This window comes from Blastococcus sp. CT_GayMR16, assembly GCF_004570875.1.
Classification (GTDB): domain Bacteria; phylum Actinomycetota; class Actinomycetes; order Mycobacteriales; family Geodermatophilaceae; genus Blastococcus_B.
Genome location: NZ_SPQK01000011.1, coordinates 57672 through 114321, shown reverse-complemented (window position 1 = coordinate 114321; position 56650 = coordinate 57672). Strand labels below are relative to the sequence as shown.

Annotated in this window: 52 protein-coding genes and 5 tRNA genes (2 of these 57 only partly in view); 17 read left to right on the top strand and 40 right to left on the bottom strand. The window is 71.8% G+C overall.

The features are described 5' to 3' along the window. Window positions 1-68, top strand: partial view of a hypothetical protein gene (locus E4P38_RS13420; protein WP_209309090.1) — the end only. The gene continues 310 nt to the left of window position 1, outside the view; 68 of the gene's 378 nt are visible here — the last part of the coding sequence; the start codon falls outside the window, past its left edge; it ends in the stop codon at window positions 66-68. A 138-nt stretch (window positions 69-206) separates the two neighbouring features. Here the strand turns inward: E4P38_RS13420 and aspS are convergent, their stop codons facing one another. The 4 genes from aspS to E4P38_RS13400 form a co-directional block, all read right to left on the bottom strand. After that, window positions 207-1982 carry an aspartate--tRNA ligase gene (gene aspS / locus E4P38_RS13415; protein WP_135132304.1) on the bottom strand — a complete coding sequence of 592 codons (1776 nt, stop codon included), beginning with the start codon at window positions 1980-1982 and terminating at the stop codon, window positions 207-209. Window positions 1983-1999: 17 nt separating this feature from the next. Continuing rightward, a complete protein-coding gene (locus E4P38_RS13410; protein ID WP_135132349.1) occupies window positions 2000-2983 on the bottom strand; it encodes an aldo/keto reductase in 984 nt (327 codons plus the stop codon). Window positions 2984-2985: 2 nt separating this feature from the next. Next, window positions 2986-4248, bottom strand: a complete 1263-nt coding sequence (gene hisS / locus E4P38_RS13405; protein WP_135132303.1) for a histidine--tRNA ligase — start codon at window positions 4246-4248, stop codon at window positions 2986-2988. A 157-nt stretch (window positions 4249-4405) separates the two neighbouring features. Next, complete coding sequence (locus tag E4P38_RS13400; RefSeq protein WP_135132302.1) at window positions 4406-5101, bottom strand: MBL fold metallo-hydrolase; 696 nt, start codon at window positions 5099-5101, stop codon at window positions 4406-4408. Window positions 5102-5277: 176 nt separating this feature from the next. On the opposite strand from E4P38_RS13400, the gene E4P38_RS13395 reads away from it, so the two are divergent. Next, window positions 5278-6123 carry a peptidylprolyl isomerase gene (locus E4P38_RS13395; RefSeq protein WP_135132301.1) on the top strand — a complete coding sequence of 282 codons (846 nt, stop codon included), beginning with the start codon at window positions 5278-5280 and terminating at the stop codon, window positions 6121-6123. 24 nt (window positions 6124-6147) lie between these two features. On the opposite strand, the gene E4P38_RS13390 is transcribed toward E4P38_RS13395, so the two are convergent. The 10 genes from E4P38_RS13390 to pdxT form a co-directional block, all read right to left on the bottom strand. Next, window positions 6148-8613 carry a bifunctional (p)ppGpp synthetase/guanosine-3',5'-bis(diphosphate) 3'-pyrophosphohydrolase gene (locus E4P38_RS13390; RefSeq protein WP_135132300.1) on the bottom strand — a complete coding sequence of 822 codons (2466 nt, stop codon included), beginning with the start codon at window positions 8611-8613 and terminating at the stop codon, window positions 6148-6150. A 92-nt stretch (window positions 8614-8705) separates the two neighbouring features. After that, entirely contained in the window at window positions 8706-9299 is a 594-nt protein-coding gene (locus E4P38_RS13385; RefSeq protein ID WP_135132299.1) for an adenine phosphoribosyltransferase, read from the bottom strand. Further along, window positions 9296-10696: a protein translocase subunit SecF gene (gene secF / locus E4P38_RS13380; protein ID WP_135132298.1), complete on the bottom strand. Its 1401-nt coding sequence runs from the start codon at window positions 10694-10696 to the stop codon at window positions 9296-9298. The genes E4P38_RS13385 and secF overlap by 4 nt, the downstream gene beginning before the upstream one ends. Continuing rightward, on the bottom strand, window positions 10693-12342 hold the full coding sequence (gene secD, locus E4P38_RS13375) for a protein translocase subunit SecD (RefSeq protein WP_135132297.1): 1650 nt from the start codon (window positions 12340-12342) through the stop codon (window positions 10693-10695). The genes secF and secD overlap by 4 nt, the downstream gene beginning before the upstream one ends. A 14-nt stretch (window positions 12343-12356) precedes the next feature. Continuing rightward, window positions 12357-12704: a preprotein translocase subunit YajC gene (gene yajC / locus E4P38_RS13370; RefSeq protein WP_135132296.1), complete on the bottom strand. Its 348-nt coding sequence runs from the start codon at window positions 12702-12704 to the stop codon at window positions 12357-12359. Between the two features lie 162 nt (window positions 12705-12866). Next, entirely contained in the window at window positions 12867-14012 is a 1146-nt protein-coding gene (gene ruvB / locus E4P38_RS13365) for a Holliday junction branch migration DNA helicase RuvB (RefSeq protein ID WP_135132295.1), read from the bottom strand. After that, complete coding sequence (ruvA, locus tag E4P38_RS13360) at window positions 14009-14641, bottom strand: Holliday junction branch migration protein RuvA (RefSeq protein WP_135132294.1); 633 nt, start codon at window positions 14639-14641, stop codon at window positions 14009-14011. The genes ruvB and ruvA overlap by 4 nt, the downstream gene beginning before the upstream one ends. Beyond that, window positions 14638-15207 (bottom strand): crossover junction endodeoxyribonuclease RuvC, encoded by a 570-nt coding sequence (gene ruvC, locus E4P38_RS13355; protein ID WP_135132293.1) that lies wholly within the window; start codon window positions 15205-15207, stop codon window positions 14638-14640. Before ruvC ends, ruvA begins: the two co-directional genes overlap by 4 nt. Before the next feature lie 141 nt (window positions 15208-15348). Next, the gene (locus tag E4P38_RS13350) at window positions 15349-16101 is read right to left on the bottom strand and encodes a YebC/PmpR family DNA-binding transcriptional regulator (protein ID WP_135132292.1); all 753 of its coding nucleotides are present in this window, start codon (window positions 16099-16101) and stop codon (window positions 15349-15351) included. After that, window positions 16098-16772: a pyridoxal 5'-phosphate synthase glutaminase subunit PdxT gene (gene pdxT, locus E4P38_RS13345; RefSeq protein WP_245161005.1), complete on the bottom strand. Its 675-nt coding sequence runs from the start codon at window positions 16770-16772 to the stop codon at window positions 16098-16100. Before pdxT ends, E4P38_RS13350 begins: the two co-directional genes overlap by 4 nt. Before the next feature lie 115 nt (window positions 16773-16887). Between pdxT and E4P38_RS13340 the strand changes: the two genes are divergently transcribed. Beyond that, window positions 16888-17400: a pyridoxamine 5'-phosphate oxidase family protein gene (locus E4P38_RS13340; RefSeq protein ID WP_135132290.1), complete on the top strand. Its 513-nt coding sequence runs from the start codon at window positions 16888-16890 to the stop codon at window positions 17398-17400. 23 nt (window positions 17401-17423) lie between these two features. Then, the gene (locus E4P38_RS13335; protein WP_135132289.1) at window positions 17424-17804 is read left to right on the top strand and encodes a nuclear transport factor 2 family protein; all 381 of its coding nucleotides are present in this window, start codon (window positions 17424-17426) and stop codon (window positions 17802-17804) included. A 22-nt stretch (window positions 17805-17826) separates the two neighbouring features. On the opposite strand, the gene pdxS is transcribed toward E4P38_RS13335, so the two are convergent. From pdxS to E4P38_RS13265, 14 genes are all read right to left on the bottom strand, one after another. Then, window positions 17827-18729 carry a pyridoxal 5'-phosphate synthase lyase subunit PdxS gene (gene pdxS / locus E4P38_RS13330; protein ID WP_135132288.1) on the bottom strand — a complete coding sequence of 301 codons (903 nt, stop codon included), beginning with the start codon at window positions 18727-18729 and terminating at the stop codon, window positions 17827-17829. Window positions 18730-18758: 29 nt separating this feature from the next. Further along, window positions 18759-19346, bottom strand: a complete 588-nt coding sequence (locus E4P38_RS13325) for a hypothetical protein (protein WP_135132287.1) — start codon at window positions 19344-19346, stop codon at window positions 18759-18761. Then, window positions 19343-20575: a glycosyltransferase family 4 protein gene (locus tag E4P38_RS13320; protein ID WP_135132286.1), complete on the bottom strand. Its 1233-nt coding sequence runs from the start codon at window positions 20573-20575 to the stop codon at window positions 19343-19345. The genes E4P38_RS13325 and E4P38_RS13320 overlap by 4 nt, the downstream gene beginning before the upstream one ends. Further along, window positions 20575-21531 carry a phosphatidylinositol mannoside acyltransferase gene (locus tag E4P38_RS13315; RefSeq protein ID WP_245161004.1) on the bottom strand — a complete coding sequence of 319 codons (957 nt, stop codon included), beginning with the start codon at window positions 21529-21531 and terminating at the stop codon, window positions 20575-20577. The genes E4P38_RS13320 and E4P38_RS13315 overlap by 1 nt, the downstream gene beginning before the upstream one ends. Further along, complete coding sequence (gene pgsA, locus E4P38_RS13310) at window positions 21528-22160, bottom strand: phosphatidylinositol phosphate synthase (RefSeq protein ID WP_135132284.1); 633 nt, start codon at window positions 22158-22160, stop codon at window positions 21528-21530. Before pgsA ends, E4P38_RS13315 begins: the two co-directional genes overlap by 4 nt. Further along, window positions 22161-22793, bottom strand: a complete 633-nt coding sequence (locus E4P38_RS13305) for an HIT domain-containing protein (RefSeq protein ID WP_209309089.1) — start codon at window positions 22791-22793, stop codon at window positions 22161-22163. Next, entirely contained in the window at window positions 22790-24841 is a 2052-nt protein-coding gene (thrS, locus tag E4P38_RS13300; protein ID WP_135132283.1) for a threonine--tRNA ligase, read from the bottom strand. The genes E4P38_RS13305 and thrS overlap by 4 nt, the downstream gene beginning before the upstream one ends. A 68-nt stretch (window positions 24842-24909) precedes the next feature. After that, window positions 24910-25770, bottom strand: coding sequence for a CapA family protein (locus tag E4P38_RS13295; protein WP_245161011.1), 861 nt, complete (start codon window positions 25768-25770; stop codon window positions 24910-24912). 241 nt (window positions 25771-26011) lie between these two features. Next, complete coding sequence (locus E4P38_RS13290) at window positions 26012-26560, bottom strand: MOSC N-terminal beta barrel domain-containing protein (RefSeq protein WP_245161003.1); 549 nt, start codon at window positions 26558-26560, stop codon at window positions 26012-26014. 10 nt (window positions 26561-26570) lie between these two features. Beyond that, on the bottom strand, window positions 26571-26963 hold the full coding sequence (locus tag E4P38_RS13285) for an HNH endonuclease (RefSeq protein WP_209309088.1): 393 nt from the start codon (window positions 26961-26963) through the stop codon (window positions 26571-26573). Between the two features lie 102 nt (window positions 26964-27065). After that, window positions 27066-27137 (bottom strand) — tRNA-Val (locus tag E4P38_RS13280). Between the two features lie 42 nt (window positions 27138-27179). Continuing rightward, window positions 27180-27488 (bottom strand): PGPGW domain-containing protein, encoded by a 309-nt coding sequence (locus tag E4P38_RS13275; protein ID WP_245161002.1) that lies wholly within the window; start codon window positions 27486-27488, stop codon window positions 27180-27182. Between the two features lie 176 nt (window positions 27489-27664). Then, entirely contained in the window at window positions 27665-28471 is an 807-nt protein-coding gene (locus E4P38_RS13270; protein WP_135132282.1) for an anti-sigma factor, read from the bottom strand. After that, complete coding sequence (locus E4P38_RS13265) at window positions 28468-29115, bottom strand: sigma-70 family RNA polymerase sigma factor (RefSeq protein WP_245161001.1); 648 nt, start codon at window positions 29113-29115, stop codon at window positions 28468-28470. Before E4P38_RS13265 ends, E4P38_RS13270 begins: the two co-directional genes overlap by 4 nt. Window positions 29116-29275: 160 nt before the next feature. Between E4P38_RS13265 and E4P38_RS13260 the strand changes: the two genes are divergently transcribed. The 4 genes from E4P38_RS13260 (at window position 29276) to E4P38_RS13245 (ending at window position 30153) form a co-directional block, all read left to right on the top strand. Continuing rightward, entirely contained in the window at window positions 29276-29743 is a 468-nt protein-coding gene (locus E4P38_RS13260; protein WP_135132280.1) for an SsgA family sporulation/cell division regulator, read from the top strand. 97 nt (window positions 29744-29840) lie between these two features. Further along, a tRNA-Gly gene (locus E4P38_RS13255) sits at window positions 29841-29912 on the top strand. Between the two features lie 41 nt (window positions 29913-29953). After that, window positions 29954-30024: transfer RNA gene (locus E4P38_RS13250), tRNA-Cys, on the top strand. Between the two features lie 54 nt (window positions 30025-30078). After that, window positions 30079-30153 (top strand) — tRNA-Val (locus tag E4P38_RS13245). Between the two features lie 48 nt (window positions 30154-30201). On the opposite strand, the gene coaE is transcribed toward E4P38_RS13245, so the two are convergent. Further along, window positions 30202-30798, bottom strand: a complete 597-nt coding sequence (gene coaE, locus E4P38_RS13240; RefSeq protein ID WP_135132279.1) for a dephospho-CoA kinase — start codon at window positions 30796-30798, stop codon at window positions 30202-30204. Between the two features lie 165 nt (window positions 30799-30963). Between coaE and E4P38_RS13235 the strand changes: the two genes are divergently transcribed. Next, entirely contained in the window at window positions 30964-31233 is a 270-nt protein-coding gene (locus E4P38_RS13235) for a hypothetical protein (RefSeq protein WP_135132278.1), read from the top strand. 117 nt (window positions 31234-31350) lie between these two features. Here the strand turns inward: E4P38_RS13235 and rpsA are convergent, their stop codons facing one another. Then, a complete protein-coding gene (gene rpsA / locus E4P38_RS13230; protein WP_135132277.1) occupies window positions 31351-32823 on the bottom strand; it encodes a 30S ribosomal protein S1 in 1473 nt (490 codons plus the stop codon). Between the two features lie 221 nt (window positions 32824-33044). On the opposite strand from rpsA, the gene E4P38_RS13225 reads away from it, so the two are divergent. Further along, window positions 33045-33899, top strand: a complete 855-nt coding sequence (locus tag E4P38_RS13225; protein WP_135132276.1) for a class I SAM-dependent methyltransferase — start codon at window positions 33045-33047, stop codon at window positions 33897-33899. Between the two features lie 156 nt (window positions 33900-34055). On the opposite strand, the gene E4P38_RS13220 is transcribed toward E4P38_RS13225, so the two are convergent. Both E4P38_RS13220 and polA read right to left on the bottom strand, forming a co-directional pair. Beyond that, the gene (locus E4P38_RS13220) at window positions 34056-34601 is read right to left on the bottom strand and encodes a DUF1990 domain-containing protein (RefSeq protein ID WP_209309087.1); all 546 of its coding nucleotides are present in this window, start codon (window positions 34599-34601) and stop codon (window positions 34056-34058) included. A 2-nt stretch (window positions 34602-34603) separates the two neighbouring features. After that, complete coding sequence (gene polA, locus E4P38_RS13215) at window positions 34604-37342, bottom strand: DNA polymerase I (RefSeq protein ID WP_135132275.1); 2739 nt, start codon at window positions 37340-37342, stop codon at window positions 34604-34606. Between the two features lie 45 nt (window positions 37343-37387). On the opposite strand from polA, the gene E4P38_RS13210 reads away from it, so the two are divergent. Further along, window positions 37388-37792 carry a PaaI family thioesterase gene (locus E4P38_RS13210; RefSeq protein WP_135132274.1) on the top strand — a complete coding sequence of 135 codons (405 nt, stop codon included), beginning with the start codon at window positions 37388-37390 and terminating at the stop codon, window positions 37790-37792. A gap of 6 nt (window positions 37793-37798) precedes the next feature. On the opposite strand, the gene E4P38_RS13205 is transcribed toward E4P38_RS13210, so the two are convergent. Continuing rightward, window positions 37799-38395, bottom strand: a complete 597-nt coding sequence (locus tag E4P38_RS13205) for a GNAT family N-acetyltransferase (protein ID WP_135132273.1) — start codon at window positions 38393-38395, stop codon at window positions 37799-37801. Between the two features lie 220 nt (window positions 38396-38615). Between E4P38_RS13205 and E4P38_RS13200 the strand changes: the two genes are divergently transcribed. The 4 genes from E4P38_RS13200 to E4P38_RS13185 are packed head-to-tail and all read left to right on the top strand — an operon-like array spanning window position 38616 to window position 42905. Continuing rightward, window positions 38616-39971, top strand: a complete 1356-nt coding sequence (locus E4P38_RS13200) for a branched-chain amino acid ABC transporter permease (RefSeq protein WP_167760549.1) — start codon at window positions 38616-38618, stop codon at window positions 39969-39971. A 6-nt stretch (window positions 39972-39977) separates the two neighbouring features. Continuing rightward, the gene (locus tag E4P38_RS13195) at window positions 39978-40994 is read left to right on the top strand and encodes a branched-chain amino acid ABC transporter permease (protein WP_135132272.1); all 1017 of its coding nucleotides are present in this window, start codon (window positions 39978-39980) and stop codon (window positions 40992-40994) included. Continuing rightward, on the top strand, window positions 40984-42054 hold the full coding sequence (locus E4P38_RS13190; RefSeq protein ID WP_135132271.1) for an ABC transporter ATP-binding protein: 1071 nt from the start codon (window positions 40984-40986) through the stop codon (window positions 42052-42054). The genes E4P38_RS13195 and E4P38_RS13190 overlap by 11 nt, the downstream gene beginning before the upstream one ends. Then, complete coding sequence (locus E4P38_RS13185) at window positions 42051-42905, top strand: ABC transporter ATP-binding protein (RefSeq protein ID WP_209309086.1); 855 nt, start codon at window positions 42051-42053, stop codon at window positions 42903-42905. Before E4P38_RS13190 ends, E4P38_RS13185 begins: the two co-directional genes overlap by 4 nt. Window positions 42906-43096: 191 nt before the next feature. Here the strand turns inward: E4P38_RS13185 and E4P38_RS13180 are convergent, their stop codons facing one another. Next, window positions 43097-44431 (bottom strand): ABC transporter substrate-binding protein, encoded by a 1335-nt coding sequence (locus E4P38_RS13180; RefSeq protein ID WP_135132270.1) that lies wholly within the window; start codon window positions 44429-44431, stop codon window positions 43097-43099. Between the two features lie 232 nt (window positions 44432-44663). Beyond that, on the bottom strand, window positions 44664-45263 hold the full coding sequence (locus E4P38_RS13175; RefSeq protein ID WP_135132269.1) for a response regulator: 600 nt from the start codon (window positions 45261-45263) through the stop codon (window positions 44664-44666). A gap of 77 nt (window positions 45264-45340) precedes the next feature. Between E4P38_RS13175 and E4P38_RS13170 the strand changes: the two genes are divergently transcribed. Together E4P38_RS13170 and E4P38_RS13165 are read left to right on the top strand one after the other, a co-directional pair. Beyond that, a tRNA-Leu gene (locus E4P38_RS13170) sits at window positions 45341-45414 on the top strand. A 187-nt stretch (window positions 45415-45601) separates the two neighbouring features. Next, the gene (locus E4P38_RS13165) at window positions 45602-47218 is read left to right on the top strand and encodes an aminotransferase class V-fold PLP-dependent enzyme (RefSeq protein ID WP_245161000.1); all 1617 of its coding nucleotides are present in this window, start codon (window positions 45602-45604) and stop codon (window positions 47216-47218) included. Window positions 47219-47239: 21 nt separating this feature from the next. On the opposite strand, the gene E4P38_RS13160 is transcribed toward E4P38_RS13165, so the two are convergent. The 5 genes from E4P38_RS13160 to lgt form a co-directional block, all read right to left on the bottom strand. Then, complete coding sequence (locus E4P38_RS13160) at window positions 47240-48115, bottom strand: acyl-CoA thioesterase domain-containing protein (protein WP_245160999.1); 876 nt, start codon at window positions 48113-48115, stop codon at window positions 47240-47242. After that, window positions 48112-49530, bottom strand: coding sequence for a pyruvate kinase (gene pyk / locus E4P38_RS13155; RefSeq protein ID WP_135132268.1), 1419 nt, complete (start codon window positions 49528-49530; stop codon window positions 48112-48114). Before pyk ends, E4P38_RS13160 begins: the two co-directional genes overlap by 4 nt. 108 nt (window positions 49531-49638) lie before the next feature. Further along, entirely contained in the window at window positions 49639-51138 is a 1500-nt protein-coding gene (locus tag E4P38_RS13150) for a glutamate synthase subunit beta (RefSeq protein WP_135132267.1), read from the bottom strand. A 53-nt stretch (window positions 51139-51191) separates the two neighbouring features. Continuing rightward, window positions 51192-55847 (bottom strand): glutamate synthase large subunit, encoded by a 4656-nt coding sequence (gene gltB, locus E4P38_RS13145; protein ID WP_135132266.1) that lies wholly within the window; start codon window positions 55845-55847, stop codon window positions 51192-51194. A 355-nt stretch (window positions 55848-56202) separates the two neighbouring features. Further along, window positions 56203-56650 carry the 3' portion of a prolipoprotein diacylglyceryl transferase gene (gene lgt / locus E4P38_RS13140; RefSeq protein WP_135132265.1) on the bottom strand. 467 nt of this gene lie beyond the right edge of the window, so the window shows 448 of its 915 coding nt (coding positions 468-915); its start codon lies beyond the right edge, outside the window; its stop codon occupies window positions 56203-56205.

The following is a 56650-nucleotide window of genomic DNA, read 5'->3' as shown; positions in this document are numbered from 1 at the left end:
ACGGTCACGGTGTGTTCGAGTGCGACGACGTGGTCGCCGGACGCCCGGTGCGGCTGCGCTTCATCTGAATGGCCGACGACAGCTCGCCGGTGTGGCGGCAGTCCTTCTCCTACGACTCCGGCGCGACGTGGCGGGAGAACTGGCGGATGACGCTCAGCCGCCGCTGACGCGGACCGCGGGGGACGGCCGTCCCCCGCGGTCGGTGGTCACTTCGTCGGGTCGGAGGGGCCCGGCGCACCGGGCTCGCCGGGGAGTGCCGGCTCGTCGGGCTTGGCGTCGATGCCCGCCTCCGTGCGCTGGGCGTCGGTGATCGGCGTCGGCGCACCGGTGAGGGGGTCGAAGCCGGCGCCCGTCTTCGGGAACGCGATGACCTCGCGGATCGACTCGACCCCGGTGAGCAGCGCCGAGAGCCGGTCCCAGCCCAGTGCCGCACCGGCGTGGGGCGGCGGGCCGTAGGCGAATGCCTCGAGGAAGAACCCGAAGCGCTCGCGGGCCTCCTCGCGCGACATGCCGAGGGTCTCGAAGACGCGCTCCTGCAGGTCGGCGTCGTGGATACGCACCGAACCGCTCATGACCTCGTTGCCGTTGATCACCATGTCGTAGGCGTCCGACAGCGCCGCACCCTTGTCGTCGGCGAACCGGTCCCGCCACTCGGGCGTGGGCGAGGTGAACGGGTGGTGCATGAACGTCCAGTCGCCGCTCTCGGTCTCTTCGAACATCGGGAAGTCGACGACGAAGAGGAACGACCAGGTGCCGGGCTCGATGAGCTCCAGCCGCTTGGCGATCTCGTTGCGCGCGGCGCCCAGCAGCTCCTGGGAGGTGCGGCGGGCGCCGGCCGCGAAGAAGACGCAGTCCCCGGGCTTCGCGCCGACGGCCTCGACCAGGCCGTCGCGCTCGGCGTCGGAGATGTTCTTGGCGACCGGTCCGCCGAGCGTGCCGTCCTCGGCGATCGTCACGTAGGCCAGCCCGCGCGAGCCGCGCGACTTCGCCCAGTCCTGCCAGGCGTCGAACGCCCGCCGCGGCTGCGAGCCGCCGCCGGGCATGACGACCGCACCCACGTAGGGCGCCTGGAAGACGCGGAAGGGGGTGTCGGCGAAGTAGGAGGTCAGCTCGGTCAGCTCGATGCCGAAGCGGAGGTCGGGCTTGTCGGATCCGAAGCGGTCCATGGCCTCGCGGTAGGTCATCCGCGGGATCTCCGGCACGTCGTAGGCGGCCAGCTCGCGCCACAGTGCGCGGACGACGTCCTCGGCGATCGCGAGCACGTCCTCGCGGTCGACGAAGCTCATCTCGAAGTCCAGCTGGGTGAACTCCGGCTGCCGGTCGGCGCGGAAGTCCTCGTCCCGGAAGCAGCGGGCGATCTGGTAGTACCGCTCGAGCCCGCCGATCATCAGCAATTGCTTGAACAGCTGCGGCGACTGCGGCAGGGCGTACCACTTGCCCGGCTGCAGCCGGACCGGGACGACGAAGTCGCGGGCACCCTCGGGCGTGGAGCGGGTGAGGTTCGGCGTCTCCACCTCGGCGAAGCCATGGGTGTGCATCACCCCGCGGGCGATCCGGCTGATCTCGGAGCGGATCCGCATCGCGCGAGCCGGGCCCTGCCGGCGCAGGTCGAGGTAGCGGTACTTGTACCGGACGTCGTCGCTGGCGGCCTGGTCGCTCTCGATCGGGAACGGCAGCGGCGCCGCGGTCGACAGCACGTCCAGCGAGGTGGTCGCGACCTCGATCTCGCCGGTCGGCAGCTCCGGGTTCTCGTTGCCCTCGGGCCGGCGGCGCACCTCCCCCGTGACGAGCAGGCAGTACTCGTTGCGCAGGTGGTGGGCCTCCTCCTCGCGGACGACGACCTGGACGTACCCGGAGGCGTCGCGCAGGTCGAGGAAGACCACGCCGCCGTGGTCGCGGCGACGGGCCACCCAGCCGGCGAGGGTGACGGTGGAACCGGCGTCGGACGCGCGCAGCGTCCCGGCGTCGTGGGTGCGAAGCACAGAAAGAGCCTTTCGGGTTACCAGCGGTCGTGCACGTGGGCGCGGATGCGCTCGTCGTACACGCGCTCGAGGTCACTGAGCTGGGAGTCGGTCAGCGGGGCGAGGGTGGCGGCGGCGACGTTGCCGCGGACCTGGGTGACGTTGCGGGCGCCGGGGATGACCGTGGTGACGCCGGGCTGGTCGATGACCCAGCGGAGCGAGAACGCCGACGTCGGCACGTCGCTGCCGGCGATCTCCGCGACCTCCCGGGCCGCGGCGACGCCCACGTCGAACGGCACACCCGCGAACGTCTCGCCGACGTCGAAGGCCTCGCCGTGGCGGTTGAAGGTGCGGTGGTCGTCAGCCGGGAACGTCGTCGACTCGTCGTACTTGCCGGTGAGCAGGCCGCTGGCCAGGGGCACCCGCGCCAGGACGCCGACGCCGGCCTGCGCCGCCGCGGGCAGGAGCTCCTCCAGCGGCTTGCGCCGGAAGATGTTGAGGATGACCTGGACGGTCTGCACGCCGGGGTGCTGCAGCGCGGTCATCCCCTCCGCGACGGTCTCCACCGAGACGCCGTAGGCGGCGATCGCCTCCTCGGCGACGAGCGCGTCGAGGGTGTCGTAGACCCGCTGGTCGGAGTAGACGGCCGGCGGCGGGCAGTGCAGCTGCACCAGGTCGAGGGTGTCGACCCCGAGGTTCCGGCGGGACCGGTCGATCCAGGCGCGCAGGTTCTCCGCTGTGTACTGCTCGGCCTCGAACGGGTCGGCGCGGCGGCCGGCCTTGGTCGCGACGAACGGGCGGTCCGAGCGCGGGGCGAGGGCCTTGCGGATCCGCTCCTCCGAACGCCCGTCGCCGTAGACGTCGGCCGTGTCGAGCAGGGTCACGCCGGCGTCGAGCGCGGCGTCGAGGACGTCGGCCGCGGCGTCGTCGTCGACATCGCCCCAGTCGCCGCCGAGCTGCCACGTGCCCAGCCCGATGACCGATACGTCCGCGCCCGTCCGCCTCAGGGGCCGCTGTTCCATGCTCACGCCCCCACAGTTCCACGCAGCGTCTCGAACAGCTCGTCCACGGGGACGGCGTGCTGCTCGCCGGTGCGCAGGTCCTTCAGCTGGCCCACGCCCGCGGCCAGGTCCCGGTCGCCGATGACGACGACGTGCGAGGCCCCGGACCGGTCGGCCGCCTTCATCGCGCCCTTCAGGCCGCGGTCGCCGTAGACGGTGTCGGCGGCGATCCCGGCCTGGCGCAGCTGCCCGACCAGCCGGACGGCGAGCCGCTTGGCCTCGGCACCCAGCGGGACGACGAACGCCTGCACCCCGGACGAGGTGACGACGTCCAGCCCCTCGGCCTGGACCGCGAGCAGCGTCCGGTCGACCCCGACGGCGTAGCCGATGCCGGACACGTCCGGTCCGCCCAGCGCGGCGGACAGCCCGTCGTAGCGGCCCCCGCCGCCGATCGCCGACTGCGCCCCGAGCCCGTTGTGCACGAACTCGAACGTGGTCCTGGTGTAGTAGTCCAGGCCGCGGACCAGCTTCGGCGCCTCGGTCCAGGTGACCCCGAGGTCGGTGAGGTGCTGGCGGACGGCGTCGTAGTGCGCTCTGGTGGAGTCCGACAGGTGGTCGACCATCAGCGGGGCGTCGTCGAGCTGCGCCTGCACCTCCGGCCGGTTGTCGTCGAGCACCCGCAGCGGATTGATCTCCGCGCGGCGCCGGGTCTCCTCGTCGAGGTCGAGCTTCGCCAGGAAATCGACCAGCAGCTCGCGGTACTGCGGGCGGCACGTGGAGTCACCGAGTGACGTCAGCAGCAGCTCGAAGTCGGTCAGCCCGAGGTCGCGGAAGCCCTGGACCCCGAGCGCCACGACCTCGGCGTCCAGCGCCGGGTCGTCGACGCCGAGCGCCTCCATGTCGACCTGGGTGAAGTGCCGGTAGCGGCCGGCCTGCGGGCGCTCGTACCGGAACGCCGAGCCGACCGTCCAGAGCTTCACCGGCAGCGCGCCGTCGTGCAGCCGGTGCTCGATGAACGCCCGCATCAGCCCCGCCGTGAGCTCGGGGCGCAGGGTCAGCGAGCGGCCCCCGCGGTCGGCGAAGGTGTACATCTCCTTCGAGACGACGTCGGTCGACTCACCGACGCCGCGGGAGAACACGGCCGTGTCCTCGAAGACCGGCGTCTCGACGTAGCCGTAGCCGGCCCGCCGCAGCGGCGCGGTGAGCGTCTCGCGGACGGCGAGGAACCGCTCGGAGTCCGGCGGCAGCGTGTCGAAGGTGCCCTTCGGGGCCCGGAGGTCGCTCACAGTGTTCCCCGTTCGACTCCGGACTCGATCCGCTCCTCGGTCGAGACCGTCAGTCGCCTCCGCGCTCGCTCCGCTCCTCGCTCGCTGGCGCTCGCTGCGATGCTCACTCCCTGTCGGCTCCGGGCATCTCCCTGCGATGCTCCCTCGCCCGTCGTTCTCACAGTCCCCGCCCCGCCGGAGCCGGTCCCGAACCTGCGGCCGCCTCGGCCAGGTAGGGGTTCGTCGCCCGCTCGCGGCCGACGGTGGTGGCCGGCCCGTGCCCGGGCAGCACGACGGTCTCGTCGTCCAGGGGCAGGACGACGTCCCGCAGGGAGCGCAGCATCGCCTCCCACGACCCGCCGGGCAGGTCGACCCGCCCGACCGAGCCGGCGAACAGCACGTCGCCGGCGAGCAGGCCCGGGGCCTCCCCCAGGTCCACGGAGAACATCACCGATCCCTGCGTGTGGCCCGGCGCGTGCCGCACGGTCAGGTCCACCCCGGCGAGGGAGAGCACGGCGCCGTCGTCGAGCGGGAGCACGTCGGAGGGGTCGGGCAGCCGCACGCCGGTGATCAGCGGGGCCAGCGCGGGACCGTGCCAGCGACCGGGGTCCGACAGCATGCCGAAGTCGCTCGGGTGCAGGTAGGCGGGGATGTCGTAGCCGTCGCAGACCGGCAGCACGGAGAACGTGTGGTCCAGGTGCCCGTGCGTGAGCACGACTGCGACCGGCTTCAGCCCGTCCTCGGCCAGCATCCGGGCCAGTGGCTCGACGGCATCCATCCCGGGGTCGACGACCACGCACTCCTGACCCGGTCCGGGAGCGACGGCGTAGCAGTTGGTGCCGAACGCGCCGGCGGGAAAGGAGCGGATGAGCACCCGTGCAGGTTACGCGGGAGCTCCGACGTGCCCCGGTCCTGCCAGGGAACGCTCAGTCACGCCCCCTAGACTCGTTCCTCGACCGCGGGCTGCGGCTGCCGGATCGCCGGCCCCGCCCCGCCGCACCTCCCCCGCCCGCCCCACCGATACACCCCGCCCGATCGAGGAGTTCGACCGTGCCCACGAGCAAGCAGCGTCGTCAGGCTGCCCAGCGCCACCTGCAGAAGCAGCTGGAGCGTCGCGCCGAGCTGGCGAAGAAGCGCCGCCGCAACCTGGGCATCCTGGCCACCGGCGTCGCCGTCGTCGTCGTGGTCGTGGCGGCCCTGATCATCACCGGCGTCTTCAGCGGCGACGACGACAGCACGGACGCGGCGGGCACGTCCTCGACGGCGGCCACGAGCAGTGCGGCGGCCGCCACCACCAACGCCGACGGCACGGTCGCCTGCACCTACCTGCCCGACGACTCCGGCAACCCGAACCTCACCGACGTCGGCACTCCGCCCGCGCCCGAGGCGACCCCGACCCAGGGCACCGCGACCCTGCTCATGAGCACCGACCAGGGTGACCTGACGCTCACGCTGGACCGGGCCAAGGCCCCGTGTGCCACGGCGAGCTTCGCCTACCTGGCCTCGCAGAAGTTCTTCGACGGCAGCCCGTGCCACCGCGAGGTCAACCAGCCGACCTTCGGCGTCCTGCAGTGCGGCGACCCGACCGGTTCGGGCTCGGGCGGACCCAGCTACAAGTTCGCGCAGGAGATCCCCGAGGGCACGACGTACCCGCGCGGGACGATCGCGATGGCCAACACCGGCGAGCCGAACTCCACCGGCAGCCAGTTCTTCCTCTGCTTCGTCGACACCCAGCTCAGCCCGGACTACACGCCGGTGGGCACCGTCGACGAGGCGGGGCTGGCTGTGCTGGACACCGTCGCCGCGGCGGGCAACGACGGCTCGTTCGAGGCCCAGGCGGGCGGCGGGGCCCCGAACCTGCCGGTCACGATCAACTCGATCATCCCCGTCGGCTGACCAGCTTTTGGTACCAAAAGCTGGCTAGGCGGTGACGCGCTCGACGTCGAAGACGCCGTCGACGTTGCGCACCGTCTGCAGCACGGCCCCGAGGTGCGCCGGGTCGGCCAGTTCGAAGGTGAACCGGCTGATGGCCACGCGGTCACGGCTGGTCTGCACGGACGCCGACAGGATGTTGACCCGCTCGTCGGCCAGTGCCTTGGTGACGTCGGAGAGCAGCCGGTGCCGGTCCAGCGCCTCGACCTGGATGGCGACCAGGAACACCGAGCCCGGCGCGCTGGCCCACTCGACCTCGACCAGCCGCTCCGGCTTGCTCTGCAGGTCGGCGGCGTTGGTGCAGTCGACGCGGTGCACGCTCACTCCCCCGCCCCGCGTGACGAACCCGAGGATCTCGTCACCGGGCACCGGGGTGCAGCACTTGGCGAGCTTCACGAGCACGTCGTTCATGCCGTGGACGTCGACGCCCGGGTCGCCGCCGGCTGCCCGCCGGGGGGCCGAGCGCCGCGTCGGGATCGCCGTCTCGGCGATGTCCTCGACGGCCCCCTCGGACCCGCCCATCGCGGTGAGCAGCTTCTCCACCACCGACGACGCCGAGACGTGGTTCTCGCCGACCGCCGCGTAGAGCGCCGTCACGTCGGCGTACCGCAGGTCCTTGGCCAGGGTGCTGAGCGCGTCGCCGCCGAGCAGGCGCTGCAGCGGGAGGCCCGCCTTGCGCATCGCTCGGGTCAGGGCCTCCTTGCCGGCCTCGACGGCATCCTCGCGGCGCTCCTTCGTGAACCACTGCCGGATCTTCGTGCGCGCCCGCGACGAGCCGACGAACTGAAGCCAGTCCTGCGAGGGAGCGGCCGACTCCGAGCGCGACGTGAAGATCTCGACCACGTCGCCGTTGGTGAGCTTGCTGTCGAGGCTGACCAGGGAGCCGTTCACCCGGGCGCCGATCGTGCGGTAGCCGACCTCGGTGTGCACCGCGAAGGCGAAGTCGACCGGCGTCGACTCGCCAGGAAGGCTGATCACGTCGCCCTTGGGCGTGAAGACGAAGACCTCCTGCGGCCCGAGGTCGTAGCGCAGCGTCTCGAGGAACTCGCCGGGCTCCTGGGCCTCCCGCTGCCAGTCCAGCAGCTGGCGCAGCCACAGCATGTCGTCGGGCGAGCCGACCTTCGGCGCGCCGAACTCACCGGCGCTGGGCTTGCCGCCGACCCGCGCCTTCTCCTTGTACTTCCAGTGCGCGGCGATGCCGTACTCGGCGGTGCGGTGCATGTCGTGCGTGCGGATCTGCAGCTCGACCGGCTTGCCCTGCGGACCGATGACCGTCGTGTGCAGCGACTGGTACATGTTGAACTTCGGCATCGCGACGAAGTCCTTGAACCGGCCCGGGACCGGCTGCCAGTGCGCGTGCATGATGCCCAGCGCGGCGTAGCAGTCGCGCACCGAGTCGACCAGGATGCGGATGCCGACGAGGTCCCAGATGTCGGTGAAGTCGCGGCCGCGCACGATCATCTTCTGGTAGATCGAGTAGTAGTGCTTGGGCCGGCCGGTGACGACGGCCTCGATCTTGGCCGTCTTCAGCTGCTCGTTGACCGTCGAGGTGACCTCGGCGAGATAGGTGTCGCGCGACGGCGCCCGCTCGGCCACCAGCCGCACGATCTCGTCGTACCGCTTCGGGTAGAGCGTGGCGAACGCGAGGTCCTCCAGCTCCCACTTGATCGTGTTCATACCCAGCCGGTGGGCCAGCGGGGCCAGGATCTCCAGCGTCTCGCGCGCCTTCTTCTCCTGCTTCTCCGGCGGGAGGAAGCGCAGCGTGCGCATGTTGTGCAGCCGGTCGGCGAGCTTGATGACCAGCACCCGCGGGTCACGGGCCATCGCCACGATCATCTTGCGGATCGTCTCGGCCTGGGCCGCGTCGCCCAGCTTGACCTTGTCGATCTTGGTCACGCCGTCGACGAGGTGGGTGACCTCCGAGCCGAACTCGGTGGTGATGGTCTCCAGCGTGACGCCGGTGTCCTCGACCGTGTCGTGCAGCAGGGCCGCGACCAGCGTCGTGGTGTCCATCCCGAGGCCGGCCAGGACCGTGGCGACGGCCAGCGGATGGGTGATGTACGGGTCGCCGCTCTTGCGCTTCTGCCCGGCGTGCGCGGCCTCGGCCACGTCGTAGGCGCGCTGCAGGAGGGCGAGATCGGCCTTGGGGTGGCTCTGACGGTGCAGCGCGGCCAGCGGCTCGAGGACCGGGCGCACCACCGGCGTGCGCGGGCTGGCGACGATGCGGCGGGCCAACCGGTCACGGACCCGGCGGCGCGGCACTCCGTCGCCGTCCCCGGGCTCGGAACCGACGTCGTCGGGCCGGCGGACGACGGGACGGTCGGGCAGCGGCGGGCGGACGACCGGCTGACCGTCGGCGTCCAGCGCGCCGGCGGCGGGAGCCGCCTGCGACGGCTGGACGCCGGGCTCGCCCGGCCGCGCGGGAGCCGCGTCGGCGGCGACTTCCGAGGCCACGGCGACTCCAACGGGTGAGGAGGAGAGATGACCCTCTCCATGTTAGCCGGGCGAACGGCCGTTCGAGCCCGGCCGGGGCGGGTCTCCCCCGGTCAGGTAATCCAGAGCGCGTGGACGGCGTGCGGCGCGATCCGCTCACGCCCGCCGAGCGCAGCGAGCTCGATGATCACCGAGACCGCCGCGACGACGCCGCCGGCCTGCTCGACCAGCGCGATGGTCGCACCGAGGGTGCCCCCGGTGGCCAGCACGTCGTCGACGATCAGCACGCGCTGGCCGGGTCGCAGCGAGTCGGTGTGCAACTCGAGGGTGGCCGTCCCGTACTCCAGCGCGTAGTCGGCGGCCATCCGCTCGCGCGGCAGCTTGCCGGCCTTCCGCACCAGGACGACGCCGACCCCGGCGTCGTAGGCCACCGCGGCCGCCAGCAGGAAGCCGCGCGCCTCGACCCCGACGACCACGTCGAAGCCGGGGTCGCCGTCCGGGTGGGTGCCGGCCGCGGCCAGGGCGGCAGCGCGCGGATCGGACAGCGACGGCGCCGCCAGCCCGTCGATGACCCGGCGGAAGGCCGGTCCGTCGGCGAAGACCGGGGTCAGATCCCGGAAGAGCACCCCCGGTTCGGGGAAGTCCGGGACGTCGACCGCCAGGCCGGCGATCAGTTCGTCGAGCGGCTGCTCCGCGGCAGCCGTCACCGGCGGCGCTTCCCCGAGCGGCGATCGCCACCGGGCCGCTGCGGACGGGCACCCGGCCGCGGGGTCGACGTCCCGCCACTGCCGGGCTCGCGCCGGACCGAGGACGGCGACTCCACGACGACATCGGCGGACACCTGACCCGGCAGGTCGCGCTCGGCGACGGCGACCGAGGAGCCACTGCGGGCCCGACGGGCACTGGCGACCGGACCGGCCGGAACGGCCGCACCCTTGCGCACCTGGGCCGACCGGCGGGCCAGCACCCGGCGCCGCAACGCGACCTGCTCCGGCTCGCGCTCCTTGAGGTCTGCCGCGATCGGCGTGGCCAGGAAGATCGACGAGTAGGCGCCGGCGGCGAGGCCGACGAACAGCACCAGGGCGAGGTCCTTCAGCGTCCCGACGCCGAGGATCCCGGCACCCACGAACAGCAGCCCGGCCACCGGCAGCAGCGCGATCACCGACGTGTTGATCGAACGCATCAGGGTCTGGTTGACCGCGAGGTTCGCCGCCTCGCTCCAGGTCATGCGCGCTCCGCGCTCGAGGTCCTTGGTGTTCTCGTCGACCTTGTCGAAGACGACGACGGTGTCGTACAGCGAGAAGCCGAGGATCGTCAGGAAGCCGATCACGGTCGAGGGCGTCACCTCGAAGCCGATCAGGGAGTAGACCCCGGCGGTGAGGACGATGTCGTGCAGCAGCGCGGCGATCGCGCCGACGGCCATCTTGGGTTCGAAGCGCAGGGCGAGGAAGGCGATGACGGCGACCAGGAAGACGACCAGCGCGATCAGGGCCTGGTCGGTGATGTCATTGCCCCACTCGGCGCTGACCGCATCCGCGGTGACCGCCGTCGGATCGACGTCGACCGCCCCGGCAACGGCGTCCCGGACGGCGCGCTCCTCGTCCGTGTCCAGCTGCCCGGTGCGGAGCAGGATCTCGTTCCCGCCGACCACCTGGGCGGTCGCGACGTCGGCACCGGTGTCCTCGGCGGCCGCGCGGACCGCGTCCAGCTGCTCGCTCGTGCCGGCCACCCGGAAGCTGTTGCCGCCCTCGAAGTCGATGCCGAAGTTGAAGCCCCGGACGACCATCGAGAGCAGGCACAGCAGGAGGACGACAGCAGTGATCTTGTAGATCAGCCGGCTGCGGCCGACGACGTCGAGGCCCGCCTCGCCGTTGTAGAGCCGGTGCGACAGCGAGGCGCGACGCTCGGGACGGCGGACGGCACCCTCGCCGGCCTCCGAGCCGTCGCGCGGCAGCCCGGCGTCGGCGAGCGCGTCCTCGTCCGCCGACGCGGAGGCCTCCGCCAGCACCCTCTCGGCGTCCTGTTGCTCGTCCGCGTCGCTCCCGACGGGAATGACCTCGTCGGGCTCCGGCGTGGTCCCGGCAGGCGTGTCGGGGCGGGTCATGAGGTGCTCCTGTCCGTGCCGGCGCCGGTGCCGGCACCCACGAGTTCGCGGTCCCCGGGCCGTCCCGAGCCGTCGGGCCGGCGGGTGTGCTCCACCCGGCCGAGCCCGGACATCCGGCTGCTGCCGAAGGACTTGAAGCGGGCCAGCACGGCCATCAGCGGATGGGTGAAGAGGAAGACGACGACGAGGTCGAGCACCGTCGACATGCCGAGGGTGAACGCGAAGCCCTTCACGTCCCCGATCGCGAGCAGGTAGAGGATCGCGGCAGCGAGGAAGCTGACGGCGTCGGCCGAGAGGATCGTCCGGCGGGCACGGACCCAGGCGCGGGGCACGGCGGACCGCAGCGTCCGGCCCTCGCGGATCTCGTCCTTGAGCCGTTCGAAGTAGACGACGAACGAGTCGGCCGTGATGCCGATCGAGACGATGAACCCGGCGATGCCGGCCAGGCTCAGGGTGAAGCCGATCTGGCGGCCCAGCAGGACCAGGCACGCGTACACCACGACCGCCGAGAGCAGGAGGCTGGCGATCATGACCAGGCCGAGCAGGCGGTAGTAGATCAGCGCGTAGAGGAAGACCAGGGCGATGCCGATGGCGCCGGCGATCAGGCCGGCCTTCAGCTGCTCGGCGCCGAGCTCGGTCGAGATCGACTGGGCGGTCGCCTGCGTGAAGCTCAGCGGGAGCGCGCCGTACTTGAGCTGGTTGGCGAGCTCCGTGGCCGACGCCTGGTCGAAGGTGCCCGAGATCTCGGTGCCGCCGACGATGGCCTGGTTGATCGTCGGCGCGGAGATGACCTTGCCGTCCAGGGTGATGCCGACCTGCTTGCCGACGTTGGCGCCGGTGAACTCGGCCCACGCCGCCGAGCCCGAGGAGTTGAAGTCCAGCTGGACGATCCACTCGCCGGTGCCCTGGCGCGTGCCGGGGCTGGCATCGGTGACGTCGGTGCCCTCGACCACCGCGGGGCCGAGCAGGTACTTGACGCTGCCGTCCTCGCTGCAGGAGGCCACATAGTCGTCGGAGCGGTCGACGGCGCCGGTCGCCTCGGTGTCGCAGGCGAGCGTGGCGTAGGTGGCCGCGGCCTGCTCCTGGGTGACCGGTGGTGCGTCCGGGGCCACCGACGGGGACGCCGGACCGGTGGGCGCGGCCGAGTCGGTGGCCGCCGCGTCCGTGGGCGTCGCGGCGTCGGAGGGGGTCGCGGCGTCGGAGGGGGTCGCGGCGTCCGTCGGGGCCGCACCGTCCGTCGGCGCCGCGCTGGCGTCGGCGGCGGCCGTGACCGGCTCCGGGCCCGTGACGACCGGCCGGAACCGCAGCTGCGCCGTCTGGCCGAGCTGGCGGGCCTGGTCGCCGTCGTCCCCGGGAACGGAGATGACGATGTTCGAGTCGCCCTCGGTGACCACCTCGGCCTCGGCGACACCGAGGCCGTTCACCCGCTGCTCGATGATCTGGCGCGCCAGCTCCAGATCCTCCTGCGCGGGCGCCTGGCCATTCGGGGTGCGAGCGGTGAGCGTGACCGTGGTGCCGCCGCGCAGGTCCAGGCCGAGCTGGGGCGTCTTGCTGGCCCCGGTGAAGAAGACCAGGCCGTACAGGATCGCGACGATCGCGATGAATGCGCCGAAGTAGCGGCCGGAGGGCAGCGAGCGGTTGGCCATGGTGGTCGCCCGGCTCAGACGGCGCCGTCGGCCGGACGCCCGCCGGCCGTGCCGGGCGTACCGGAGTCGGTGCCCTCGTCGGTGAGGCCGTCGGTCGTCCCGAGGGGCTTGCGGATCTCGAGGATCGCCTGCCGGGCGAACGTGACCACGACGCCGGGGGCGATCTCGAGGTCGACCGTCTTGTCACCGATCGAGGCGACGTTGCCGTGCAGGCCGCTGGTGGTCATGACCGGCGTACCGATGTCCAGGGACTCCTGGAGTGCCTGCGCCTGGGCCTGCATCCGCTTGCGCTGCCGGGCCGGCAGCACGAACAGGACGACGGCGAACAGGGCGATCAGGACGATCGGGAAGTACTGCTCCACGACAGATGTGCCTCTCTACCGCGCGTGCTGCTCCGCGGTGGGGTGCGGGCCCGGTTCGGGACCGCTCGGGTACGTCGACTGCGTCTGGTGCAAGGCGCACGGACGGCCGGACGGGACGCGCACGGCCACGGCCGGACGAGTTGCGCGCCAGCGTGTCGAAGTCTAGGCGCCGAACAGGGGCTCTGGGGACGCACCCGGGGTGGACGGGGCACCGGTCAGGCCACTGATCGCCCCACCCGCCCCACCGAGCAGGGCACCACCACGGGGCAGCGGCCGGCCCAGGTGGTGCCATGCGGCCTCCGTCGCCACCCGTCCCCGTGAGGTGCGGGCGAGCAGGCCCGCCCGCACGAGGAACGGCTCGCAGACCTCCTCGACGGTGTTGGGCTCCTCCCCCACGGCCACCGCCAGCGTCGCGACGCCGACCGGTCCGCCGCCGAAGCGCACGACCAGTGCCTCCAGCACCGCCCGGTCCAGGCGGTCCAGGCCGAGGTCGTCGACGTCGTACAGCGCCAGCGCGGCCTGGGCCACAGCCAGGGTGACCCGCCCGTCGGCCTCGACCTCGGCGAAGTCGCGGACCCGGCGCAGCAGCCGGTTGGCGATGCGCGGTGTGCCGCGGGAGCGGCCGGCGATCTCCGCGGACCCCTCGTCGGTCAGGTCGACCCCGAGCAGCGCGGCGCTGCGGCGCAGCACCTGCTGCAGTTCCGCCACCTCGTAGAACTCCATCTGACCGACGAAGCCGAACCGGTCCCGGAGCGGTCCGGTGAGGAGCCCGGCGCGCGTGGTGGCGCCGACGAGCGTGAACGGGCTGATCTCCAGGGGGATCGCCGTCGCCCCGGGACCCTTTCCGACGACGACGTCGACCCGGAAGTCCTCCATCGCCATGTACAGCAGTTCCTCGGCGGGCCGGGCGATGCGGTGGATCTCGTCGATGAAGAGGACGTCGCCGGGCGCGAGGTTGGACAGCATCGCGGCGAGGTCGCCGGAGCGCTCGATCGCCGGGCCGCTGGTGATCTTGACCGCCGTCCCCAGCTCGGAGCCGATGATCAGCGCCAGGCTGGTCTTCCCCAGCCCGGGCGGGCCGGAGAGCAGCACGTGGTCCGGTGGCCGGCCGCGCCGCTTGGCGCCCTCGAGCACCAGCGCCAGCTGCCGCGAGACCTTGGGCTGGCCGATGAACTCCGTCAGGGAGTGCGGCCGCAGCGCCGACTCGACGACCCGCTCCTCGTCGCCGGCCAGCGGGGACACCGCGGCGTCCTGGCCCAGGCCGCCGTCGACCTCCCCGGTGAGCGAGCGGTCGAAGGGCGCACTCATGCGCGGCCCAGGAGCTGCAGCGCCTGGCGCAGGAGGATGGCGATCTCCACGCCGCCGTTCGCCGCGATCTGCTCGTCAGCGACGGGGACGAGCTGCGCGATCGCGCCGTCCGCCTCTTTCACGCTCCAGCCGAACCCGACCAGGGCCGAGGTCAGCTGGTCCTTCCACGGCGCGACCGGAGTGATCAGCGACGGACCCAGCGGGGCGTCGAGCGAGGTGTCGGAGGTCGTGACGCCGAGCCGGTCGCGCAGCTCCAGGATCAGCCGCTCGGCGCCCTTCTTGCCGATGCCCGGCACCAGCATCAGCGCCTTGACGTCGGCCATCGAGACCGCCCGCCGGACCTCGCGCGGCGGGTGGATCGCCAGCACTGCCTGCGCCAGCCGCGGGCCCACGCCGTTGGCCGTCTGCAGCAGCTCGAACAGGCTGCGCTCGTCGTCGTCGGCGAAGCCGTAGAGCGTCAGGGAGTCCTCGCGCACGATCAGGCTGGTCGAGAGCCGGGCGTTCTCCCCCACCTGCAGCCGCGCGATGGTTCCCGGGGTGCACTGCACGGCCAGCCCGATCCCGCCGACCTCGACGACGGCGCCGTCCGGGGAGACCGCGGCCACGCGGCCGGACACCGACGCGATCATCGGGCGGCCACCCCCGTCCAGCGCGGGAGGGTCGTCTGCCGGACCGGGGCGCCGATGCCGCTGACGATCGCGGCCTTGCGCAGCCGCTCCTGGGCCGGGCCGCGCCAGACGTGACAGACCGCGAGCGCCAGGGCGTCGGCGGCGTCGGCAGGCTTCGGCGCCTCGGCCAGACCGAGCACTCGGGTGACCATCAGGGTGACCTGCTCCTTGTCGGCGCGGCCGTTACCGGAGATGGCGGCCTTGACCTCGCTGGGGGTGTGCCAGGCGACCGGCCGGTCGGCCTGGGCGGCGGCGAGCGCGGCGACGCCGGCGGCCTGCGCCGTCCCCATCGCCGTCCCCTTGTTGTTCTGGGTGAAGACCCGCTCGATCGCCACCACGTCCGGCCGGTGCTCGCGCAGGAGGGCGGTCACCGCCGTGTGCAGCTCCAGCAGGCGCAGCTCCAGGTCGAGCTCGGCCATCGTGCGGATCACGCCGACGCCGATCGCGGTGGGTCGCGCCCCGGGGCGGCCCTCGACCACGCCCCACCCGCACCGGGTGAGACCGGGGTCGATACCGAGCACCCGCATGACGAGCTCCTTGATCAGCCGAACGCCTGTTCGACCGAGGCTAGCGGCCGAGACCGACCCACCCGCGCCGACACGCCCTCTTCGGCCTCGTCCCGGGCACCGCCGCGAGCGTGCGAGGGGTGGGGAGGACGAGGTCCTTGTTCAGCCGACGCGCTCGAGGACCTCGTCGGACACGTCGTAGTTCGCGTAGACGTTCTGCACGTCGTCGCAGTCCTCGAGGGCGTCGATCAGCCGGAAGACCTTGCCTGCGCTGTCCTCGTCGAGCTCGACGGTGACGCTGGGCACGAAGCCGGCCTCGGCGGAGTCGTAGTCGATCCCGGCGTCCTGCAGGCCGGTGCGGACGGTGACCAGGTCGGTCGGCTCGCAGACCACCTCGAACGTGTCCCCGAGGTCGCGGACCTCCTCGGCGCCGGCGTCCAGGACGGCCATGAGCACGGCGTCCTCGTCGACGCCGTCGGACTTCGGCACCACGATGACGCCCTTGCGGGTGAAGAGGTAGGAGACCGAGCCGGGGTCGGCCATCGACCCGCCGTTGCGGGTCATGGCGGTGCGCACCTCCATGGCCGAGCGGTTCTTGTTGTCGGTGAGGCACTCGATCAGGACGGCGACGCCGCCGGGCGCGTAGCCCTCGTAGGTGATGCCCTGGTAGTCGACGCCGCCGGCCTCGGCGCCGGATCCGCGCTTGACCGCGCGGTCGATGTTGTCGTTGGGCACCGAGGACTTCTTGGCCTTCTGGACGGCGTCGAAGAGCGTCGGGTTGCCCGAGAGGTCACCGCCGCCGGTGCGCGCCGCGACCTCGATGTTCTTGATCAGCTTGGCGAAGAGCTTGCCGCGCTTGGCATCGATGCCGGCCTTCTTGTGCTTGGTCGTCGCCCACTTGGAATGGCCGCTCATGGCTTGCCCCTCTCGTTCCCGGCGGCCCCATTCGGAACGCTGCCGGCCTGCTCGGCCAAGTGGTTGCGGACGATGTCGGCGAACATCGCGTGCACCCGGCGGTCCCCGGTCAGCTCGGGGTGAAAGCTCGTCGCCACCAGATTGCCCTGGCGGACCGCCACGATCTTACCGTCGGCCGGTCCCCCCACGACCCGGCCGAGGACGACGACCTGCTCGCCGGCCTCCTCCACCCACGGCGCCCGGATGAAGACGGCGTGCACGTCCCCGCCGTCGAGGCCCTCGAAGGCGATGTCGGACTCGAAGGAGTCCACCTGCCGGCCGAACGCGTTGCGGCGGACCGTGACGTCCAGGCCGCCGATGGTCTCCTGGTCGGGCGGGGCGTCGAGGATCCGATCGGCGAGCAGGATCATCCCGGCGCACGAGCCGTAGGCCGGCAGCCCGGCGCGGACGGCGGCACGCAGCGGCTCGAGCAGCTCGAACCGGGCGGCCAGCTTGACCATGGTCGTCGACTCCCCGCCCGGGATGATCAGGCCGTCCACCGCGGCCAGCTCCTCGGGCCGGCGCACGGTCACCGCGTCGGCACCCTGCTCGCGCAGCGCGGCCAGGTGCTCACGGACGTCGCCCTGCAGGGCGAGGACCCCGATGACGGGCCGGGCGGTATGGCTGGACACGACCGTCCACGCTACGGGGGGCCCGAACCGGGGTGGAGGCCCGGAGGGCCACTGATGAATCGCTGGCCCGGAGGGCCACCGATGAATCGCTGCCGTTCCGGGTGTCAGAAAAGGCATGGAACCCACACCCGAGCAGGACACCCGCTTCGGCGATCCGGAGTCGCCTCCGACGCCATGGTCGGACGCGCTCCGCGTGCTCGAGACCGCCGAGCTCTTCTGGATCTCGACGGTACGAGGCGACGGCCGGCCACACGTCACACCCCTGCCGGCCGTCTGGTCCGAAGGCCGGCTCCACTTCTGCACGGGTCCGGCGGAGCAGAAGGCGGTGAACCTGACAGCGAACCCGCACGTCGCCCTTACCACCGGCACCAACCGATGGAAGGAGGGACTGGACCTCGTCGTCGAAGGCAGCGCCGTGCAGGTCAGCGACGACGCCCGGCTGCGCACCCTCGCCGACCTCTGGCGCAGCAAGTACCGGGGCGACTGGGACTTCACCGTCGAGCACGGGTCCTTCCATCACGGGGACGGCGGATCAGCCGTCGTGTTCGAGGTCGCTCCCACGAAGGTGCTCGCATTCGCCAAGGGCCGCTTCGCGCAGACCCGGTACCGCTTCCCGGCCACCACCTGACCTGTTCGTGGCAGCGTGACCTCGTGGATCGAGACGGCGTGATGCGGTGGGTCGCGGACTACGAGCGCGCGTGGCGGTCCGGTGACCGCACCGCCGTCAGCAGGCTGTTCACCGAGGACGCGAGGTATCGGACCTCGCCCTACGAGGAGCCGAAGGCCGGTCACGCGGGGATCCAGGAGTTCTGGCTCGACGACGAGGGCCGGACGTTCTCGGTGGCCGCGGAGCCGGTCGCCGTCGAGGGACCGGAGGCAGTGGTCCGGCTCGACGTGCGCTATCGCGAGCCGGTGGCGCAGGAGTACCGGGACCTGTGGGTGCTGCGGTTCGCCCCGGACGGTCGGGTCGAGGACTTCGAGGAGTGGGCGTACTGGCCGGGCAAGCCGTACTCCGCGCGATCCGACGCCTAGGCCGGATCCGGTCCGCTCGGGGTCACCAGCCGCGGGTGGCGTACCGCTCGCTCTCGGGCAGCGTGGAGATGTTGATGCCGACCATCGGCTCGCCCAGGCCGCGGGAGACCTTGGCGATGACGGCGGGGTCGTCGTGGAAGGTCGTCGCCTGCACGATCGCGGCGGCGCGCAGCGCGGGGTCGCCGGCCTTGAAGATGCCCGAGCCGACGAACACACCCTCGGCACCGAGCTGCATCATCATCGCGGCGTCCGCCGGGGTGGCGATGCCGCCGGCGGTGAACAGCACGACGGGCAGCTTGCCCAGGCGAGCGACCTCGACGACCAGGTCGTAGGGCGCGCGAAGCTCCTTCGCGGCCACGAACAGCTCGGTCTCGTCGAGGGTGCCGAGGCGCTTGATGCCGGCGCGGATCGACCGCATGTGCCGGGTGGCCTCCACGACGTTGCCGGTGCCGGCCTCGCCCTTGGACCGGATCATCGCCGCGCCCTCGGAGATGCGGCGCAGCGCCTCACCCAGGTCGGTGGCGCCGCAGACGAAGGGGACGGTGAACTCGCTCTTGGCGATGTGGTGCGCCTCGTCGGCCGGGGTGAGGACCTCGGACTCGTCGATGTAGTCGACGCCCAGGCTCTGCAGGACCTGGGCCTCGACGAAGTGGCCGATCCGGGCCTTGGCCATCACCGGGATGGAGACCGCGCCGATGATGCCCTCGATCATGTCGGGGTCGCTCATGCGGGCGATGCCACCCTGCACGCGGATGTCGGCGGGCACCCGCTCCAGCGCCATGACGGCCACCGCACCGGCGTCCTCGGCGATCTTGGCCTGCTCGGGAGTGACGACGTCCATGATGACGCCGCCCTTGAGCTGCTCGGCCATGCCGCGCTTGACGCGCTCGGTGCCGGTGGACGGGGTGGTGTCTGGGGTGGCCACGGAATGCTGCCTTACGGATCGACGGAAACTCAGGAACGAGCGGGTGGAACCCCGACATCGTACGGCCGGTCGGCGACCGCTCTGACCGGTGGCGTCCGGCCGCCGCGCGCCCCGTCCAGGCGGTCGTCGATGTCGAAGTAGCGCGGCAGCGGGCGCGAGCCGTGCAGCCGGAGCAGCCGGGACAGCCGGCGGTGGCGCAACGCGGCGGTGTCGCGCACCGCGTCGTTGTAGAACCGGCGGGCCAGCCCGACCCGCGTCCGGGTCCCGTCCAGGTCGGTGCGCAGTGCCGCCGGGATGCCCGGCAGCCCCTCGGGCAGGTCCCGCAGTTCCCGACCGAGCAGGTTCTCGGCGAGCTCGCGGTCGCCGTCGACGGGCGCCCGGGCATCCGCGGCGAACGCGGCCAGGTACTCCGCGCGGTCCTCGCCCACGGCGGCCGGGTAGCTGCGGGCCAGCTCCTCGGCCAGACCCGCCCGCCGCTGCAGCTGGGTGTCCAGGGTCGTCCAGGCCTGGTCGACGCGGGCCTCCAGCCGGTTGAGCCGGACGAGGGTCCACGCGGTCCACGCGACCAGCAGGAGAACGAGGACGCCGACCAGCAGGATCCAGGCCTCGGGCGTCACGGGATGTCAGAGTAAGGACCCTCCTGCCCCCCACCGCTCGCGAGCTCGCGGCGGGACCCTGCAGGAGGGCCGCCGAAGGACACGCCGGCGTCGTCCTCACCCAGGGTCACCTCACCACCGCCCGGAGGCAGGACGGTCTCGTAGACGGCGAGGATCTGCCGGGCCAGGACGTCCCAGTCGTAGACGGCCGCGGCGCGCGCACCGCCGGCCGAGAGCTCGGCGAGCCGCGCGGGGTCGGCCAGCAGGCCGCAGAGCGCGTCCGCGAGCGCGGCGGGGTCGCCGCGGCGGACCAGCACCCCGGCCGCGCCGTCCTCGAGCACCCGGGCGAAGGCGTCCAGGTCGCTGGCCACGATCGGCGCCCCCGCGGCGAGCGCTTCGATCAGGACGACGCCGAAGGACTCCCCGAGCAGGTTGGGCGCGCAGTAGATGTCCACCGAGCGGAGGAAGGCGGCCTTGTCGGCCTCGGACAGCTCCCCGAGCAGCCGGACGTGGGCGCGCAGGTCGGAGCCGATCAGCTCGTCGATCGCCGCGGCGTCCCCGCGTCCGGCGATGAGCAGCCGCGCGTCCGGATGCCGGCGGACGACGGTGCGCATCGCGTCCAGGAGCACCGGCAGGCCCTTGCGCGGCTCGTCGAAGCGACCGAGGAAGCCGATGGTCGGGCCGTCGACGCCCCGCGTGACGCCCGGCAGCGAGGGGCCGTGCGCGAAGACGTCCACGTGGACGCCGTTCGGGATGATCACCGCGTCCCCGCCGAGGTGCTCGACCTGCACGCGCCGGGCGAAGTCCGACACCGCGATGCGCCCGGTGATCCGCTCCAGCCAGGGGCGCACGACCGGCCCCCAGGCCGCCAGCAACTTCGAGCGCGTGGTCGCGGCGTGGAAGGTGGCGACGATCGGGCCCGTGGCGATCATGCAGACCAGCAGGGAGACCGACGGCGGCGCCGGCTCGTGCACGTGGACGACGTCGAAGTGCCCCTCCCGCAACCAGCGGCGGACCCGCGCCGCGGAGACCGGGCCGAACTGCCAGCTCGCCATCGAGCCGTTGTAGGGCATCGGGACCGTCCGCCCGGCGAAGGTCGCGTGCTCGGGCAGCGACTCCTCGTGCTCGGCCGGCGTCAGGACCTCGACGTGGTGACCCATCCCGCGCAGCGTCCCGGCCAGGTCACGCACGTGGTACTGGACCCCACCGGGGACGTCCCACTGGTAGGGACAGACCAGGCCGATCCGCATCAGGACCTCGCGGAATCTGCCCGGGGACCGGAGGCGGGAGGATCGGCAGCGACGTCGGGCCAGATCCGGCCGAGCATGTGCCAGTCCTCGGGCTGCCGGGCGATCCCGTCGACGAAGGCGTCGGCGACCGACTGCATCGCGCCGCCCACCCGGTCCTTGAGCCGGCCGGGCCCGTCGACGGGGATCTCCGGGGAGAAGATCAGCCGCCATCCCCGCTCGGTGAACTGGCAGACGGTCGGGATCAGCGCGGCCCCGGTCTGGGAGGCCAGCAGCGCCGCGCCGCCGGGCATCGTCGCCGGCCGGCCGAAGAAGTCCACCGGTACCCCGCCGCTGCCGAGGTTGCGGTCGACGAGCAGGCAGGTGACGCCACCCTCGCTCAGCCAGTCGCGGAGCACGTCGGTGCTCGGCCGCCGGCCGCCGGTGAGCGGGACGACCCGGAAGCCCAGCGATTCCCGGTAGTCGAGGAAGCGCCGGTAGAGCGACTCGGGCTTGAGGCGCTCGGCGACGGTCATGAACGGCCCGCCGAGGAAGTCGATGAACCAGACGCCGGCGGCGTCCCAGTTGCCGCTGTGCGGCAGCACCATCACCAGGCCGCGCCCGCTGTCGCGTGCCTTCTGGACGTGCTCGAGCCCGATCACCTCGGTGCCGGTGACGATCCGCTGGCTGCTCAGCGTGGGCAGCCGGAAGGCCTCCTGCCAGTACCGGGCGTAGGAGCGCAGGCCGCGGGTCGTCAGCTCGGCCAGCTCCGGCTCGGACAGCGCACCGCCGGTGACGACCCGCAGGTTGGCCCGGAGCTGCCGGGTGCCCTTGCCGTCGCGGCCGGCCGCCCAGCGACCGGCCCGGTCGAAGGCTCCGCGGGCCGCGGGCTCGGGCAGCATGCGCACGGCGTGCCACCCCGCCGCGAAGCCGGCGTCGGTGGCCCCGGCCGTGAGCCGGGCCCGGAGGGTCCCGGTCACGGCGCTGCGGGCGGGGCGGCCAGCGGGGCGCCGGCCGCGGATCGGCGGACGGCGACGATGCGTTGGCCCACCGTGACGGCGCTGCCCACGAGGAGGACCCATAGCGCGACGTGCAGCGCGTAGGGCAGCCCGAGCCCGGCCAGCCCGGTGCCGAACAGCACCAGCAGCAGCCGCTCGGTCCGCTCGACGACGCCGACGTCGCAGGACAGGCCCACGCCCTCGGCCCGCGCCTTGATGTAGGAGGTGAGCACCCCCAGCACCAGGCAGATCAGCGCCAGCAGGACGAGCAGCCGGTTGTCGCCGCCGCCGGAGAACCACCAGGCCAGCGAGGCGAAGATGGCCGCGTCGGCCGCGCGGTCGCCGGTGGAGTCGAGCACTGCACCGAACACCGACCCGCCCCCGCGGGCCCGGGCGAGGGCGCCGTCCAGGAGGTCGAGGAGGACGCAGAAGGTGACGGCGACGGTGCCCCAGAACAGGTGCCCGGTGCCGAACAGGGCGACGGCGCCGGCGACGGCGCCGACCGTGCCCGTGATGGTGACCATGTCGGGCGTGACCCCGGCGCGGGCCAGTCCCCCGACGACGGGTGCGACGACCTTGGCCACGACCGGTCGGGCGTTGACGCCGAGCACTCAGGCCTCCGTCGGGGTGCCGGGGCGGGCAGAGGACGCCGGGACCGCGGCCGCCGCCCACGCGTCCGCGAGCAGCGCCCGCGTCTCGCTGAGGACCTGCGGGAGCACCCGGGTGAGCCCGATGACCGGCATGAAGTTGGTGTCCCCGCCCCAGCGCGGCACGGCGTGCTGGTGCAGGTGGTCGGCGATTCCGGCCCCGGCGACCGAGCCCTGGTTCATGCCGATGTTGAAGCCGTGCGCGCCGCTGACCGAGCGGACGGTCCGCATCGCCGTCTGGGTATAGGCGCCGAGCTCGGCGACCTCGTCGAGGGTGAGGTCGGTGTAGTCGGGAACGTGCCGGTACGGGACGAGCATCAGGTGGCCGGCGTTGTACGGGTACAGGTTGAGGACGGCGAAGACCGTCGTCCCCCGGGCCACGATCAGTCCGTCCTCGTCGCTCATCGTCGGGATGACGCAGAACGGGCAGTCGTGTGCGCCCGTGGGCTTGCCCTCCCCGCGGATGTAGGCCATCCGGTACGGCGTCCAGAGGTGCTCGAAGGCCTGCCCGGGGGCCTGAGTCACAGCGGGGCCGCCGTCGTCGGAGGGGACGGCGACGCGGTACGCGGTCTCGTTCCCCGCCCGCCCGTCGCTCATCCGGCGGCCGCCTGCTCACCCTCGGCCGAGGGGTCGACGTTGTGCCGGGCGGCCACCCACTCGGCGATCTGGGCGACGGCGTCCGCGACCGGGACGCCGTTGCGCTGGGAGCCGTCCCGGTAGCGGAAGGAGACCGCGCCGGCCTCGGCGTCGGTGGCCCCGGCGAGGAGGACGAACGGGATCTTCTGCTTGCTGCTGTTGCGGATCTTCTTCTGCATCCGGTCGTCGGAGTCGTCGATCTCGACCCGGATGCCCTTCTCCCGCAGCAGCAGGGCGACGTCGGTCAGGTAGGGCACCTGCTCGTCGGTGATCGGGATGCCGACGACCTGCACGGGGGCCAGCCAGGCCGGGAAGGCGCCCGCGTAGTGCTCGGTGAGGACGCCGAAGAACCGCTCGATGGACCCGAACTTCGCCGAGTGGATCATCACCGGCTGCGCGCGGCCGCCGTCGGCGGAGGTGTACTCCAGGCCGAACCGGGCGGGCTGGTTGAAGTCGTACTGGATGGTCGACATCTGCCAGGTGCGACCGATCGCGTCACGGGCCTGCACGGAGATCTTCGGCCCGTAGAACGCCGCGCCGCCGGGGTCGGGCACGAGCTCGAGGCCGGTCTCCTTGGCCGCGTCCTCCAGCACCTTCGTGGCGACCACCCACTCCTCTTCCGACCCGATGAACTTGGCTGCCTTCTCCGGGTCGTCGCCGCGGGTGGACAGCTCCAGGTAGTAGTCGTCGAGGCCGAAGTCGCGGAGCAGCCCGAGCACGAACGCGAGCAGGTGGCGGATCTCCCCCGGCGCCTGCTCCGGGGTGACGTAGCTGTGCGAGTCGTCCTGGGTGAGTCCCCGCACGCGGGTGAGGCCGTGGACGACGCCGGACTTCTCGTACCGGTAGACGGACCCGAACTCGAAGAAGCGCAGCGGCAGCTCGCGGTAGGACCGCCCGCGCGACTGGAAGATCAGGTTGTGCATCGGGCAGTTCATGGCCTTGAGGTAGTACTTCGCGTTCTCCAGGTCCATGGCCGGGAACATGGTGTCCTCGTAGTACGGCAGGTGCCCCGAGGTCTCGAACAGGCCGGCCTTGGTGATGTGCGGCGTGCCGACGTAGTCGAAGCCCTCCTGGATGTGCCGGGCGCGGACGTAGTCCTCCATCTCCCGCTTGACCACCCCGCCCTTGGGGTGGAAGACGGCCAGGCCGGAGCCGATCTCGTCGGGGAAGCTGAAGAGGTCGAGCTCGGCGCCGAGGCGGCGGTGGTCACGCCGCTCGGCTTCGGCCAGCTGCTCCAGGTAGGCCTTGTGCGCGTCCTTGCTCTCCCAGGCGGTGCCGTAGATGCGCTGCAGCTGGGGGTTCTTCTCGCTGCCCCGCCAGTAGGCGGCCGCACTCCGGGTGAGGGAGAACGCCGGGATCGTGCTGGTGCGCGGCAGGTGCGGGCCGCGGCAGAGGTCGGTCCAGACCAGGTCACCGGTGCGGGCGTCGAGGTTGTCGTACATGGTCAGCTGCGCGCCGCCGACCTCCACTGAAACGCCCTCGTCGGCTCCGCCGTCCCCGCTGGCGCCGCCCTTGAGGCCGATCAGCTCCAGCTTGTACGGCTCGTGCGCCAGCTCGTCCTTCGCGTCGGCGTCACTGATCTCGCGTCGGGCGAAGTTCTGTCCCGCGCGGACGATCTCCTGCATCTTCTTCTCGATCGCGGTGAGGTCCTCGGGGGTGAAGGGCCGCTCCGGGTCGAAGTCGTAGTAGAAGCCGTTCTCGACGGGCGGGCCGATGCCGAGCTTCGTGCCGGGGAACAACTCCTGCACGGCCTGGGCCAGCACGTGCGCGGTCGAGTGCCGGATCACCGCGCGTCCGTCGGCGCTGGCGGCCGGCACCGGCTCGACCTGCGCGTCGGCGTCCGGAGCCCAGTTCAGGTCCTTGAGGTCACCGGAGGCGACGTCCCGGACGACGACGGCGCCGTCGGGCCCCTTCAGCGGGATCCCGGCCTCCTTGAGCGCCTGCATCGCCGTCGATCCGGCCGGAACCCGGATCGGGAGGACGGCGGTCGGAGAGGGCGGGGCGGACACAGGAACTCCTGGAAGGTCTGTGGAACACGGGCTGGGCAGGCCCCCCGAGACTAGTGCGCGGCTCCGGCTCAGCCCTGGACGATATCCAGCCCCGCCGCTGTGGCGCCCCTCCGCGCGAGCACGTCGGCGACCCGGTCGAAGTTCGCCTCGTCGGCCGGTCGGACCGTCACGTCGTCACCCCCGACGACGATCTGCAGCGGGACCGCCTCCGCGCGCGTGACGGTGAACCGGCCCTCCGCCCCGCGGGTGAAGGTGAAGCGGGCCATCACCGAGTCCTCGGTCGGATAGCCGCGGGTCGCATGCTCGGCGATCGAGTTGCCGAGCCCGTAGGCGGCCCACTCCCCCGCGACCTGCTCGTACGGCTGCACGACGTGCGCGTGGTGGCCGAGCACGAGATCGACGTCCGGGGAGGCGAGCAGCGCGCGGACGGCGGCGACCTGCGCCTCGGTCGGGTCGTTGTCGTACTCCAGGCAGCAGTGCAGGCTCGCGACGACGACCTGCGCCCCCGCAGCCCGCGCCCGAGCCGCGGCCGCCAGCATCCCGGTGACGTCCGGCACCGCCGCCACCTCGACCGACCACTCCCGGCCGGCCGGGGGTCCACCGCCGTTGAGGGCGTAGGTGCCCGCGACGTGCCCGACCCGCACGCCTCCGGCGTCGACGATCGTCGGTTCGACGCTCTCGGTTTCCGTCCGGTAGGTGCCGGAGTGCGCGATCCTCGCCGCGTCGAGCACGTCGAGGGTGCGGGCCAGGCCGTCGGCGCCGTCGTCCAGGGAGTGGTTGGAGGCGGTCGAGCAGAGGTCGTAGCCGGCTCCGGCAAGGGCGTCGAGGATCTCGGGCTGGACGGCGAAGCTCGGGTAGCCGCGGTACGGACCGCCGGGCGGCGCGACGGGCGTCTCCAGGTGGCAGATCGCGAGATCGGCAGCCTCGATCAGCGGGGCGACGGGAGCGAGGACGCCGGAGAAGTCGTAGGTGCCGTCGTCCTGGAGGGCCCCGGCGGTGAGCGCCCGGTTCTGGTGGATCAGGACGTCCGGTCGCGACCAGCGTGAAGCTCTGCGGAGCTGCCGCGGTCGAGGACGGCGCGGGCGCCGCGGCCGGGGAGGCGGGCCTGCAGGCGGCCAGGAGGAGCAGGAGCCCCGGCAGCGCGGCTCGGCTGCTCGGCACGGCGGCAGGTTAGAGCAGAACCGGGTCCCCGACGCTGATCCGGCCGGCCCGCCGGACGTCGGCGTAGACGCCGAGGCAGTGCTTCGGCGTCCGGGTGACCTCCAGGACGGCCTCCCCCACCCGGAGCTCACGGCCGACCCAGGTGCGCTCGTCACCGTCGAGGGTCAGGACCAGGTTCGCCCGCGGGTCGTCCGCCGAGCAACCCTCCGGCACCTCGCCCTGGGCCGCCCGCTCGATCGCGCCCCGGGAGACGAGGTGGACGGGTGCCACGGTCGCCTCCTCGGGCGTCGGCACCAGGCGGACGGCGCGACCGAGCACCGCCGCGAGCGAGCCGGCGTCCACCCCCGGGTCGCCGGTGCCGGGGACGTCGGCGATTCCCGGCTCGTCCTTGGCACGCAGGACGCGGTCGTCGTCCCCGAGGACGGTCCACGCCCGGTCGCCCGCCAGGCCGTGTCCGGTCACCTCGGCATCGGTCACCGCGGTGCCGGCGAGGGAGCGCACCGGATACACCCAGATCTGCTCGACGCGGCCCACGACGCGGTCCTCCTGCTGTGCCACGCCGGCGACGCTATGCCAGCCCTGCGCCCCGGGGCGCGGCCCGGCGCCGGAGGCGGCGCAGCTGGGCGTCCACGTAGGGGCGGGCACGCCGCTGGCCGCCCTCGCGGGCGATCGCGTCCACCAGCTGGGTCAGTGCACGGACCAGCCGCGCCCCGTCGGGTTCCCAGCCCCGGCGCTCGCACTCCTCCAGCCACTCGACGGGGCCGCGGTGCCCGCGGTCGGCGTTGCACCGCCGGCAGGCCGCCACCTCGTTCTCCGGCCACGACGGCCCGCCCTTGACCCGCGGGACGACGTGCTCGGTCGAGGGAGTGATCTGGGCGGTGAAGGCGCGCCCGCACCAGATGCAGGTGCCGCCGTCGCGCTCGAGCGCGACCCGGAGCCGGGCCGCGCGATCCAGTGCCATCACCACGATCGTCCGCTTCCGCCGGCGGTCGCGCACGGCACCGCTCCGGAAACGGATGAACCCCAGGTCAGCCGCTCGGGCTGACCTGGGGTTCGACAACTGTGGGCGATACTGGGATCGAACCAGTGACCTCTTCGGTGTGAACGAAGCGCTCTACCGCTGAGCCAATCGCCCGGTGCAGTTATTGGTGAATGCGCATCCGATTGTGCCAGACGGTCACCGCCAGAGCGGCACCCACCCCGGCACCCAGTCGGGGACACCCGTCACGTGCAGGGTGACGACGACGACGCCGTAGACGAAGGCCGCCGTGGCCACGGCGATCACCAGTCGCACCCACACCGGCTGGTCGGTGACCCAGTCCGTCCAGCGCTTCACGTGCTTCTTGGTGAACTCCAGCAGCCGCTCGGCCCAGAGGAACTCCGTCGCCAGGACGAAGAGGCCGGCGATCACGATCAGCCAGCCCGGTCCCGGCAGCGGGATCGCCGCCAGACCCACCGCGACGATCAGCCCACCGACGACACCCACCGCGATCCGGTAGGGGTGGTTGATCGACCGGCGCGCGGCGATCCGGCGACGCCACCTGGTCTCGGCGATCCGTTCGCGCAGGCTGTGCGAATCGTCGGCGTCGTAGCGGGCGAGCCGCTCGTCGTGCGTCTCCCGCTGCGGCCGGCGTTCCGGCGCTGCGACGGTCTCCTGTTCGCTCAGCTGGTCACCTGCCCGGTCGCGACGACCTCCGTCGGCAACGACGGAGCCTCCTGACCGGGTTCGAGGCTGATTCCGTAGGTGGCGAACTGATCGAAGCCGGTCAGCCCGGAGCCTACGGTTGTGAGGGCCATCTGTGCGGAGGTGACGTCGAACGTCCCGAGCGGCTGTGCCGTCTGACCACCCATGCCCCAGAGCACGTAGCTGGTCGAGTCGGCATCGTTGACCGACAGGCCGTGCGTGAGCACCTGCACCTCGTCCCCGCGGGCCACCACGGTCGCCACCGAGAGCCCGTCGTGCTCGAGGGGGGCGATGGTCGCCTGCCCGGGGGCCAGCAGGCCGTTCATGACCGCGCTCTGCTCCGCGACGGTCGCCTGCAGTTCCTGCCGGTCGGAGGTGAGGACGACGTTCCACAGACCCATGGCCAGGATGGCGGCGATGCCTGCCGCGACCAGCCCGGCCGGCAGCGCGCGGCGCCAGCGCGAGCGGTGGTCGACCTCCCGCCGCGGTTCCGGGGCGATCGCGATCGGCCGCACCACGGGTGCCACGGACGGGGCAGCCGGTTCCGGCACCTGCTCGGTCTGCTCGACGGCGGCACGGATGCGGTGGCGCAGGCCCTCGGAGGGTTCGGGCTGGGGCAGGTCGGTGGCCATGGCGCCCATGACCTCTTCGGTCTCGGCGACGGTCCGCGCGCAGCGCTCGCAGCCGGACAGGTGAGCGGTGAACGACGACTCGTCCTCGGGCTCGAGGGCGTGCAGGGCCCAGCCGACGGCGAGTTCGTCGTACCGGGCGTGGTCGGCGTTCATCGTCCGGCCTCCGGAGCCGAGGCGGCGCCGAGTGCGCCGCCGGTCATGTCGGCGACCGCGTCGCCGAGTTCCTGCTTCAGCCGGCGCATGCCGGACAGCATCCGGGTCTTCACGGTGCCGAGGGGGGCGCCGGTCAGTGCCGCCACCTCGCGCTGCGTGTATCCCCCGTAGTACGCCAACGTCAGTGCCTCCCGCTGTGGTGGCGACAGCTCGCCAAGGGCCGTCCGGACCTTCTGGGAGACCATGCGGGTCCACACGTCGTCCTCGACGTCACGAGCAGCGACCGGCTCGTCGAGGATCAACTCCTCCTCGGCCAGTGCCCGGCGCCGGCGCTGGGATTCCTCACGGCGGACGGCGTCGACGGCCTTGTGGTGGACGACGGCCAGCAGCCACGACGCGACGCTGCCCTTGCCGCGCTCGTAGGCCGACGGATCGCGCCAGACGCTGAGGAAGACCTCCTGCAGGACGTCCTCCGCCAGCACGTCGTCCGCCAGGATCCGCCGGGCCAACGCGAAGGCCGGACGGCGGAACCGCTCGTAGAGGTCGTCGATCGCGCTCGGGTCGCCCGCACGGATGCGTCGGAGGACGTCGGCGTCCCCCGCGGCGTCCTCGGGACGCCGTGCCGGGGTGCTCACAGCTCCCATGGTCACACGCATCCTTCGCAGCGCCCCGTTCCGGCGGTTCATCTGCCCCATATCGGGCATGACAGCGGACGACACGGACCCGTCAAATGTGACGGTTGGGACTGATGTGAAGGAAGTGCAATGGGACGTCACTTCGAGACCCGACGGTCGTTGACCTGACATGCCGAGCCGATGGACCCCCGGGTACTCCTCCCCCATCACGCTTCAGCTGGTCGGCCCGCAGTCGTGGACCGAGGTACCGGCGCTGCTCTGCTACGACGGAGCAGACCCGTTCGCCGTCCGCATCGCCTTCGGTGATGTCGGTGACGAGAACGGGATCGTCGACCTCGAGGACGGCGGGATCGCCTGGCTCCTGAGCCGCGAACTGCTCCAGTCGGGCCTCGACGGCCCCGCCGGTGACGGTGACGTGCGGTTGTGGCCAGCGCACGCGGCCACCGACGTCCTGTTCCTGCACCTGCGCGCACCCTCCGGTGAGGCGCTGTTCGAGCTCTCCCGCGCGACGGTTGCCGCCTTCCTGCGCCAGACCGAGACCCTCGTCCCGACCGGCACCGAGAGCGCCCTGCTCGACCTCGACGACGAGCTGCTCGTCCTGCTCTCCAACGGCGGAGCGGACCCGACGGGCCGCTGACCTGCGGGAACGGCTCGGTCCCGTCCCGGGGAGCGATCGGGCGGGACCCCCCTGTTTGGGGCCCCCCGGAACCGTCGGTTAGAGTTCTGCACGCAACGCGGATGTGGCTCAGTGGTAGAGCATCACCTTGCCAAGGTGAGGGTCGCGGGTTCGAATCCCGTCATCCGCTCGGAACCTCGGGCCCTGGTCGAGAGACCCGGGCCCGTGTGCGGTGGAGTGGCCGAGAGGCGAGGCAACGGCCTGCAAAGCCGTCTACACGGGTTCAAATCCCGTCTCCACCTCGTCTCCTCCGCGGAGCGCGAGCGTGGAGGAGGGTCCGGTCGCGAGACCGGAAGGGGCGATTGGCGCAGCGGTAGCGCGCTTCCCTGACACGGAAGAGGTCACTGGTTCGATCCCAGTATCGCCCACCAAGAAGAGGGCCCCAGGTCTGCGGACCTGGGGCTCTTCTGCGTTCCGGGTCAGCCGACCTCCGGGGCGACGCGCTCGGCCCAGAGTCGCTCCACCTGCTCCGCGAGCTGCTCCGGGGTGCCGCTGTTGTCCAGGACGACGTCGGCGATGGCGCGGCGCTGTTCGTCGGTCGCCTGCACGGCCATCCGGGCCCGGGCGTCCTCGGCCGTCAGCCCGCGGTGCACGAGGCGGGCGACGCGGGTCTCGGGATCGGCGACGACGACGACGACGAGGTCGTAGGAGGCCTCCTGGCCGGTCTCGGCGAGCAGGGGCACGTCGTTGACGAGGACGGCGTCCGGTGGCGCGGCCGCGGCGACCTCGATCGCCCGCTCACGCACCAGTGGATGGACGATCGCGTCGAGCTTGCGGCGCTGGTCGGGATCGGTGAACACCACTGCGGCGAGGGCCGGCCGATCCAGCGACCCGTCCGCGGCCAGGACCGCGGAGCCGAACGTCTCGACGATCGCCGCCAACCCCGGAGTGCCCGGTTCGACCACCTCCCGGGCGATGGCGTCGGCGTCCACGATGACCGCCCCGCGGTCGGCCAGCAGCCGGGAGACGGTGCTCTTCCCCGACCCGATTCCGCCGGTCAGCCCGATGCGCAGCACGCCCGGACAGTAGCGACCCGGTCTACCGGGCACCCGCTCACGGCGAAGGTCACGGGCGAGTAACACCCGCCCGTCCTGTCCGGCGCGTCGCTCCAGTCACACCAGTAACAGCCCATAGCGTCCGCCGTGGCGATCTTCCCCCGCCGAGAGAGGCAGAACCCGATCATGTCCCGTCCCACGCAGGCCGACTCCCCGACGACCCGCGCTGCCCGTCGTGGCGCAGGCCGACACCGCCTCGGCACGCCCACCGGCGTCCGCTGCAGCGACATCCCCGCCGTGCGCGAGCGGATGCAGTTCCAGCGGCCCGCCGCCCCCCGCGCCTCGTTCACGCGCTGGCTGTTCCAGGCACCTGCCGCCGGACGGCACACCTGGAGCTTCCTGGCGGGTTCGGGCGGCCGCCCGCGCACCGCCTTCGCGATCATCCTGAGCCTGTAAGGGAACGAGAAGGGGCCCGAGGACGTCGTCCTCGGGCCCTTTTCTCGCGCGCTGCTCGACGCCAGAGGCCCGGCACCCCCGAAGGGATGCCGGGCCTCTGGACCGTGGAGCTAGTGCTCACTCACCGCCGGCGAGCTTGGCCCGCAGCGCGGCAAGAGCCTCGTCGCTGGCCAGCGTGCCACCGGTGCTCGGAGCGTCGGGGCTGCCCGCGGCGTCGTCGCTGGAGTAGCTGCCACCGGCAGCGGCCTCGGCGTCGGCTTCCTTGGCGGCCGCGATCTGCTTGCGGTGCGCCTCGAAGCGGGTCTGGGCCTCGGCGTAGGCCTTCTCCCACTCCTCGCGCTGGGCGTCGAAGCCCTCGCGCCATTCGCCGGTGTCGGAGTCGAAGCCCTCCGGGTAGAGGTAGTTGCCCTCGGCGTCGTAGGACGCGGCCATGCCGTAGGCGGCCGGGTCGAACTGCTCCTCGTCGCCGACGACGCCCTCGTTGGCCTGCTTCAGCGACAGCGAGATGCGACGACGGTCGAGGTCGATGTCGATGACCTTGACGAGGATCTCGTCGCCGACCTGCACGACCTGCTCCGGGATCTCCACGTGGCGCTCGGCCAGCTCGGAGATGTGCACCAGGCCCTCGATGCCCTCGTCGACGCGCACGAACGCACCGAAGGGGACGAGCTTGGTGACCTTGCCGGGGACGACCTGCCCGATCTGGTGCGTGCGGGCGAACTGACGCCACGGGTCCTCCTGCGTCGCCTTCAGCGACAGGGAGACCCGCTCACGGTCGAGGTCGACGTCGAGGACCTCGACGGTGACCTCCTGGCCGACCTCGACGACCTCGGACGGGTGGTCGATGTGCTTCCAGGACAGCTCGGAGACGTGCACCAGGCCGTCGACGCCGCCGAGGTCCACGAACGCACCGAAGTTGACGATCGAGGAGACGACGCCCGTGCGGACCTGGCCCTTGGCGAGCTTGTTGAGGAACTCGCTGCGGACCTCGGACTGGGTCTGCTCCAGCCACTGCCGACGGGAGAGGACGACGTTGTTGCGGTTCTTGTCGAGCTCGATGATCTTCGCCTCGAGCTCGCGGCCCACGTAGGGCTGCAGGTCGCGGACGCGGCGCATCTCGACCAGCGAGGCGGGAAGGAACCCGCGCAGGCCGATGTCGAGGATCAGGCCGCCCTTGACGACCTCGATGACGGTGCCGGTGACGACCTCGTCGGCTTCCTTCTTGGCCTCGATCGTGCCCCAGGCGCGCTCGTACTGTGCGCGCTTCTTGGAGAGGATCAGCCGCCCTTCCTTGTCCTCCTTCTGGAGGACCAGGGCTTCCACCTCGTCGCCGACGCTGACGACCTCGTGGGGGTCGACGTCGTGCTTGATGGAGAGTTCGCGCGAGGGGATGACGCCCTCGGTCTTGTAGCCGATGTCCAGCAGCACCTCGTCCCGGTCGACCTTGACGATGACGCCTTCGACGATGTCGCCGTCGTTGAAGTACTTGATCGTCTGGTCGATCGCTGCGAGGAAGTCCTCGGCGGTGCCGATGTCGTTCACGGCGACCTGGGGAGTGGTGCTGGCGGGACGGACCTGAGTGGAGGTCATGTGGTTGGTAGCTCCGGACGGTGGATGCGTAGGGACAGGTTCCCCACGGTCGCCCGACCGTGGGGATGGAACAGCGGGGAGAGCCGGCGCGGGCCGATTCCCATGCAGGGAACAGCACGACAGACCTCTGGCGCATTCCCATCGTACGGACGACGAGACGGCACGGTCCACCTGGGTGCGCGCACCGGACGCCTGCCCCGGCGTGTCACGATCGGCGCGCCATGAGCGACCCGTCGTCCCCTCCCCCGCACCTCGCCCTGGGCAGTGACGGCTACCCGGCCGCCGGGGGCGTGGACCGACGGACGACCGGCGACGAGGAATCGTCACGGGCCAATCGTCGCTGGTGGGACGCCGCGGCTCCGGCCTATCTCGCCGAGCACGGGTCCGACCTCGGGGACATCGACTTCCTCTGGTGCCCGGAGGGCCTGCGCGAGGACGACGCACACCTGCTCGGGGACGTCGCGGGACGGCGGGTCCTGGAGATCGGCTGTGGCTCGGCCCCGTGCGCGCGCTGGCTGCGCCGGGCGGGTGCCGACGTCGTCGCGCTGGACCTCTCGGCCGGGATGCTCGCCCGTGCCGCGGAGCTGAACCGGTCCACCGGCATCGACGTGCCGCTGCTCCAGGCCGACGCCGGAGCGCTGCCGGTGGCGTCGGGATCGGTGGACGTGGCCTGCTCGGCCTTCGGCGGGCTGCCGTTCGTCGCCGATGTCGAAGGGGCGCTGGTCGAGGTCGCCCGGGTCCTGCGTCCGGGCGGGCGGTTCGTGGCGTCGGTGAACCACCCGATGCGCTGGCCGTTCCCCGACTCCCCCGACCCCGAAGACCTCCGCGTCGTCTCCTCCTACTTCGACCGCCGGCCCTACGTCGAGACCGACGACCGGGGCCGCACCGTCTACGTCGAGCACCACCGCACGGTCGGCGACTGGGTGCGGGCCGTCGTCGGCGCCGGCCTGGTCGTCGAGGACCTGGTCGAACCGGAGTGGACGCCGGGGCGCACCCAGGAGTGGGGCCAGTGGTCCCCCGAACGCGGCGCCCTGATCCCCGGCACCTTGATCCTGGTCTGCACCAAGACCGTCTGACCGCGCCGGGCGACGGCGCTCGCCGAGGGTGCGGACGTCGGGCTCTGCCTGCCCTCACGAACCCCGATTCCGCTCACTCGGATGGCCGACACAGGGTGAGTGCCCCCTCACGCGTGTCAAGAGGGCGCTCAGCGTGCATCGGTCGCGGTGCGTTCATCAGCCGTCGGGCAGCAGCGCCCGCAGGTAGCGCGACCGGTACCAGCGCTGGGCCACGAGGATCAGCGGGAAGAGCAGACGCCATCGGCCCGGGGAAGACCGGGTGATCGACCGCAGGGTGAGCAGGACCTGCCCCTCCGGGGTTCGGGAGACGACGAATGCCTCCTCCCCCGAGACCGGATGTCCCTCGAGGGTCCCGTAGGCGAAGCCGCACCGGTCGGGCTCCTCCACGACCGCCACGACCCGCGCGGGCTCCCGCACAGAGACGGGCCCGAACGAGGCGACCAGCCAGTAGTCCGCGCCCTGCTCGACCCGTTTCCCGGTTGCTCCGTCGGGCTCGATGCGGAACCCGCTGCGCGTCTTCACGCCCCACTCGAGCAGCAGGGCGGCCAGCCTTGCCCAGTGCTCCTGGCCGCGACCGACGACGACGGTCCGCTCGTACGGCCGGAAACCGTGCGGCGGCGTCCACCGGTCGTCCCCGGGCGGCGTCGAGCCCACGGGGGCATAGCTCACCTGCCGCGCCGCCAGCTGCCCTGCGACGGTCACCGTCAGTGCGCCGCGGCGTCCCAGCTCTCGCCGAAGCCCACCGAGACCTCCAGGGCGACCGAGAGGTCGGCGGCGCCCGCCATCTCGCGGCGGACCAGGGCCTCCAGCTTCTCGTTCTCCCCCGGCGCCACCTCGAGCACGAGCTCGTCGTGCACCTGGAGCAGCATCCGCGATGACAGTCCCTCGGCGGCGATCGCCTTCTCGACGTTCAGCATCGCCACCTTGATGACGTCCGCGGCCGAGCCCTGGATCGGCGCATTGAGGGCCATCCGCTCGGCCATCTCGCGGCGCTGCCGGTTGTCGCTGGTGAGGTCGGGCAGGTAGCGGCGCCGGCCGAGGGTCGTCTCGGTGTACCCGGTCAGCCGCGCCTCCTCCACCACTGTGTCGAGGTAGTCGCGGATCCCGCCGAAGCGCTCGAAGTAGGCGTGCATCTGTCCGCGCGCCTCCTCCGGGGTGATCCGCAACTGCTGGGCCAGCCCGTAAGCGGACAGCCCGTACGCCAGGCCGTAGCTCATCGCCTTGATCCGGCGGCGCATCTCGGGATCGACGTCCTCGATCGGGATGTCGAAGGCCTTGGAGGCGACGAAGGAGTGCAGGTCCTCCCCCGACGTGAACGCCTCGATGAGGCCCTCGTCGCCGGAGAGGTGGGCCATGATCCGCATCTCGATCTGGCTGTAGTCCGCCGTCATCAGCGACTCGTAGCCCCGACCGACGACGAAGGCCTGCCGGATCCGCCGGCCCTCGGCGGTGCGGATCGGGATGTTCTGCAGGTTCGGGTCGGTGGAGGAGAGCCGGCCGGTCGCGGCGATCGTCTGCTCGTACGTGGTGTGGATGCGGCCGCCGTCGTCGACCATCGGCAGCAGGCCGTCGATGACCGTGCGCAGGCGGGTGACGTCCCGGTGCCGGAGCAGGTGCTCCATGAACGGGTGCCCGGTCTGCTCGAACAGCCACGTCAGGGCGTCCGCGTCGGTGGTGTAGCCGGTCTTGTTCTTCTTCGTCTTCGGCAGGCCCAGTTCGTCGAAGATCACCGCCTGGAGCTGCTTCGGCGAGCCGAGGTTCACCTCACGCCCGATCACCGCGTAGCACTCCGCGGCCGCGGCGGCGACGGCATCGGCGAACTCGCGCTGCAGTGCCTGCAGGTACTCGACGTCAGCGGCGATGCCGCGGTACTCCATCGCGGCGAGCACCCGGGTCAGGGGCAGCTCGATCGCACCGAGCAGCCGATCGCCGCCACGCTGGCCGAGCACCGTCTCGAGGGCGTCGGACAGGTCGTTGACGGCGACTGCCTTGAGGACGTCGGCGTGCGCGGCCTCTGCGGCGACGTCGTCCTCGCTCGGCCCGAGCCCGTCCAGCGTGAGCTGACCCTCGGGTTCCGCGGCGTCCTTGAGCTCCCGCTTGAGGTACCGGACCGCGAGGTCACCGAGGTCGAACGACCGCTGCCCAGGATTCGCCAGGTAGGCGGCCAGGGCTGTGTCGCTGACGACGCCCTGCAGCTCCCAGCCGCGCGCCCAGATCGCGAGGTACGGGCCCTTCCCCTCGTGCACGACCTTCTGGGTCGCCGGATCGGCCAGCCACGCGGCGAGCGCCTGCTCGTCGGCGGTGTCGAGGTCGGGACCGAGGTCGACGAAGGCGGCGTGGTCGTTGGCGGCCGCCAGCGCGATGCCGGTCAGCTCGCCGGTGCCCCGGCCCCACGTGCCGCGGAAGATCAGGCCGGTGCGGCCGGTGCGTGCGTTGGCCTGCAGCCAGTCGCCGAGGGCGCCGGCGGGGACGTCGTCCTCGGCGACGTCGAACCCGCCCTCGACCTCGGGCTCGGCGCTGGTGAGCGTCGCGAAGAGCCGGTCGCGCAGCACCCGGAACTGCAGGTTGTCGAACAGCGTGTGCACCTCGTTGCGGTCCCACGGCTGGACGGCGAGGTCGGCCGGCCCGAGATCCAGGGGGACGGCGCGGTCGAGCTCGGTCAGCCGGCGGTTCTGCATCACCGACGACAGGTGCTCGCGCAGCTTCTCCCCCACCTTGCCCTTGACGGTGTCGACCTGGTCGACGAGTGCGTCCAGCGAGCCGTACTCGCGGACCCACTTGGCCGCGGTCTTCTCCCCCACGCTCGGGATGCTCGGCAGGTTGTCGCTGGGGTCGCCGCGCAGCGCCGCGAAGTCGGGGTACTGCGCCGGGGTCAGGCCGTACTTGGTCTCGACCTCCTCGGGCGTGAATCGGGTCATGTCCGAGACACCCTTGCGCGGGTACAGCACGGTGACGTGGTCGTTCACCAACTGGAGGGCGTCGCGGTCACCGGTGCCGATGAGCACGTCCATGCCCTGCTCGACCGCCTGCACGGTGAGGGTGGCGATGACGTCGTCCGCCTCGTAGTTCTCGGCGGTGATGACCGGCACGTGCAGCGCGGCCAGCACCTCCTGGACCAGGCTCACCTGACCCCGGAAGTCGGTCGGGCTCTCCGATCGGTTCGCCTTGTACTCGGCGAAGATCTCGCTGCGGAACGTCTTGCGGCCGACGTCGAACGCCACGGCCAGGTGCGTGGGCTTCTCGTCGCGCAGGATGTTGATCAGCATCGACGTGAAGCCGTAGACGGCGTTGGTCGGCTGACCGGTCGTCGTCGAGAAATTCTCCACCGGCAGCGCGAAGAACGCGCGGTAGGCGAGCGAGTGCCCGTCGAGGAGCAGCAGCCGCGGGCGCGCCCCCGAGATCGTGGGGACGGCGGGCGCTGAGGTGGAGACCGGTGCGGACATCGGGTCCGATCCTATGTGCGGGTGCTGACTGGTTACCGTGCCCTCGTGACGACCCCACCGCCGCCCTGGGCGCCGACGGACACCTTCGGTCCGCTCGACGACAAGCTCGGCATCCGGATTCTCGACTTCGATCCCGACCGGCTCGTCGCGACCATGCCGGTGGAGGGCAACCAGCAGCCGTTCGGCCTGCTGCACGGCGGGGCCACGTGCGCGCTGATGGAGTCGATCGGGTCGTGGGCGGCCATGCTCGGCGCCGGCGAGGGCCGCAAGGCGGTCGGCATCGAGCTGAACGCCAGCTACGTGAAGGCAGCGACCTCCGGGGTGGTGACCGCGGTCTGCACGCCGGTGCGCCGAGGCCGCAGCCTCGCCACCTTCCTCATCCAGGTCACCGACGACCAGGACCAGCTGACCGCCAGCGGACGCCTGACCTGCATGATCCTGCCGGCCTGAGCGGGCTCAGGCCGACAGCCCCCGCGCCATCGGCCGGCGGCGGACCGCCGCGGCACGCCGCGGGACGGGCAGCGGCACACCGCGGCGCTGCCACGACACGAGCGCCCGCGTCAGGGAGTCGACGCTGACGATGCGGCGTGTGGTCAGCGGGGCGAAGCCCATGCGCGCGAAGAACCGCTGCCGCTCGGCCTCGTGTCCGCCGACCGACGCCACGACGTAGGCCGCGCCGGCCTCTTGCGCGTAGGCAGCCGCGGCGGCGAGCAGCAGCACGCCGGCGCCCTGTCGCCGGTGCTCCCGGTCGACGACGAAGGTGTCCACGGTGACCTGCGGGTTGCCCAGCACCAGGGACAACGGGTCCAGCCCCAGGACGGCGAGGCCGACGGCCACCTCACCGGAGGCGTCCGCCGTGGCGGCATGGGGCCCCGGAAGGACGGCGAGGACGACGCGGTGCCCGGGGTCGTCGAGTAGCCGGCGGAACCCGGACGCGGCCGCGTTCAGCCGGGTGTGGCCGGTGAGGACGTCCTCGGCGTGCGCGTCGGCACGGTGCTGCCGGACGAGCGCGAGCACGGCGGGCAGGTCAGCGGCACGCGCGGTGCGCGTCACTACACGAGACCGTGAACCGGTTCCTGACACAGGAGTCCTCCCCTGGACGGTGCGTGGAGACTGCACCCCTGAGCTGCCGTGATCACGACGACGCGCCGAACGGACACAGGCTGTTACCACAACGGCGTGTCCCGGAAAGGTCACGGGTCAGTGCGGAGAGACAGCCCTGGAACACAACTGGGCTAACGTCCCACCCCCAGCCACACGCCAAGGAGGTCGAGTGACGCACGCGCTGAACCGTGCCGGTCGGCGCGGTGACCGCCGCAGCGCCCGGAGCCTGTTGCCTGCGGCACCATTCGCAGCCGGCCGCCCCGGGGGGCGCCGTCCCCTGATCCTCGCCCTGCTGATCGCCGCCTTCGCGGCTGCGCTGGCCACCGTAGGGCCCGGGGTGGCCCACGCGGAGGGCGAACAGGTCCGGGGCACGCTCACCACGAGCGCGTCCGGCCCGATCGAGGGCGTCACCATCACGGTGGAGACGCCGGACGGCGACGAGATCGACTCGGTGGAGACCGACGAGGCGGGGCGGTTCGCGGTCGACCTGCCGGGGCCGGGTGACTACGTCGTCAGCCTCGACGCCGACTCGCTCCCCGAGGGCGTGGACGTCGGCTCGGCCGGTGATACCCGCACCGTGACCGTCGAGACCGGGCGCCGGCTCCCGGTGAACTTCGGTCTCACCGACGGGACCACCGGCGGCTCGGGGCGGATCCTCGCCATTCAGCTCTTCGTCGACGGCCTGCGCTTCGGGCTGCTGATCGCCATGTGCGCCGTCGGCCTCTCCTTGATCTTCGGGACGACCGGGCTCACCAACTTCGCGCACGGGGAGCTGGTCACCCTCGGTGCGGTGGTGGCCTTCTTCATCAACTCCCACGGTGTTCCACTGATCGCCGCGGGACTGATCGCCGTCGTCGTAGGCGGCCTGGTCGGTGCGCTGAACGAACTCGGGCTGTGGCGACCCCTGCGCCGCCGGGGTACGGGCCTGGTCGCCGCGCTGGTCGTCTCCATCGGCCTCTCGCTGGCCGCCCGGTACCTGATCCAGACCTTCTACGGCGGCCGGTCCAACGCCTACATCGACTACCAGTCGCAGCGGGCCCGGGACTACGGGATCCTCACGCTCACCGACCGCGACCTCTACTCGATCATCATCTCGGTGATCGTGCTGGTCGCGGTCGCGGTGATGCTCCAGCGGACCCGGATCGGCAAGGCCATGCGAGCTGTCGCCGACAACCGCGACCTCGCCGCCTCGTCGGGCATCGACGTCAACCGCGTCATCCTGGTCGTCTGGGTGATGGGTGGCGCGCTCGCTGCACTCGGTGGCGTGCTGCTCGGGCTGTCGGACCAGGTCCAGTGGGACATGGGGTTCCGGCTGCTGCTGCTGATGTTCGCCGGTGTCACGCTCGGCGGTCTCGGGACGGCGTACGGCGCCCTGGTCGGCAGCGTGATCGTCGGCATCTTCGTCCAGATGTCGACGCTCGTGATCCCCGACGACGTGAAGTACGTCGGAGGGCTGCTCCTCCTGATCGTCATTCTCATCATCCGGCCCCAGGGCATCCTGGGCAGCCGCGCGCGGATCGGGTGAGCCTCCATGAGTGATCTGCTCGACGCCTTCGCACTCGGAGTGCGGGCGATGTTCACCTATCAGGCGATCTTCTTCGCCCTCCTCGCCATCGGCCTGAACGTGCACTTCGGCTACACCGGGCTGCTCAACTTCGGGCAGATCGCCTTCGCCATGCTCGGCGGTTTCGGCATCGCGATCTCGGTGTCGAAGTGGGGCCTGCCGTTCTGGGCCGGCGTCCTGGTCGGCCTGCTCGCGGCGGTCGTGCTGGCACTCCTGCTGGGCCTCCCGACCCTCCGGCTGCGCGCGGACTATCTGGCGATCGTCACGATCGCGGCCGCGGAGGCGCTACGGCTGCTCTTCCGGTCGGTGTCCGCGACGCCGATCACCAACAGCACGCTGGGCATCTCCGCCTTCAACGGCGGCTTCCTCAGGCTGTCCCCGTGGGGCACCAGCGGCCGCTACAACATCCTCGGCACGCGCTGGAACGGCGGCGAGCTCTGGGTCATCACGGTCGGCTGGACGCTCGTGATCCTCACGTCCGTCCTCGTCTTCCTGCTCATGCGCAGCCCGTGGGGACGGGTGCTCCGGGCGGTCCGTGAGGACGAGGACGCGGCGCGCGCGCTGGGCAAGAACGTCTACTCGTACAAGATGCAGTCCCTGGTCCTCGGCGGTCTGTTCGGCGCCCTCGGCGGCATGGTCTACGCCGTCGGCACCGGCTCCGCCCAGCCCGACCAGTACCAGAACGCGAACACGTTCCTGGCCTACGGCGCACTCATCCTCGGCGGCGCGGCCACGGTGCTGGGGCCGATCATCGGCGCGATGCTGCTCTGGTTCATCATCGCGTTCTCCGACAGCGCCCTCTCCGCGCTGCTGTCGGACGACCGGACGTTCTTCGGCCTCTTCCAGATCAACGAGGTGTTCTCCCAGACCGATGTCGCCTACGCGCGCTTCATCATCATCGGTCTCGGGATCATGTTCCTCATGATCTTCCGCCCGCAGGGGATCATCGGGGATCGACGAGAGGTGATGCTCGATGCCCGCTGACCCGAAGCCGACCGGCGCGACCGCATCCGGCGCCGGCACATCAGGAGCCGGTGCGCCTGGTTCCGGCTACCACCCCGGGGCGCAGGGCTCCTTCCAGAGCGGCGATGCCCCGCGGCGCCTCGCGCAGGCCGCGCTGAAGGACCTGCCGTGGGAGATCGGCGTCGCCAAGCCCGACCCCGCGGTCGTGGTCGACGGTGTCACCCGGACGTTCGGCGGTCTCACCGCCGTCTCGGTCGACCACCTGGAGATCCAGCGCGGCGGGATCACCGGTTTGATCGGCCCGAACGGCGCCGGCAAGACCACCCTGTTCAACCTGCTGACCGGCTTCGACCAGCCCGACACGGGCACGTGGTCCTTCGACGGGAAGTCGCTCGGCAAGCTGTCCCCCCACCAGGTGGCCCGGCTGGGCGTCGTCCGGACGTTCCAGCTGACCAAGGCCCTGTCCAGGCTGTCCGTGCTGCAGAACATGCTGCTCGGGGCGCAGGACCAGCGGGGAGAGGGCTTCTTCCGGGCTCTCGTCCCCGGCATCTGGAGGGGCGAGGAGAAGGCGAACACCGAGAAGGCGATGGACCTGCTCCGGCGGTTCAAGCTCGACGCGAAGAAGGACGACTTCGCCGGCACCCTGTCCGGCGGCCAGCGCAAGCTGCTGGAGATGGCGCGCGCGCTGATGAGCGACCCGCAGGTCGTCATGCTCGACGAGCCGATGGCCGGCGTGAACCCCGCCCTCACCCAGAGCCTCCTCGGCCACGTGAAGGACCTACGCGAGCAGGGGATGACCGTCATCTTCGTCGAGCACGACATGGACGTCGTCCGGGACATCAGCGACTGGGTGGTGGTCATGGCTGCGGGCCGGATCATCGCCGAGGGGCCGCCTGAGTCGATCAGCCAGAACCGGGCCGTCGTCGACGCCTACCTCGGCGCGCACCACGACGCACCCCTCACCGTCGAGGAGGAGGACAAGGTCCTGGCCCAGGCCGAGCGAGAGATCGCCCGCGAGGAGAACGCCGAAGGCGAGATCCTCAGCTCCGAGAAGGACGAACCGCGGAGGACCGAGCGATGAGTGACCCACTGTTCGAGGTCGACGAGACCGGCGAAGACCTCACCCGTGCCGACGAGGCGGCCTCCTCGGCCGAGCTCTCCCCCGCCGAGAAGGCAGCGACGCGCGAGGGCCACGTGGGGCTGGCCGAGGGCGCCCTCATGCGCGCCGACGAGCTGGTCGCCGGATACCTGCCGGGTGTGAACATCCTTCGCGGCTGTGACTTCTACCTGCAAGACGGCGAGCTGGTCGGGATCATCGGACCCAACGGAGCCGGTAAGTCGACGCTGCTCAAGGCGCTGTTCGGGCTGATCCCGGTTCGCTCGGGCACGGTGACCCTCCGCGGGGAGAACATCACCTCCGCGCCGGCGCACCGTCTGGTCTCTCTCGGCGTCGGGTACGTGCCGCAGAACAACAACGTGTTCCCCTCGCTGACGATCGAGGAGAACATGCAGATGGGCGTCTACCTGCGGCCGAAGACGTTCGAGAACCGGTTCGACTATGTCGTCGACCTGTTTCCGCTGCTCGGTGAGCGGCGCAAGGGCAAGGCGGGCTCCCTGTCCGGCGGTGAACGCCAGATGGTGGCCATGGGCCGGGCCCTGATGATGGACCCCTCGGTGCTGCTGCTCGACGAGCCGTCGGCCGGGCTGTCACCCGCCTACCAGGACGAGGTGTTCATCCGCTGCCGGCGGATCAACGCGACCGGCGTCTCGATCATCATGGTCGAGCAGAACGCCCGGCGATGCCTGCAGATCTGCGACCGCGGCTACGTGCTCGACCAGGGCCGTAACGCCTACACCGACACCGGTGAGTCGCTGATGCACGACCCCAAGGTCATCGAGCTGTACCTGGGCACGCTGGCCAAGGCGCAGTAGCAGAACCCGCGTACACACGACGCCGGCTCCCCCTTCATCGGGGGGCCGGCGTCGTCGTGTCCGGCGGGTCCTGGGCCGCCCCACACAGGGGTGGGACGTCATGCCCCGCAGACGCAGCAGCGGCCCGGCACCTCGAGGGTGCCGGGCCGCTGCGTCAGTGCGGTGGAGCTAGTCGATCACCTGTCAGGAGATCAACGTGCGGGGCCGATGCCCTGCGCGTTGAGCTCCTGGATGATGCGAGCCGACTCGTCGAAGCCGATCACGACGATGGCGTCGGGACCGAACTCGACCATCTGCTGGACCTCGGTGTCGTACGACGAGGCCGTCGGGTCGTAGGTGATGGACAGGATGTCGTCCTCGTTCAGCCCACCGTCGACCAGGTTGGCGGCCACGTTCTTGGCCAGGCCCGTGCCGTAGGCGTCGTTGAGGTTGAGGATCCCGACCGTCGTGTTCCCGTCGCTGAGCACCAGGTCGGCCAGCGGCACCGCCTGCAGCACGTCCGGGGGCGCCGTGCGGAAGTACAGCCCCGAGTCGTTGTAGGTGGTGAACTGGTCGGAGGTGTTCGCCGGCGAGAACTGCACGACGCCGGCCGCGGCGATCTTGTCGATCACGGTGAGGCTCACCGAGGACGACGCGGCACCGATGATCGCGTTGACGTTGGCCGCCAGCAGGCGGTCGACCGTCGTGTTGGCGGTGTCGGTCGACGTGTCGCCCGAGTCACCCTCGACCAGCTGGACGGGGGCACCGAGGGCGCCACCGGCCGCGTTGATCTCCTGGACCGCCAGCTGGACGCCGGCGACCTCGGGCGGGCCGAGGAAGGCGAGCGAACCGGTCAGTGGCAGCAGCGTGCCGACGACCAGCGGGCCACCCGTCGCGCCGGGAGCCACCGGAGCCGGACCGGCGTCGGTGGCGGCCTGCGCCTCGTCACCGGCGACCTGGAACTCGGTGAGCGAGTCGTCGATCTTGTTGTCCTCACCGAACTGCAGCAGGCCGAAGCTCGCCACCGCGGGCTCGCCCGGGTCGGAGAAGCTGAGCGGACCCGACGCGCCGTCGTAGTCGACGTCGCCACCCTCGTTGAGGATCTCGAGGCAGCTGGCGAAGTCGGTGCAGGTGTCCCCGCCGCTGGTCAGCCCGTTGATGTAGGGCGCGAATGCGGTGGCGTCGTTGGTGCCGGCCGACTGAGCGGCCAGGGCAACGAGCACGACCGCGTCGTAGGACTCGCCCGCGTAGTTGTACGTGCCGCCGAGGTCGGGGTTCAGAGCGTCGAGACGCTCCTTGAAGTCCGCACTCAGGTCGGTCAGCGGGGTCGTGCCCTTCATACCGGCCAAGGCACCCTTGTCGGTGAACTGGTCACCGAGGGCGCTGCCCATGTTGCCGTCGGAGCCGTAGATGTTGGTGACGGCCTCGTTGCTGCCGCCGCTGTCGCTCCCGCCGCCGCTGTCGTCACTGTCGCTGCCACACGCGGTGACAGCGAGCAGGGCGACAGTAGAGACGCTGAACGCGCGGGCGAAATTGCCTGTGCGCATAAACAAGACTCCCAGTCCTCGCTCCGCGGCCCCGCCAGGCAGATGCCGACGGAGCCCCATCAGTGCGCTGAAACGTAGCCGCTGGGTCGGGACCCGGAGCCACCGTCTCGCACACTGTGATTAGGTCGTGACCTGGCCATCTGGCGTCATCAGGCCGAAAATCCGGTGATTTGCCCCCGTCATCGCCGCCGTGGACCCGCCTCGGATCCGTCGAGGGCGCCCCGGCGGAGGCTCAGGCGGAGGTGCCCTCGGCCGCGCCGTCGGGCTCGAGGATCGACTGCGCCAGGGCTTTCATGGACGTGCGCTGGTTCATCGCCGTCCGCTGGATCCAGCGGAACGCCTCGGCCTCGGTGATGCCCTGATCCTCCATGAGCCGGCCCTTGGCCTTCTCGACGATCTTTCGGGTCTCCAGGCGCTCCTCGAGGGTGCGCACCTCGCCGTCCAGGGCCGTCATCTCCGCGAAGCGGGCGCGGGCGACCTCGATCGCCGGCACGAGGTCGTTCTTGGAGAACGGCTTCACCAGGTAGGCCATCGCACCGGCGTCGCGCGCCCGCTCGACCAGCTCGCGCTGGCTGAAGGCGGTCAGCACGATGACCGGGGCGATCCGCTCGGTGGCGATCTGCTCGGCGGCCGACAGCCCGTCGAGGACCGGCATCTGGATGTCCAGGATGACGAGGTCGGGATTGAGTTCCTTCGCCCGGTCGACGGCCTGCTGACCGTCACCGACCTCGGCGACGACGGAGTACCCCTCCTCTTCGAGCATTTCCTTGAGGTCGAGGCGGATGAGCGCCTCGTCCTCGGCGATGAGGACCCGGATCGTCTCGCTGCTCACGAGCGGGAGCCTAGCGACGTCGGCGCCACCGCACCTCCCCGCTAGGCTGCTCGGGCGGCAGCCGGTCACTCCGGCTCGCCCCCGTACCCCAATCGGCAGAGGGAGCGGATTCAAAACCCGCGCAGTGTGCGTTCGAGTCGCACCGGGGGCACTGCGTAATTTGTCGTCCTCCGGACGACACCGCGGCCATCACATTGCGGTCCTCCGGACCGCACCGCGGCCAGGAGGCGTTCCCCAGCTGCGTTGAGCCCCACTCGTGTCCCCGCCGGGAGACCCTCCGGGCCCCCGCGCCTGGTCCACCCGGCTGCGCCGTGGCTTCCCCCAATACGGTGTCCCTCGTGACCGAGCCTGTTCCGCACATGACGCCCGAGCAGTTCCGGCAGCACGGGCACGAGGTCGTCGACTGGATCGCCGACTACTGGACCCGGATCGGGTCGCTTCCGGTGCGCTCGCAGGTCTCCCCCGGCGAGGTCCGTGCCTCCCTGCCGGCTGCTCCCCCGGAGCAGGGCGAGCCGTTCTCCGCCGTCCTCGCCGACCTCGACCGGGTCGTGCTCCCGGGCGTCACGCACTGGCAGCACCCCGGCTTCTTCGGCTACTTCCCCGCGAACACCTCCGGGCCGTCGGTGCTCGGCGACCTCGTCTCCGCCGGGCTCGGGGTCCAGGGGATGTCGTGGGTGACCAGCCCCGCGGCCACCGAGCTCGAGCAGCACGTCATGGACTGGCTGGCCGACCTCTTGGGCCTCCCGGCGTCCTTCCGCTCCGACGGACCCGGCGGCGGCGTCGTCCAGGACTCCAGCTCCGGCGCCAACCTGGTGGCCCTGCTGGCCGCCCTGCACCGGTCCAGCACGGGCGCGTCGCTCCGCCAGGGCGTCGATCCCGACCGGGCGACGGTCTACGTCTCCTCGGAGACGCACTCGTCGATGGAGAAGGCCGTGCGGATCGCGGGCCTGGGCACCGACGCCGTCCGCGTCGTCGAGGTGGACGGCGACCTGGCGATGCGCCCGGCGGCACTCGCCGCCCGGCTCGAGCGGGACGTCGCCCGCGGCTACACGCCGGTGCTGGTCTGCGCCACGGTCGGGACGACGTCGACGACCGCGGTCGACCCGCTGGCCGAGCTCGGCCCGATCTGCCAGAAGTACGGGGTCTGGCTGCACGTCGACGCGGCCTATGCCGGCGTCAGCGCCGTCGTCCCCGAGCTCCGCGAACTGCAGGCCGGCGTCGAGTGGGCCGACAGCTACACGACCGACGCGCACAAGTGGCTGCTCACCGGCTTCGACGCGACGCTCTTCTGGGTCGCTGACCGCGCCGCGCTCACCGGAGCGCTGTCGATCCTCCCGGAGTACCTGCGCAACGCCGCCACGGACGCCGGGGCCGTCGTCGACTTCCGCGACTGGCAGATCCCGCTCGGCCGCCGGTTCCGCGCCCTCAAGCTGTGGTTCGTCCTGCGGTGGTACGGCGCCGAGGGCCTGCGGGCCCACATCCGCTCGCACGTCGCCCTGGCCCAGGAACTGGCGGGCTGGGCCGCAGCCGACGGGCGGTTCGAGGTGGCCACCGCACACCCGCTGTCGCTCGTCTGCCTTCGCCCCGTCTGGGCGGACGACGTGGACGCCGACGTCGCGACGATGACGCTCCTGGAGCGGCTTAACGACGGCGGCGAGGTGTTCCTGACCCACACGAACGTCGGCGGGACGGCGGTGCTGCGGGTCGCCATCGGCTCGCCGGCCACGACCCGGGCGCACGTCGAGCGGGTGTGGGCGCTGCTCAGCGAGGGCCACGACTGGCTGGCCGCCGACTTCGCCGCTGCGGCCGCCGAACACGCCGCCGAGGAGGAGCGCGACCGCGCAGCTGCGGAGCAGGCCCGAGCCGCCGCGGAGCAGGAGCGTGCTGCGGAGCAGGCACGCTCCGCCGATCACGCGATCCCGGCCCCTCTGCAGGGGCCCGCCGCGAGCTTGTGAGCGGTGGGGGCAGAGGGGTCCTTACGCCGACATCGGCCGGATGAGGCCCTGCTGGGCGACCGTGGCCACGTGGGTGCCGTCGGCCGCCCAGATCTGGCCGAAGCAGAGCGCACGGCCGGCCGACGCCGCGGGGCTGTCGATCTGGTAGAGGAACCACTCGTCGGCGCGGACCGGCTGGTGAAACCACACGGCGTGGTCGAGGCTCGAGCCGGCGTAGTCCCCACCCAGGCCGCCGCCGATCCGCGCCAGACCCGCCGACAGGAGCGAGAGGTCGCTGACGAAGGTCAGCGCCGCGCGGTGCACCGCCTGCTCCGGCGGCAGGCGCCCCGCGACCCGCATCCACGCCCAGGAGCTGGTGTCCGGCGGGCTCTTCGGTCGGCGGTCGAACGGGTCCTCGAGCAGTCGCTGCTCAACCGCCCGGCTGATCGACATGGCCACGGCCGCCCGCTTCCCGTAGGGCGCGACGAGCTCCTGCAGTGACGGCAGCTCCTCCGGCCGTGGCACGTCGGGGATCGGCAGCGAGTGCTCGACGACCGGCTGCTCCCCCGCCGACGCATCCGCGGTCAGGGCGAAGATCGCGACGTCGGCACCGTTGCGGCGCTGCATCGCGAGCACCCGGCGCGTGCTGAACGTGCGCCCGTCCCGGATCCGGTCGACGGCGTAGCGGATCTCCTCGGTCGGGTCACCGGGGCGGAGGAAGTAGGCGTGCAGCGAGTGCACGCTGCGCTCCTCGGGCAGGGTCCTGGAGGCGGCCATCAGCGCCTGCCCGGCGACCTGCCCACCGAAGATGCGCTGCGTGCGGGTCTCCGGCGTCTGCCCGACGAAGAGGTCGATGTCGCGCTCCTCCAGCCCGAGCACCCACATCAGCGCCGCAGCCTGGTTGTCACCCTCGCTCACGAGTCGGTGCCCACCTCGTGCACGCGGATGAGGTTCGTGGACCCGACGGTGTTGGGCGGGCTGCCGGCCACGACCACGACCCGGTCGCCGACCTTGAGCCGGCCGATCGACAGCAGCGAGAAGTCGACCTGCGCCACCATGTCGTCGGTGTGCTCCACGGAGGGCACCAGGAACGTCTCCACGCCCCACGACAGCGCCAGCTGGCTGCGCACGCGGGCGTCGACGGTGAAGGCCAGCAGGGGCTGGCGCGGGTGCAGCGCGGCCAGCCGCTTGGCGGTCTCGCCGGTCTGCGTGAAGGTGGCCAGCGCCTTGACCTCGAGCGCCTCGCCCACGTCCTTGGCAGCCCGAACGATCGCACCAGAGCGAGACCGCGACCGGCGCACGACGTCCGGCACGGAGATGGTGGTGTCGCTCTCGACCGCGTCGATGATCCGTTCCATCGTCCGGACGGCGCCGACCGGGTGCGCACCCACCGACGTCTCCCCCGACAGCATCACCGCGTCGGCGCCGTCCAGGACGGCGTTGGCGACGTCGGAGGCCTCGGCGCGGGTGGGCCGGGAGTTCGTGATCATCGACTCGAGCATCTGGGTGGCCACGATGACCGGCTTGTTCCGCTCGCGGGCTGCCTGGATCGCGCGCTTCTGCACCAGCGGCACCTGCTCCAGTGCCAGCTCCACCCCGAGGTCACCGCGGGCCACCATGATCGCGTCGAACGCCTCGACGATGGCCTCGAGGTTCTCGACCGCCTCGGGCTTCTCCAGCTTCGCGATGACGGGGACGTAGATGTCCTCCTGCCGCATGATGTCGCGGACGAGTTCGGCGTCATCGGCGGAGCGGACGAAGGACAGCGCGATGAAGTCCACGCCGAGGTGCAGCGCGAAGCGGAGATCCTCCTCGTCCTTGTCCGAGAGGGCGGGCACGCTGACCGCGACGCCGGGCAGGGACAGCCCCTTGTTGTTGGACACCTCCCCGCCCTCGACGACCAGGCAGAACACGTCGGGACCCTCGACGCGGACCACCGTCAGGGCGAGCTTCCCGTCGTCCACGAGCAGCCGGTCGCCGACGACGACGTCGTCGGCCAGGCCCTTGTAGGTGGTGGACACCCGCTCGGCGGTGCCGGGCACGTCCTCGACGGTGATGCAGACCTGGGCGCCGGTCGCCCAGGTGACCGGGCCGTCGGCGAAAGTGCCGAGCCGGATCTTCGGCCCCTGCAGGTCGGCCAGGACGGCGACCGCGTGGCCGGTGCTGTCGGAGGCGGCCCGGACCCGCTCGTAGGCGGTGGCGTGGTGGGCGTGCGCCCCGTGGCTGAAGTTCAGCCGGGCCACGTCCATCCCGGACTCGACGAGGGCGGTGACCTGCTCGAGGGAGCTGGTCGCCGGCCCGAGGGTGCAGACGATCTTGGCGCGGCGGGACATGGCGATAACGCTAATGGGCAGCCGAACTTCTGGCCGACGCGCCCCGCCCGGCCCCGTCCAGAGGCTCGCCCCGAGCCTGCGAGGGGTGAGGAGGACGGGGTCCTTCTCCTAGCGGAGCGCGACCGCCGTCGGTGCGACGGGCCGCGGCAGGTCGGAACCGCCGGTCAGGAAGGTGTCCGCCGCAGCGGCCGCCGCGCGCCCCTCCGCGATCGCCCAGACGATCAGCGACTGCCCGCGGCCGATGTCGCCGGCCACGAAGACGCCCGGCTCGGTGGACATGAACTGCTCGTCGCGCGCCACGTTGCCGCGCCCGTCGACCTGCACGCCGAGTGCGTCGATCAGGCCCTCGCGCTGAGCCCCGGTGAAGCCCATGGCCAGGAAGACCAGGTCGGCCGGGACCTCGCGCTCGGTGCCCTCGATCTTGGTGAAGCGCCCCTCGACCATCTCGACCTCGTGCAGGAGCAGCGCCCGCACCCGGCCGTGGGCGGGGCCCTCCTCATGACCGAGGAAGCGCTCGGTGTTGACCGAGTAGAGCCGCTCGCCACCCTCCTCGTGCGCGCTGGAGACGCGCATGATCATCGGGTAGGTGGGCCACGGGTTGGTCTCGGCCCGGCGGTCCGGCGGCGTCGGCATGATCTCCAGCTGGGTCACCGAGGCGGCGCCCTGCCGGTGCGCGGTGCCGAGGCAGTCGGCGCCGGTGTCGCCCCCACCGATGATCACGACGTGCTGGCCGCGCGCGTTGATCGGCGGGTCGTCGAGCTCGCCCAGCGCCTGGAGGTTGCCGTAGGGCAGGTACTCCATGGCCAGGTGGATGCCCGTGAGGTCGCGGCCCGGAGCGGGCAGGTCACGGCCGACGGTCGCACCCCCGGCGAGGACGACGGCCTCGAAGTCCGCCCGCAGCTGCTCGGCCGACAGGTCGCCGTCCTTGCTGCCGCCGACGTCGACGCCGGTGACGAAGCGCGTGCCCTCGGCGCGCATCTGGTCCAGCCGCCGGTCGAGCACGGCCTTCTCCATCTTGAACTCGGGGATCCCGTAGCGGAGCAGGCCACCGATGCGGTCGGCCCGCTCGTAGACGGTGACGTCGTGCCCGGCGCGGGTGAGCTGCTGGGCAGCCGCGAGCCCGGCGGGCCCGGAGCCGACGACGGCGACTTTCCGGCCGGTCCGCTCGGTCGGGGTCTGCGGCTCGACCCAGCCCTCGTCGTAGGCGCGGTCGATGATCTCCCACTCGATCTGCTTGATCGTGACGGGCGCCTCCTGCAGGTTCAGCACGCAGGAGCCCTCGCACGGAGCAGGGCAGAGCTTCCCGGTGAACTCCGGGAAGTTGTTCGTCGAGTGCAGCCGCTCGATCGCGTCGTGCCAGTCGTCCCGGCGGGCGAGGTCGTTCCACTCCGGGATCAGGTTGGCCACGGGGCACGCGTGGTGGCAGAACGGGATGCCGCAGTCCATGCAACGGGCAGCCTGCTTGCGCACCTCGGCCGTCGGGAACAGCGGGTCCTCGCCGTTCTGCCGGGCGACGTAGACGTCCTTCCAGTCCCGGATCCGGACCTCGACGGGACGGCGCGGCGGCAGCTCGCGGTCGAACTTCAGGAATCCAGTGGTGTCAGCCACGAGCTGCCTCCTTCTGCGCGAGCTCCGTGAGCCGTTCGGTCGGGTGCCGCGTGTCAGCCACGAGCTGCCTCCATCACGGCGAGATCCACATCTGTTCCGTTGGCCTCGGCCATCCGCTGGGCGTCCAGCGCGCGCCGGTAGTCGCGCGGGATGATCACGCTGAACTGCTCCGACCAGCGGCCCCAGTCGGCCAGCAGCGCGTGCGCCACCGTCGACTCGGTGTCGGCGGCGTACCGCACGAGGACGTCGCGCAGCCACTGGGCCGACTCGCCGTCCAGCGGCTCGACGTCGACCATCTCGGAGTTCACCCGGTGGCGGGCCAGCTCGAGCACGTAGCCGATGCCGCCCGACATCCCGGCCGCGATGTTCCGCCCGGTCGCGCCGAGGATCACCGCGCGGCCACCGGTCATGTACTCGAGCGCGTGGTCGCCCACGCCCTCCACGACGGCCAGGGCACCGGAGTTGCGCACGCAGAACCGCTCGCCGACCCGGCCGCGGAGGAAGATCTCGCCCCCGGTCGCGCCGTAGCCGATGACGTTGCCGGCGATGACGTTGTCCTCCGCCGCGAACGGCGCCTCGCGCGACGGCCGGACGACGATCCGGCCACCGGAGAGGCCCTTGCCGACGTAGTCGTTGGCGTCCCCGTAGAGCCGCATCGTGATGCCCCGCGGCAGGAAGGCGCCGAACGACTGACCGGCGGACCCGCCGAAGGTCAGGTCGATCGTGCCGTCGGGCAGACCCTCCCCGCCGAAGCGACGGGTGACCATCGAGCCCAGCATCGTCCCGACCGTGCGATTGACGTTGCGGACGGGCAGCTCCAGGCTGACCGGCCGCGCGTCCAGCAGCGCACCCTCGCAGAGCTGGATCAGGGTCTGGTCGAGGGCGATGTCGAGCCCGTGGTCCTGGGACTTCACGCGGCGCAGCGGCGCCCCCTCGGGCAGCTCGGGCACGACCAGCATCGGCGAGAGGTCCAGGCCCTCGGCCTTCCAGTGCCCGACCGCCTTGCGGGTGTCGAGCAGCTCGGCGTGGCCGATGGCCTCGTCGATCGTCCGGAAGCCCAGCTCGGCCAGGTAGGTGCGCACCTGCTCGGCCAGGAACTCGAAGAAGGTGACGACGAACTCCGGCGTGCCGGTGAACCGCTTGCGCAGCTCCGGGTTCTGGGTGGCGACGCCGACCGGACAGGTGTCGAGGTGACAGACCCGCATCATCACGCAGCCCGACACCACGAGCGGGGCGGTCGCGAAACCGAACTCCTCGGCACCGAGCAGGGCCGCGACGATCACGTCCCGGCCGGTCTTCATCTGCCCGTCGACCTGGACGACGATCCGGTCGCGCAGCCCGTTGGCGAGCAGGGTCTGCTGCGTCTCGGCCAGCCCGAGCTCCCACGGCGAGCCGGCGTGCTTGAGCGACGTCAGCGGTGCCGCGCCGGTGCCGCCGTCGTGCCCGGAGATCAGGACGACGTCCGCGTGCGCCTTGCTGACCCCGGCCGCGACCGTGCCGACCCCGACCTCCGACACCAGCTTGACGTGGATCCGCGCGTCGTTGTTGGCGTTCTTGAGGTCGTGGATGAGCTGCTTGAGGTCCTCGATCGAGTAGATGTCGTGGTGCGGCGGCGGGCTGATCAGGCCGACGCCGGGCGTGGAGTGCCGGGTACGGGCCACCCACGGGTACACCTTGCTGCCCGGCAGCTGGCCGCCCTCGCCGGGCTTCGCGCCCTGCGCCATCTTGATCTGGATGTCGTCGGCGTTGACCAGGTACTCGCTGGTGACGCCGAACCGGCCGCTGGCGACCTGCTTGATCGCCGAGCGGCGCAGGTCGCCGTTCGGGTCGGGGGTGAAGCGGTCGGGGTCCTCGCCGCCCTCACCGGTGTTGGACCGTCCACCGAGCCGGTTCATCGCGATCGCGAGGGTCTGGTGCGCCTCGGCGGAGATGGAGCCGTAGCTCATCGCACCGGTGTTGAACCGCTTGACGATCTCGCTGACCGGCTCGACCTCCTCCAGCGGCACGGGCTCGCGGACGCCGGTCTTCAGCGTGAAGAGCCCACGCAGGGTGGCGGCCTCCTCCGAGAGCTTGTCGACCGTGGACGTGTACTTCTCGAAGACGTCGTACTGGCGCGACCGGGTGGCGTGCTGGAGCAGGAACACCGTCTCGGGGTTGAACAGGTGCACCTCGCCCTCGCGGCGCCACTGGTACTCGCCGCCGGTCTCCAGCCGGCGGTGCGCCCGCTCGGTCGGGTTCTCCGGGTAGGCGCGGCGGTGGCGCATGGCCACCTCCTCGGCGAGGACGTCGATGCCGACGCCGCCCAGCGGGCAGGAGGTGCCGGTGAAGTACTCGTCGACGAGGTCCTGGGAGAGCCCGACGGCCTCGAAGATCTGCGCCATCGTGTACGAGCCGGCGGTGCTGATGCCCATCTTGCTCATCACCTTGAGCACGCCCTTGCCCAGCGCCTTGACCATGTTGCGCACTGCCTGGGCGGGCTCCACGCCGGTGAGCGCCCCGTCGCGGATCAGGTCCTCGATCGACTCGAAGGCCAGGTAGGGGTTGACCGCGGCGGCGCCGTAGCCGAGCAGCAGCGCGACGTGGTGCACCTCGCGGCAGTCGCCGGACTCGACGACGAGACCGACCTCCATGCGGGTCTTCTCGCGGACGAGGTGGTGGTGGACGGCCGCGGTCATGAGCAGTGACGGGATCGGCGCGCGCTTCTCGTCGCAGTCGCGGTCGGAGAGCACGATGATCCGCGCGCCGGCCGCGATCGCCTTGGAGACCTTGGTCCGCAGCTGCTCGATGGCCTCGGCGAGGGCCGAGCCACCGCCGTTGACGTCGAAGTGCCCGGTGATCCGGACGGCGGCGTATCCGGGCAGGTCGCCGTCGTCGTCGATGTGCAGGATCTTGGCGAGCTCGTCGTTGTCGATGACCGGGAACGGCAGGTACACCTGGCGACACGAGGCCGGGGTCGCCTGCAGCAGGTTCTGCTCCGGGCCGAAGGTGCGCCCGAGGCTGGTGACCAGCTCCTCGCGGATCGCGTCCAACGGCGGGTTGGTCACCTGCGCGAACAGCTGCCCGAAGTACTCGTAGAGCAGCCGGGAGCGGTCCGACAGCGACGCGATCGGGGTGTCGGTGCCCATCGAGCCGATCGGCTCGGCGCCACTGGAGGCCATCGGCGTCACCAGGACGCGCAGCTCCTCCTCGGTGTACCCGAACAGCATCTGCCGGCGGACGACGGACTCGTGGCTGGGCCGCGACCGGCGGCGCTCGGGCAACGAGGGCAGGTGGACGAGGCCGGCGTGCAGCCAGTCGTCGTAGGGGTGCTCGGCGGCCAGCGCCCCCTTGACCTCCTCGTCGGAGACGATCTTCCCCGAGGAGGTGTCCACCAGGAACATCCGGCCGGGCTGCAGGCGGCCCTTGGCGACGATGTCGGCCGGCGGGATGTCGAGCACCCCCACCTCGCTGGCCAGCACCACCAGGTCGTCCTTGGTCTGCCACCAGCGGCCCGGGCGCAGCCCGTTGCGGTCGAGGACGGCGCCGATGAGCGTGCCGTCGGTGAAGCAGACCGCGGCAGGGCCGTCCCACGGCTCCATGATCGAGGCGTGGAACCGGTAGAAGGCCCGGCGGGCCGGGTCCATCTCGTCGTGGTTCTCCCACGCCTCCGGGATCATCATCAGCACGGCGTGCGGCAGCGAGCGGCCGGACAGGTGCAGCAGCTCGAGCACCTCGTCGAACGTGGCCGAGTCGCTGAAGTCGCTCGCCGTCACCGGGAAGATCCGGTCCAGGCCGAGCTCCGACGCCGGGCCGGCCGGGCCGTCGAACAGCTCCGTGGCGAGCTTCGCCTCACGGGCGCGCATGCGGTTGCGGTTGCCCTTGATGGTGTTGATCTCGCCGTTGTGCGCGATGAAGCGGAAAGGGTGGGCCAGCGGCCAGCTCGGGAACGTGTTGGTCGAGAAGCGGCTGTGCACCAGCGCGATCGCCGACTCGTAGCGCTCGTCGCGAAGGTCGGGGAAGAACAGCGGCAGCTGGTCGGTGGTGAGCATGCCCTTGTACGTGATCGTCCGCGACGAGAGCGACGCGATGTACAGGGAGCTGCCGGCGTCGACGGCGGCCCGCTCGGCGCGCTTGCGCAGCACGAAGGAGCGCCGCTCGAGGCGGGTCACTCCGTTGGGGGCAGCGGTGCCGCCGAACGCGGCGGTGTCGGCGCGGCCGGACATCGTCTCGGCGACGAACAGCTGGGCGAAGAACGGCATGACCGCGCGGGCGGTGGGGCCGAGGTCGGCGCCGTCGGGGTCGACCGGCACGTCGCGCCAGCCGAGGACGGTCAGGCCCTCCTCCTCCGCGAGCTTCGCGACCTCGTCGAGGCGGGCTGCCCGCTCGGTCTCGTCGGCCGGGAGGAAGGCGATGCCGACGGAGTACTCCCCCATCGGCGGCAGGTCGAAGTCGACGCTCGCGCGCAGCAGGGTGTCCGGGACCTGGGTGAGGATGCCGGCGCCGTCACCGGAGTTCGGCTCGGAACCGGCAGCGCCGCGGTGGTCGAGATTGTGCAGCGCGGTGAGACCGGCGGCCACGATGGCGCGCGTCCGGCGCCCGCGGGCGTCGGCCACGAAGGCGACACCACAGGCGTCCTTGTCGTTCGCGGGGTCGTACAGGCCGTTCTTCGCCGGGACGGCGGAGAACGGAACTGCGGACTTCGCAGCGGCGGGGGCGGTGAGGTCGGACATGTCACTCCCGTCGTCGGCAGCCGTCCGGAGCCCTGGAGGGGGTCCCGGACGGGGGCTGAGGGCCCAGGCCGGTGAAAAGGTGGCGATCGAGGCAGCACTGCGGAGAGCCTGGCTGCCGAGGGGAACGTACGTCCTGCCCGGCACAGGTTCGAGCCCACCGGGTGGTGACCGCTGGGCTGTCGTCCGCGGGGCGACACTGGCCCGGTTCCGACGGTGACGACCCGGCCAGGATCGCCGGCGGGTCTGGTGCGAAGGGTACACAGCGATAACACAGGCCCCATGCCGATAAACGTCCGTTCCGGCGCGTCGGCAGGATCACCTCGGTTACTGGCCGGACCGGGCCTGCGGGAACGCGTCAGCCGGGGTCGGTGGCCGGGTGATCATCCTCACGAACGCCCTGGTCGGCGGCGACGGGCTTCGGTTGATCCTCCTTCGGCCCCCGGTCGATCACCTCGCGTGGCCGACCGCGCTGCCAGAACAGGTAGGCGACGGCCAGCACGCCCACGATGACCGAGGTGAAGACGTTGAGCCGCACCCCGAAGAACTCCTCGGCGGGATCGGTACGCAGCAGTTCGATCCAGAGCCGCCCGACGCAGTAGCTGGCGACGTAGAGGGCGAAGGCCCGGCCGTGACTGAGCTGGAAGCGTCGGTCGGCCCAGACGACCAGCGCGGCAGCGGCGAGGTTCCACAGCAGCTCGTACAGGAACGTCGGGTGGAACGTGCCGAGCAGCACCGGCTGGCCCGAGGCGTCGAGCACCGCGCGCCCGCCGTCCCACTCGTAGATCTTCAGGCCCCACGGCAGG

Excerpts from the sequence above, each read along its gene's own strand:
- ruvB (WP_135132295.1), bottom strand. The coding sequence starts at position 14,012 with ATGAGTGCGCCCTTCGACCGCTCGCTCACCGGGGAGGTCGACGGCGGC.
- E4P38_RS13305 (WP_209309089.1), bottom strand. The coding sequence starts at position 22,793 with ATGAGCGACGGGCGGGCGGGGAACGAGACCGCGTACCGCGTCGCCGTC.
- E4P38_RS13350 (WP_135132292.1), bottom strand. The coding sequence starts at position 16,101 with ATGAGCGGCCATTCCAAGTGGGCGACGACCAAGCACAAGAAGGCCGGC.
- E4P38_RS13260 (WP_135132280.1), top strand. The coding sequence starts at position 29,276 with ATGCCGAGCCGATGGACCCCCGGGTACTCCTCCCCCATCACGCTTCAG.
- E4P38_RS13180 (WP_135132270.1), bottom strand. The coding sequence starts at position 44,431 with ATGCGCACAGGCAATTTCGCCCGCGCGTTCAGCGTCTCTACTGTCGCC.
- polA (WP_135132275.1), bottom strand. The coding sequence starts at position 37,342 with ATGTCCGCACCGGTCTCCACCTCAGCGCCCGCCGTCCCCACGATCTCG.
- E4P38_RS13320 (WP_135132286.1), bottom strand. The coding sequence starts at position 20,575 with ATGCGGATCGGCCTGGTCTGTCCCTACCAGTGGGACGTCCCCGGTGGG.
- E4P38_RS13235 (WP_135132278.1), top strand. The coding sequence starts at position 30,964 with ATGTCCCGTCCCACGCAGGCCGACTCCCCGACGACCCGCGCTGCCCGT.
- E4P38_RS13270 (WP_135132282.1), bottom strand. The coding sequence starts at position 28,471 with ATGAACGCCGACCACGCCCGGTACGACGAACTCGCCGTCGGCTGGGCC.
- E4P38_RS13285 (WP_209309088.1), bottom strand. The coding sequence starts at position 26,963 with ATGGCACTGGATCGCGCGGCCCGGCTCCGGGTCGCGCTCGAGCGCGAC.
- E4P38_RS13190 (WP_135132271.1), top strand. The coding sequence starts at position 40,984 with ATGCCCGCTGACCCGAAGCCGACCGGCGCGACCGCATCCGGCGCCGGC.
- E4P38_RS13185 (WP_209309086.1), top strand. The coding sequence starts at position 42,051 with ATGAGTGACCCACTGTTCGAGGTCGACGAGACCGGCGAAGACCTCACC.
- E4P38_RS13225 (WP_135132276.1), top strand. The coding sequence starts at position 33,045 with ATGAGCGACCCGTCGTCCCCTCCCCCGCACCTCGCCCTGGGCAGTGAC.
- E4P38_RS13340 (WP_135132290.1), top strand. The coding sequence starts at position 16,888 with ATGGAACCCACACCCGAGCAGGACACCCGCTTCGGCGATCCGGAGTCG.
- gltB (WP_135132266.1), bottom strand. The coding sequence starts at position 55,847 with ATGTCCGACCTCACCGCCCCCGCCGCTGCGAAGTCCGCAGTTCCGTTC.
- ruvC (WP_135132293.1), bottom strand. The coding sequence starts at position 15,207 with ATGCGGGTGCTCGGTATCGACCCCGGTCTCACCCGGTGCGGGTGGGGC.
- pyk (WP_135132268.1), bottom strand. The coding sequence starts at position 49,530 with ATGTCCCGCCGCGCCAAGATCGTCTGCACCCTCGGGCCGGCGACCAGC.
- E4P38_RS13265 (WP_245161001.1), bottom strand. The coding sequence starts at position 29,115 with ATGGGAGCTGTGAGCACCCCGGCACGGCGTCCCGAGGACGCCGCGGGG.
- secD (WP_135132297.1), bottom strand. The coding sequence starts at position 12,342 with ATGGCCAACCGCTCGCTGCCCTCCGGCCGCTACTTCGGCGCATTCATC.
- secF (WP_135132298.1), bottom strand. The coding sequence starts at position 10,696 with ATGACCCGCCCCGACACGCCTGCCGGGACCACGCCGGAGCCCGACGAG.
- E4P38_RS13195 (WP_135132272.1), top strand. The coding sequence starts at position 39,978 with ATGAGTGATCTGCTCGACGCCTTCGCACTCGGAGTGCGGGCGATGTTC.
- ruvA (WP_135132294.1), bottom strand. The coding sequence starts at position 14,641 with ATGATCGCGTCGGTGTCCGGCCGCGTGGCCGCGGTCTCCCCGGACGGC.
- E4P38_RS13410 (WP_135132349.1), bottom strand. The coding sequence starts at position 2,983 with ATGGAACAGCGGCCCCTGAGGCGGACGGGCGCGGACGTATCGGTCATC.
- rpsA (WP_135132277.1), bottom strand. The coding sequence starts at position 32,823 with ATGACCTCCACTCAGGTCCGTCCCGCCAGCACCACTCCCCAGGTCGCC.